This window comes from Halovulum sp. GXIMD14794 (genome assembly GCF_054457455.1).
In genome coordinates, this window is the sequence record NZ_JBTLNF010000004.1 from 223,746 (window position 1) to 278,038 (window position 54,293).

Below are 54,293 nucleotides of genomic sequence, written 5' to 3' on the forward strand. Positions count from 1 at the left end.
TCGTGCGGCTCCCACTCGCGCGGATCGATGCAGAGACCGCCTTTCGAGCCACCGAACGGCGTCTCGACCAACGCACACTTGTAGGTCATCAGCGCCGCCAGCGCCTCGACCTCGTCCTGGTTCACACTGGTGGCGAAACGGATCCCGCCCTTGACCGGCTCCATGTGCTCGGAATGGACCGAGCGATAGCCGGTAAACGTGTGCAATTCGCCCCGCAGGCGCACGCCGAAGCGGACGGTGTAGGTGGCATTGCAGACACGGATCTTTTCCTTCAGCCCGGGCGGCAGGTCGATCAGCGCCGCCGCGCGGTTGAACATGATGTCGACGGACTGGCGGAAGGACGGTTCTTTTGCAAGCTGCATGTCGCGCGATTCCCGGTTGTCGTTATCATTGCGGTCGAGCCTAGCAGCCCCCCGCTGCACCTGTCGCCCATGACCATGTAAACTTTGCGAAACTTCAGCGTTTTCCTGACGTTTTCGCGCGGCGTGTCGGGGCCGCCGCAAGCGGATCCTCGGGCCAGGGATGCTTCGGATAGCGCCCCCGCATGTCCTTGCGCACGTCCGCATAGCTCGAGGCCCAGAACCCCGGCAGGTCCGCCGTGGTCTGCACCGGCCGCTGCGCAGGCGAGAGCAGCGTGACCAGCAACGGTACGCCCGCCACCGAAGGATGTTCCGCCAGTCCGAACATCTCTTGCAGGCGCACCGCGATCTCGGGCTGCGCGCCGGAATAGTCGATCCGCACATTGGTCCCGGTCGGCGCGGTGAAATGCGTGGGCGCGCCCTGCCGCAGCGCCACCTCGCCGCCCGGCCCCAGCCGCGCGGTCAACGCCGGGTGGAGGTCCATCGCGGCCAGTTCCCCGAAACTGCGCACGCCGGGCAGGAAGGGCGCGAGCCAATCCTCGAGCGCGTCCAGCAACGCCGCATCGCCCATGTCCGGCAGCTCCGCGCCCGCGCGCCGCAGCCACTCGGCCCGCGCGCGCAGGCCCTGCGCCGCCGTGCTCCAGCTCAGCGCCTGAAGGCCAAGATCCCGCACCCCCTCCAGCAGCGCGGGGATCCGCGCGTCGTCGGGCGCGTCCTTCCAGGCCTTGTCCGAAAGAACCAAGGCTCCAAGCCGCTCCTGCACCCGAGCCTCGACCTGCCGGTGCCGGCGCGACCAGCGGCACAGCCGGTCCTCGACGATCCGCTCCGCGAACAGCTCGCGCAGCTCGGCCTCGCGCACCGGCAGCGCGCGCCGGATCCGCGCCTCGCGCCGGTCCCCATCAAGATCCAGCGCCACTAGCATCCGCTGCGCGCCCATCTCGTCGCCCGCATCCAGAAACGCGCCCGAGCCGCCCGACAGCAGATAGCGCGGCGCGTCGCCGGGCCGCCGCAGGCCCACGCGATCCGGCCAGGCCAGCGCCGCCATCGCGCCGGGCGACAACGCCCGCCCCTGCGGCGCCAGCTTGCGCAGCCGCTTCGCCTCGGCTCGGACCTCAGCCAGCCGCCCCCGGTCCGCACGCCAGGGCCGCGTCGCCTCGAACCTCGCGGTATCCGCCAGCGCCTCAAGCCGCAGAGTCATGTCGGCGGGCGCGTTCGGCACCGGATCTCGCGCCTCGGCCAGCGCCGCAAGGTCCGCCGCAGCCGCGCCGCCCTCCAGCAACATCCGCGCGAGCCTCGGGTGCACCGGCAGCGCGCCCATCGCCCGCCCCCGGTCGGTCAGCGCGCCACCCGCATCCAGTGCGCCAAGTTCCGTCAGCAGCTCCCGCGCCACCGCATAGGCGACGGGCGCGGGCGGCGTAGGAAACGGCAGCTCTGCCGGATCCGACGCGCCCCAGAGCGCCAGTTCCAGCGCAAGCGGCACCAGGTCCGCCGTCTCGATCTCGGGCGGCGGGAAGGCCGCCAGCGCGCCCTCCTCTCCCTTGGTCCACATCCGGTAGCAGATACCCTTGGCGACGCGTCCGGCGCGGCCCCGGCGCTGCTCGGCCTCGGCGCGGGTGACGCGCTCGGTCACCAGTCGGGACATGCCCGTCGCCGGGTCCAGCCGTGCCCGCCGCGCGCGGCCGCAATCGACGACCACCCGCACGCCCGGAATGGTCAGCGAGGTCTCGGCGATCGCCGTCGCCAGCACAACCCGCCGCCCCTCGCCGGGCCGCAACGCCGCCCGCTGCGCCTTGAACGGCAGTCCGCCGTGGAGCGGCACCACCTCGGCCCCGACCTTCAGCGCCGAGGCGACGCGGTTGATCTCTCCCTGTCCCGGCAGGAACACCAGCATGTCGCCGTCGGTCTCGGCCGCCGCGCGCTGCACCAGGTCCACCGCGCCCGAGACGAACCCGCGCCCGACCAGCGTGCCCGGCCCCAGAGGCCGCTGCAGGTAGCGCGTCTCGACCGGAAACGCCCGCCCCTCCGAAGTCACGACCGGCGCATCGCCCATCAGCCCGGCGACAAAGCCCGCGTCCAGCGTCGCGGACATCGCAACGACCGCCAGATCCTCGCGCAGCGCGCCGCGCACCTCCAACACCAGCGCAAGGCCCAGATCCGCCTGCAACGCGCGTTCGTGGAACTCGTCGAAGATCACGCAGCCGACGCCCGAAAGCTCCGGGTCCGACTGCAACATGCGCGTCAGGATCCCCTCGGTGATCACCTCGATCCGCTTTCCCGCGACCGAGGCTCCGCGCATCCGGTAGCCCACCGCGCCACCCGGTGCCTCGCCCAGAAGTTCCGCCAGACGCTCGGCGGCGGCGCGGGCGGCGACCCGGCGCGGCTCCAGCATCAGGATCTTGCCCTCAACGACCCCCGCCGCATCCAGCGCCAGCGGCACCTGCGTCGTCTTGCCCGCCCCCGGAGGCGCCTGCAGCACGCAGGCGCCGGCATCGCGGACGGCCGCGACAACCGACCCGAGGACGGCGGCAATCGGCAGGTCTTCGGTCACGCTCAGTTTCTTGTGGCGCGGGCGGTGCCGTAGGTGGTGACGACCTCGACGCGGACAGCGCGCATCATGCCCGCATCCTCACGGAAGAACACCTTGAACGGAAAGACCTTCTGCTCGGCCAGCTTGCGCGGCGAGAACCCGCCCTCGCGCGAATAGGCCCCATCGCACGACCACAGATCGCCCGCCTTCTCCCGAGGCTGCAGCCAGACCTTGAACGAGCGCGAGGCGTCGTAGACCATCGTCGAGCGGTTGCAGGCCTGACCGACCGGGACATCGCGCAGCAACGTCCAGGCAGCGCTGACCGGATCGAGGCTGCCCCCCAGTTTCGACGGATCTGGCGCATACTTGGGGTAGTTCGTCGGCGGCACGGTCTCGGCCCTCACGGGAAGCCCGCCCCGAAAATCCAGGTAATAGGCGCGCGTCTCGCCATTGCTGTTCTTGTTCGCGCGGTACTGTTCCGGCTGCAGCTTGAAATTGCTGACGATCCGCCCCGAGGAATTGCCGACATAGCCGAAATCGAACAGCCGTCCGACCAGCCCGCGCCCGCGAATGCGCGCCTCGGCGCTGTAGCGGTCGCCGGAGGTGTTCACCGCGATGCTGGCAGAGCCGACGCTCAGCCCCGCGATCGAGACAGTGTAGCTCTGGACTTCCTGCGACTGCGCGGCCACCGGCACAGTCGCGCCCATCGCCAGCAGGCCGAGCGCCCCCAGCGCCCCTCGGATCCGTCCGGTCATCTCAGACCTCCTGTAGCTGCTATGCGGGGCGCTGCTCTGGACACCCCGGCCTCACCCGGAACATATGTCACGGACGCCTCGCTTGTGCAGGGGCAATTCGGCCATCCCATGTGGGAGAAGATCACTTTGCACGACAATCCCGAAACACGGGCGGCGGCGGTAGCGGCGGGGGACCGCCGGGCGCTGGCCCGCGCGATCACCCTGGTTGAAAGCCGCCGCGCCGCCGACCGGCAGGCTGCCGACACGCTGCTCGCCGCGCTGCCCCAGCCCGACCCGCCGGCGCTGAGGCTGGGGCTTTCGGGCACGCCCGGCGTCGGCAAGTCCACCTTCATCGAGGCGCTCGGCGTAAAGCTGGCCGACGCGGGCCACAAGGTCGCGGTGCTGGCGGTCGACCCCTCGTCCTCGCGCACCGGCGGCTCGATCCTCGGCGACAAGACCCGGATGGAACGGCTTGCGCGGCATCCCAACGCCTTCATTCGCCCGTCGCCCTCGGCAGGGGAACTCGGCGGCGTCGCGCGCCGCACCCGCGAGGCGATCCGGCTGGTCGAGGCGGCAGGCCACGACATCGTGCTGGTCGAGACCGTCGGCGTCGGCCAGTCCGAAACGCTGGTCTCGGAAATGACCGACATCTTCCTGCTGCTGCTGGCCCCGGCAGGCGGCGACGAGCTTCAGGGCGTCAAGCGCGGCATCATGGAGATCGCCGACCTGATCCTCGTCAACAAGGCCGACGGCGATCTCGAGGCGCAGGCCAACGCCACCCGCGCCGATTACGGCTCGGCGCTGCGGCTGATGCGGCCCCGGCCCGGCGACCCCGAGGGGTATCCGGCAGCGATGTGCGTCTCTGCCGCCACCGGCAAGGGCCTCGATACGGCGTGGGAGACCGTCGAGCGGCTGGCAGAGGCCCGCCGCGACAGCGGCGCACTGACCGAGCGCCGCGCTGCCCAGGACCTGCACTGGTTCCGCCAGGAGTTCGAGCGGATGCTGCGCGACCATGTGCACGCCGACCCAGCCCTCGCGCCGGTTGCGGACAAGCTCGAAGCGCAGGTCACGAACGGCAGCCGAAGCCCGACGGCGGCGGCCGCCGAACTGCTGCGCGCGGTGACAAACCGCCGAGGCGCTTGACCCGGATCAAGGCCCCGCCCTCCGATCCAGGCATTCTGAAGCCGACGAAACAGGAGGCCCCATGCCGCATACTCCGCCCAGCCTGGACAAACTCGACCTGACCCTTCGCCTCGACCCCGAGACCTACGAGAAGAAACTCGCCAAGCTGCAGCACAAGCTGATGCTGATCCAGCAGGCCTACCTGTTCCAGCGCCGCGCGGCGGTGCTGGTCTTCGAAGGCTGGGATGCCGCCGGCAAGGGCGGCACGATCCGCCGGATCTCGTCTGCGCTCGACCCGCGCAGCTTCAAGGTCTGGCCCATCGGTGCGCCCCGGCAATACTACCTCGAGCGGCACTTTCTGACCCGGTTCGTGGAACGCCTGCCGCCCGAGGGAGCGATCACGGTCTTCGACCGCTCCTGGTACGGGCGCGTGCTTGTCGAGCGGGTCGAGAAGCTGACGCCGAAGGCCCGCTGGCAGGCCGGCTATGACGAGATCAACGCCTTCGAGAAGATGCTTGTCGATGACAACACCCGCGTCGTGAAGATCTTCATGCACGTCTCGCCTGAAGAGCAGCTTGCGCGGTTCCAGAAACGGCTGATGGACCCGATGAAGCGCTGGAAACTCAGCTACGAGGATTTCCGCAACCGCAAGCGCTGGGACGACTACCGCAAGGCCATCGACGATATGTTCGCCCGCACCTCGACGCCGTACGCGCCTTGGCATGCGGTGCCTTCGAACAACAAGAAATACGGCCGGATCGCAGCCATGACCCATATCGTCGACCGGCTGGCCGACGGGGTGGACCTGTCGCCACCGGGCCTGGACTCGGCGGTGCTGGACGAGGCGTCCAACCATTTCGATCTGTCGGATACGCTGGTGCGCGACCTTTCGGGGCGGACGGACTGACCGCGTTTCAGCGCGGGAATTGTCACAGAACCGCCCCAAAGCGCGGGTTACATCTGTCCCCGAAAGGGAAGCCGCGCGCCTGCGCGGCAAGGGGGGACAGCATTCCGGGACCATTTCCCATGACCGCGCGCGCCGCCCTTCCGGCAATCCCCGCCGGCGCGCCCGCACTTCCGCGAACGAAACTTGAGGGGTACGTTTCATGCGAGGGACTTTCGCACTTCTGACCGCCGCCGCGCTGGCGGTCTCGGCCGCCACCGCCCAGGCGCAGAGCGCCATCAAGGTCTATACCGGCGGCGCGCCCACTGGGCAGGGCTCGGCCTATCACGAGGGCATTGGCCAGGGCGTCCTCGACGTGCTCGGGCCCATCGCAAAGGAATACGGCTACACCGTCCAGCTGGTGCCCACCAACGGTTCGGTCGACAACGCGAACCGGCTGGCCTCCGAGGATGCGGGCCTGGCCTTCGGCATCGGTCAGGGCGGGCTGAGCTACGCGCCCGTCGACAGCGGCGCAGTCAAGATCGTGCGCAGCGACCTGCCCGGTGAATGCGCGATGGCCTTCACCAAGGAACCGCAGATCGCCACCTGGGGCGACATCGTGAACAATCGCGACCGGATCACCTGGGTCGTGCCCGACAACAGCGGCTCCAAGGCGTTCATCGAGCGTCTCTATGCCGAGGATGCGAACTTCGCCGGCTCGACCCCCAACTTCGCCTTCACCTCGGGCGCGGGCAAGATCCTGGCCGAGGTGCAGGACAGCGCCAAGCGCGGCATGGTCGGCTTCTACTACGCCTACCCGAACCCGACCGGCGGGCTGATCAACATGGCCGCGAAAGAGGATCTGTCGATCTTCGGCGTGCTCTCGCCCGACATCGCCAAGACCGACGGTGCCTATTACCTGAACCGCAAGGCGCCCTACAAGCTCGCCTGGCTGGGACTGGGCGAGACCAAGACCACCCGGGCCATGTGCTCCAAGGCACTGCTGTTCGCGAACGACGTGACCAAGATCACCGACAGCTGGGCCCGCGAGGATGCCGAGAAGATCCTCGCCGCCGTCGCCGGGGCCAAGCCCGCCGAGATGGTCGCCAAGAACGGCCCGCTCGCCAAGCTGATGCGCCAGGTCGAGGAGATGTCCGAGGAGTTCGGCGTCAACGAGATGGTCACCGACCTGGAAAAGCAGCTCAACTAAGCTCCGCTCAGCCAAGCCCTTCGGCATCCGCGCGCCCCCGCGCGGGTGCCTCGCCCTTGCGAACCGCCGGGCTCAACCCGATCGCCGCGATCACCAGCACCGCCGCCGCCACCTCGCGCAGGCCCACCACCTCGCCGAAGGCCAACGCGCCGATTGCCATCATCGTCGGCAGCTCGAACGCCCCCGCCGCCGCCGCACGGCCCGGCCCGACATGCGGCGCGGCCCGCACGTAAAGCCACTGCGGCAGCAGCGCCGTCAGCAACCCGCTGCCCAGAAGCGCCGCCCAGCCCAGCCCCGAGACCGGCAGCAACGTTCCCGGCTCGGCCAGCGCCGCCATCGGCAGCAACCCCGCGACGGTGCCCAGCATGGTCGCGGCAAGCTTCTCCATCGGTGCAAGATCCGGCGCCAGTGCCGCCAGCCCGACGATCACCAGCGCGAAGAACGCGGGCGCGGGCAGCATCATCAGCAGCGCGACCGGATCGCCCACGCCCGCGCCTCCGCTGGCCAGCAGCGCGCCCGCCAGCACCATGACCGCCGCCGCGATGGCCCGCCCCGACGGCGCGATGCCCAGCAGCAGCCAGGCGAAGACCAGCGCGAAGGCCGGATAGGACATGTAGACCACGCCCGCCGCCGCCACCGTGGTCCGCTCGATCGCCTCCAGATAGGCGACCCAGCCCAGCCCGCAGGCCAGGCCCGCGCCCGCCAGCACCAGCACCTGCCGCCGCGCGCCCCTGCGCCATCGCAGGAAGGGCACGGCGACCAGCGCGGTCAGCCCGTAGCGCGACAGGGCGATGGCCGACGGGTCCATCCCCTCGGCCTGAAGGATCCGGGCGAACAGCGGGACGAGGCCGAAGAGCACGGCGCAGAGGGCGATGGTCAGGGTGGCGGAGGATTGTTTCATGCCCCGTCTGATACGCCGCGCCGCAGCATCTGAAAAATTCCAAGTTTTCACACTCGACATGAAATGATTTAATGCATCCATGCTTCCCCGCCTCGGCCTCAACCACCTCGCGCTGATCTCGGCCCTCGCCGAGACCGGAGGCGTGTCCGCCGCCGCCGCCCGGCTGGGGATCACGCAATCCGCCGCCAGCCACCGCCTGCGCGAGGCCGAGCGGCGCACCGGGTCGATCCTCGTGACCCGCACCCCCTCGGGCGCGACGCTGACCCCCGAGGGCGAAAGGCTGCGGGCCTTCGCGGACCGGGTGCTGCCGGATCTCGCGCGGCTGGAGCAGGAAATTGCCACCTCGGCGGGCGGCCCCCGCAGGCTGGTACGGCTGGGACAGGCGACCTATTCGCGCTGGCACTGGTGGCCAGCCTTCCTCGACCACCTGAAGCGGCGTGAGCCGGATTTGGCCGTGGACCTCTCGGGTGCGGCGACCGCCCGCCCGCTGGGCGCGCTTCAGGACGGGCTGGCGGATGTCTCGACGATCTACGGGCGGCCCTCGACGCTGAAACGCTTCCGCTGGGTGCGGCTGGCGACCGACCCGCTGGTCGCGGTGATGGCTCCGGGCCATCCGCTGGCCGCGCTCGACTATGTCGATACCACGATGCTGGGCGAGACCCGCGTGTACACCTACCCGTTCGCCACAGAACCGGGCTTCGAATGGGAGCTGATGCTGGGCCAGCCGACCGAGCCGCTGCGCAACCTCGCGCCGATGCCCTCGCCCGAGGCGGTGATCGACCTGGTGCGCGCAGGCTTCGGGATCAGCTTTCTCAGTCGCTGGGCGATCGAGCCCGAGCTTGCCGACGGCACGCTGATCGCCCGCCCGGCGGCGGCTGGCGGCTTCGGCCTCGACTGGTTCGCGGTCACCCGCGCCGACGAGCCCGAGGACGGACCGGCAGCCCGCCTCGTCCGGGCGCTTGTCGCCTGGCAGGGCGGGCGCGGCGCGGGCCTCGCAACGCTTGGCTTCGAGGGCGGTTGAAGGCTCAGGTCACCGACCGCAGCGAGGCTTCGATCTGCCCGCCGCACCAACTGTCGCCGTAGTCCTCGCGGGTGCGCTCCCGCAGCGCGGCCTGTGCGGGCAGCGCCCTCACCCGGTCCGTCAGCCCGGCAATGGCGGGCGCACAGCGCTCCAGCATCGGCCGCAGCGAGGGGAAGGCATCCGTCATCGTGCCCCACAGGACCGCCGTCACGATATCCGCGACGCCCGGCGCGTCGGTGCCCAGCATCCAGCCCGCCCCGGCGCTCGACCCGTTGCGGCGGCCGGTCTCCTCGAAGATCCGCATCCACCGCTCCAGCCGCGGCTGGAATCCGGCCCAGTCCTCCGGCGTCCACATCTGCGAACCGTTGTCCCGCGTCATGTCACCCAGTACATCGTTCGCATCACCGATCACCTTCAGCGTCATCGCGATGCCCGCCGGATCGCCCGGCATCATCCCCAGCCGCAGACCCACGTAGCCAAGAATCGCCGGCAACTGAGACAGCGTCACCCCGGCCGCGTGGTCCGTCAGCACCGGCGGCCCCATGTGCGGCACCAGCTGTTCCTGCACCTCGGCCTGCCTCTGCGCGGCAACAGCCTCGAAGCCCGCCTCGGCCCAGTTCGCACCGGCCTGCTCCAGAACCGCACGGACGAACTGGCCCCGGAACGGCACCGGCCAGTAGTAGAGCGTGTAATCGGCCATACGGCCTCCTGTCATGGGGATGACATCAACAGGCTCCAAGGCCCTTGACGCCACCGGGAAACGACCTTAGACACCGGGCTTCGAGATTCCCGGCCGCGTCCGCGCGGCCTTCCGGGCTTATGCCTCGGACGACCGAACGCGAACCGATTTAGACAAGGACTAGCAACATGTCCCGTCGCTGTGAACTGACCGGCAAGGGCCCGATGGTTGGCAACAATGTCAGCCACGCCAACAACAAGACCAAACGGCGCTTCCTGCCGAACCTGAACGACGTGACCCTGGCAAGCGAGACGCTGGGCCGGTCGTTCAAGTTCCGCATCAGCGCCTCGGCGCTGCGCACCGTGGACCACCGCGGTGGCCTGGACGCCTTCCTGGCGAAAGCCCCGGACGCCGACCTTTCGGCCTCTGCGCTGAAGGTGAAGCGCGACATCCAGAAGGCGACCACCGAAGCCGCCGCCAGCTGATCGCGCATCAGCCGCTGAAGATTGCGAAAGACCGCCCGGCCCGTCCGGCGCGGTCTTTTCCTTTGTCCGGACGTAACCGCGCCAGCGCGGCAGGCCGCCGGGGCTCAGCCCCGGCAGCGCATCTCGGCAGCCTTGCCCCAGGCGCGATACCGGTCCAGGAACGCCTGCTGGCCGCGTTTCTCGCGCAGCTTCAGGTAATGGTCGGGCTCGGCGATGATCTTCGCCGCCTGGCGCTGATCGCTCCGGCTCAGGCTGACATCGGCCAGCGACTGTGCGCAGCGGCAGACCGAGGGTCCCGGGCTCCGGGCCGATCTGAGACAGGCGCTTTCGGTGATCCCGGCTGCCAGACCGGGCACGGGCGCGGCCAGCACGGCGGCTCCCAGGACAATGGCAAGTGTGGCGCGGCGCAATGGGCCCTCCGTCAGCGTCATTCCCCCCTGCCCCGATTGGTGCCCGAGCGCAGAGTCGCGGTCAAGCCTCGCATGCCGCTCAATGCCGCGACCGTGGCGCGCGAGAACCATTGACCATCCCGCAAAACAACCGCATATCGCCCCCATGACAGAGCCCCGCAACATCCGCAATTTCTCGATCGTCGCCCATATCGACCACGGCAAGTCGACACTGGCCGACCGTCTGATCCAGATGACCGGTACCGTCTCGGACCGGGAGATGAAGGACCAGCTCCTCGACGCGATGGACATCGAGCGTGAGCGCGGCATCACCATCAAGGCCAACACCGTCCGGCTGGAGTACAAGGCCAACGACGGCGAGACCTATGTCCTGAACCTCATCGACACGCCGGGCCACGTCGACTTCGCCTACGAGGTCTCCCGCTCGATGCAGGCGGTCGAGGGCTCGCTGCTGGTCGTCGATGCCTCCCAGGGTGTCGAGGCGCAGACACTCGCCAACGTCTACCAGGCCATCGACGCCGACCACGAGATCGTGCCGGTGCTCAACAAGGTCGACCTTCCGGCGGCCGAACCGGCCCGCGTGCGCGCGCAGATCGAGGACGTGATCGGCATCGACGCCTCCGAGGCCGTGGAAATCTCGGCCAAGACCGGCGTCGGCATCCCCGACGTGCTGGAAGCCATCGTCACCCGCCTGCCCGCCCCCGTGGGCGACCGCGACGCGCCGCTCAAGGCAATGCTCGTCGACAGCTACTACGACGCCTACCTCGGCGTGGTGGTGCTGATCCGCGTCATGGACGGCACGGTGAAGAAGGGCGACCGGATCCGCATGATGAAGACCGGCGGGCTCTACCAGATCGACCGCCTCGGCGTGTTCCGCCCGGCGATGGTCGACGCCAAGGAACTCGGCCCGGGCGAGATCGGCTTCCTCACCGCCTCGATCAAGCAGGTCCGCGACACCGCGGTCGGCGATACGATCACGCACGAGAAACGCCAGTGCGAGAAGGCGCTGCCGGGCTTCAAACCCTCGGTCCCGGTGGTCTTCTGCGGCCTCTTCCCGGTCGATTCGAACGACTTCGAGGACCTGCGCGACGCGATCGAGAAACTGCAGCTCAACGACAGCAGCTTCTCCGCCGAGATGGAGACCTCGGCCGCGCTCGGCTTCGGCTTCCGCTGCGGCTTCCTGGGGCTGCTGCACCTCGAGGTGATCCGCGACCGGCTGGAGCGCGAGTACGACATCGACCTGATCACCACCGCGCCCTCGGTGATCTACCACGTCTACCAGCGCGACGGCTCGATGATCGAGCTGCACAACCCTGCTGACATGCCCGACGGCGCCGACATCGACCATATCGAGGAACCGCGCATCAAGGCGACGATCCTGGTGCCCGACGAATACCTCGGCGACGTGCTGAAACTGTGCCAGGACCGGCGCGGCGTGCAACTGGACCTGACCTATGCGGGCGCCCGCGCGATGGTGGTCTACGATCTGCCCCTGAACGAGGTCGTCTTCGACTTCTACGACCGCCTGAAATCGGTGACGCGGGGCTATGCCAGCTTCGACTACCAGATGATCGGCTACCAGGAGGATCAGCTGGTCAAGATGGCGATCCTCGTGAACGACGAGCCGGTCGACGCGCTCGCCACCATGGTCCACCGCGCCCGCGCCGAGGCCCGGGGCCGCGCCATGTGCGAGAAGCTGAAACAGCTGATCCCGCAGCACATGTTCAAGATCCCGATCCAGGCAGCCATCGGCGGCCGGATCATTGCCCGCGAGACGATTTCCGCGCTAAGAAAGGACGTGACCGCCAAGTGCTATGGCGGCGACGTCACGCGGAAGAAGAAGCTGCTGGAGAAGCAGAAGGCCGGCAAGAAGAAGATGCGCCAGTTCGGCAAGGTGGATATTCCACAGGAAGCGTTTATTTCGGCGCTGAAGATGGATGGGTGATTTGAACAGGCTCAGTTAATGAGAGTATCTTTTACTCTCTTGATCGAAGTACTCCTAAATTTTTTGCCATCCCTATAATTTCGGAGAGAATATTGTGCGCCGCTTATTTGAGGACAGGTCGTGGATATTGAGAAGAAAAGACGGGAAGAATTAAAAAGCGCACTTTCTGAAGATTTTGAGTGCCATGAAGAAGTTCATTTACGGCACGCGACTTTCCAGAAACATCACGTCCGCGCGGATCTTATCGCTATTCCGCATGACCCAAGACTACACAGATTTGCACTCGCTTTCGAAGTAAAAGAGCCAGCTAATTCTTGGCACTACGCGAGGTGGTCCCATGTGGTGAGGCAAGCATACGACTATGTTTTCGCTGAGATCGATGAACGGTCGAATCTGCCTTCGCACATGGGCCGGAGGATATCGGGCGCATTCATCTACCCAGCACCTCCATACCTCCCAGAATGTCGCGCTCCTTCGAATTCACCCTACCTTCGGCCGGGGAGTGAGGAAACTACAGCCGGAATACTGCATCTGGCGCTCCACCTGAGAGTAGGTTTTGGCTATTGGAACGAGCACTCGAAGGGCCCACGCTTTACTCTAAACTTTGGCCCAAATCGGGTTTGGGAACAAATATATGGCTTTCGTAACCAAGGGATTAACTTGATCTCTGGGAAGAGACCACTCGGATCCCGTCGTATCGATTTCGTAGAAGAGTTGAAGGGCTTCGACCACCGATTTACTTAATTGGGGTCGAGCCTAGTAGGCGATGAAACAAAAGTAGGGCGGGCTCTAACCGACCGCCATCACTCCATCGGAACCCACCTCCGCCCCAACCGTTGATCCTCCGAAAGGAGGCTCCCATGAGAACCGGGCTACGCTATTTCAACATCGCGCTGATCAGCTTCTGTGCCTTCTGGGTCGGCATTCTCGCCGCCCTGTCGCTGGGGCTGTTCACTTGGCAATCCTTTGCCGTCGCGGGCACCCTCGCCCTGGCTGTCGGCATCCCCGCGGGGCTTTACGCAACGCGTATCATCAAGCGCGACGACCCGCACTGGCCGCCCGAGCGCCACTGGCGCCGCCGCCAGCAGCACGGGTAACCCTCGACACGGCGGGATCCGGCATCAGCCGGTTTCCGCTTTTCGGGGCCATCCCGCGCCCCCGCGCTTGCCGGAGCCGCCCTCACTCTGAATCATCTCGCAATATGTCGATGTGAGGAGCGAGCATGAAACCCGGAACCTCCCCCAACGATAACGCGGCACAAGCCACGAAGGACAAGCTGGCCGAGCTGGAATTCGAGTTCCCCCCCACCGGCGCGCCCGATGACCCTTCAGAGGATATCGGCAAGCCGACCGACCTGCCCGAGGCTCCCTCCGCCCCTGACTTCCCCGCGCTTTCCCTGCCGGAGCAGGCGGAAGCCGGCATCGACATGTCCGCGGCCAACCTGCCAGACGACATCTTCGCTCTCTGAAAAAACGCTCTCTGGAAGACGAGAGGATCCGGCCCCTGCCGGGACCGGATCCTCTCACCAAACCCGTGCAAATCGGGCGTTTACGAAGTTTTGACACTCTTTTCAGACGTAAAATCATGGGGTTAAGGGGGTTTTCACGATGAAACGCCCCTTTTTCATCCCGATTTCACGCTGAAACCGGCGCGGCTCACAGGTCGTTCTGGACCTCGTTCGCGGTCTCGCTGATCTCGTCCCCGGCATAGCGGATGTCCTGCCCCGCGCCCTCGACGGTGTTGCAGGCTGCAAGCCCCAGCAGGGCGATCAGGGCGGCAAGCGGTGCGATACGGAAGCTCATGGCGGTCTCCTCTCGATTCTGTCAGACCGCCAACGCAGCGCCCGCCCCCGTTGTTCCACTCAGCCCCATTGTTCCACTCAACGCTGCACGTTCTCCAGCGACTGGATATAGGCCACCAGATCGTGCACCTCGTTCGGCACCATCAGGTCCCCGAACTGCGGCATCGCGGCGTGATACGGCGGGAAGTAGATCCGGCTGAAGATCTGGTCCCGGTCCCGATAGACCGCGATCGCCGAGAAACTGGGCGGGTATTCCTTGAACGCCCCGCCCGGCTCCACGTCGTGGCAGTCGGCGCAGACCATTTCGGCCAGCATCTGCCCCCGCTCGGCATTCCCCTCGGCATCCTGAGCGCTCGCCGGGGTTTGCAGGATGAAAAGCAGCGGCAGCGCCGCCAGTACGGCAGGTCTCATCCGGTCTCCTTTCTACGGATCAACGTTCCGCGCGGCTTCTCCATGCTCGTCCATGAAGTGCCGCAGCGCCGCGAACAGGGTCCGCGCATGGTTCAGGTCGTCACGATGCAAAGCCTCGCGAATGTCGTCGCAGATCATCGTCTGGATCTGCTGCGGCCCCCGGTGCTGGTGCATCAGGTAGTCCGCCAGCGCCGCCGAGGGCGCCAGCTCCATATGCTCGTGCTCGCCGATCGCGGCGATTTCCTCCTCGGTCAGGCCGGTCATGCCGATGATGTCGTCCAGGCTGATCATTGTCGTTTCCTCCCAGTCCGCCGACTCTGCACCATCCGGCGCGCGCATGCGTTGACCTCGGTCAAGCTGTTCACGGCGCCCGGATCATGGCACACTGGGGCCATGCCGAAGCCCGTCGTCATCCTCGCCCTGCTCGTCGCCGCCTGGGTTCTCTACACCCAGAACGGGGGCAAGCTGCCGCAGAACGCGCTCGGGACCGGGCTGAAGAGCGATGGCCGCGCCATCCCCGCCGCCCCCGCCATCGTAACCGGCGGCGCAAAGGACGCGGCCAAGGGCCTCTGAGCCCGCCGCCGAGCGAAGAATCCCACAGTTCGGCAGGAGACGGGGGTTGCCCCGCCCCGGCGCGGGCTTCTAGCCTCGGGGCGCACAGCACCACCGGAGGTCCACCCATGTTCCGCGCCCTCGGCCTGACGGCCCTGCTCGCCCTTCCCGCCGCCGCCCAGGACCTCGCGCCGGGGCTGGAGCAGATCGGCGTCATCGAGGCCACCGTCGGCGGCGAGGCCTTCACCGCGCCGATCGTCTACGACACCGAGCGTCAGCGCGGCTACGCCCAGGCGCGGGAGATCATGGGCCGCGTCAGCGTGAACGCCGTAGGGCAGGTGCTGACCCCGCAGGGCACCCCCGGCGCGCCGATGTTCCAGGTCACCTTCTGGGATCGGGACGGCACCCTGGACCTGATGACGGCCGAGGTCTTCGACCAGGGCTTCGACAGGCCCCTGGTGCTGGAGCCCGAGATGGGCAAGGGCGGGCTGACCGCCGCAAGCGTCGACGGGCGCAGCTACACGCTGACGCTGGAGGCCGAGATGCAGCGGCTCGAAGGCTATTCGAAGGGTGAGAACAAGGCGCTCGACACGCCGCTGGTGCCGGTCACCATGGAAGTCAGCTTCACCCTGCCCGAAGACGGCTGAGATTGACGTCGCTCAAGGCACCGCCCCCCGCGCCGTGCCAGATTGACCGAAAAAGAAGGAGTACGCCGATGTTCGACACGATCATGGTCCCCGTGGACCTTGCCCACGCCGACAAGCTGACCCGGGCGCTCGACACCGCCGCCACCATCGGCAAGAGCACCAATGCGGAACTGGTCTTCGTGGGCGTCACCACCGGCACCCCCAGCGCCGCCGCGCACAACCCGGCGGAGTTCAAGGCCAGGCTGGCCGAGTTCGCGCAAGGAGAGGCCCAGCGCACCGGTGCGCGCACCCGGGCGGAGACGGTGCTGAGCCACGACCCGGCGATCTCGCTCGGGGATGACCTCATCAAGGAGTGCAAGGCGCTCGAGGCGGACGCGATCGTCATGGCGAGTCACGTTCCCGGGCTGAAGGAGCACATCTTCGCCTCGAACGCGGGCTACGTCGCCAGTCACGCGCCGGTCTCGGTTTTCGTGGTGCGCTGAAACATTCCTGCGACGGATCACGCGGGCGTCAGCGCCCGTGTGCCCGGCGCGGCCGATTTCTGTAACAATCGATCACGGAGTGCCCCTCGCGCTACATCTGCGCGTGAGCCCCCCTGCCCCGGTCCCGAGGTTCCGGGCATCCTGCCGGCAATTCGTCATTCACCGGACAGGAGCCCGACCATGACCCGCACGTTCAACCTTGCTGCAACGATCCTCTATTCCGGCGCCGTCGCCACCGTCGCCTTCGATGCCTTCGGGCAGGGGCTGAGCCCCCTTCTCGGGTTCGCCAAGCTGGCGCCGGTGCCGTTGGCGGGGCAAACGCTGAACGTCGTCTTCGGGGCCAACCCGGCGGGCGCGGCCTACCTGCTGCACATCATCACCGGACTGCTGTTCTACCCCCTCGGCTGGCTGCTGGTCGTCCGCCCGATCTGGCGCGCCGTCGCCCCCGGCCTGCACTGGTCGATCCCCGCCGCCGCCTATGGCGTCGCACTCTGGGTCTTCGCGCTTTACTTCATGGCCAGCCTCGTGGCCGGCAACCCGCCGTTCCTCGGCTTCACCGGGATCACATGGGTCGCGCTGTGGGGGCACATCCTGTTCGCGATCGTCGCCGCAGCGGTGATCGAGGCCCGCACCGCCACCGCCCCCGCAGGCCAGCCGGTCACCGCACACGCCTGATCGGGCAGGACGGCCCGCTCCGGCGGGCCGTTAACATGTGTGGCTGGTCACCGAAAGACGGCGGAGCGCGTCGCGCAAAGACCTTCAAATGCCTGTTTTCGCGCCGCAATCCAGCCCGCTTTCCCGCCTAGATATTGTCCTGCCACCGAGGTTGCGGTGACAACTGGACCTTGGGTGAAAATCCGAACACGAGTGGCATAATCCGGGCACATCGAGTGGCTTACGCCCGGCGGATTTCAAGTAAGCTGAACCTGGCCCCGAATTGCCGGCCTTCCTCTAAACCACATGATCCGTATCGCCGGCCCCGCCCCCAGGGCAGAACCGGCGATCAGCTTGTGACGCTTGAGGGCAGTCGGGCTCAGATATCCTCGCCCGAAAGTACGCGCAGGCGCTGGATCAGGCTCGAGGTATCCCAGCGGCCGCCGCCCAGTTGCTGCACGTCGGAATAGAACTGGTCGACCAACGCGGCCACGGGCAGCGAGACGCCGACCTCCTTTGCGGTATCGAGCGAGATCCCCAGATCCTTGCGCATCCAGTCGACCGCGAAGCCGAAGTCGAACTTGCCGTCCACCATCGTCTCGGCCCGGTTGGCCAGCTGCCACGAGCCGCCCGCACCCTGCGCGACCAGAGCCGCGACCTGCTTGGCGTCGAGCCCGGCCTTGGTGGCGAAATGCAGCGCCTCGGAAATGCCCTGCACGATACCGGCAATGCAGATCTGGTTGGCCATCTTGGTCAGCTGACCCGCGCCCGCGTCGCCGAAGCGGATGCACGCCTTGGCATAGGCGTCGATCACCGGCTCGGCGGCGTCGAAGTGCGCCTGATCGCCGCCGCACATCACGGCGAGCTGGCCGTTCTCGGCCCCGGCCTGACCGCCCGACACCGGCGCATCGACGAAGCCGACGCCCTGCTCGGCAGCCTTGTCGGCGATCTCGCGCGCCACGGTCGCCGAGGCGGTGGTGTGGTCGACGAAGATCGCGCCGTCTTTCATCGTGGCGAGCGCACCGGTCTCGCCGTAGACGACCGAGCGCAGGTCATCGTCATTGCCGACGCAGGCCATGACGAAATCGCAGCCCTTCGCGGCCTCGGCCGGAGTTTCGCCGAAGGCGCCGCCGTGTTCCTTGGCCCAGGCCTCGGCCTTGGCGGTGGTGCGGTTGTAGACCGTCACCTCGTGGCCCTTGGCCTTGAGGTGCCCGGCCATGGGATAGCCCATCACCCCAAGACCAAGAAATGCTACCTTCGCCATCGTATCCTCCCGTCGTGGACTTGCTCCGCCTTGTCCTAGCGCAAGGGGCCGGGCTGGTGGAACCCCGCACTGTCGGGTTATGCAAAGTTAGGTTCAACAACCACAAAAGGAGGGAGGACATGGCAGGGAAACGCGTCTTCTTCACGGGCGGCTCGGGCAAGGCGGGGCGGCATGTGATCCCGTGGCTGCTCGACAAAGGCTACCGTGTGCTGAACGTCGACAAGGTGCCGCTTGAGGTGGACGGCGTCGACAACCTGATCGCGGACATCACCGACTCGGGGCAGATGTTCGACGCGATGTCAGGCTACGCCAATTTCGGCGAGCTGGAGCCGGGAACGGGCGTGCCGCGGTTCGACGCGGTGGTGCATTTCGCCGCCGTGCCGCGGATCCTGATCAACCCGGACAACGAGACTTACCGAGTCAACACCATCGGCACCTACAACGTCATCGAGGCGGCGGTGAAGCTGGGCATGCGCAAGGTCGTCGTCGCGTCGTCCGAGACGACCTATGGCGTCTGCTTTTCGGACGGGCGCACGCCGCCGCGCAGCCTGCCGCTCGAGGAGGATTACGACGTCGATCCGATGGACAGCTACGGCTGTTCCAAAGTGGTGAACGAGGTTACCGCGCGCAGCTTCGCCCGGCGCTCTGGCGCGGATATCTATGCGCTGCGGATCGGCAACGTGATCGAGCCACATGAGTACGACCGGTTCCCGGCCTTCTTCGAGAACCCCGAGGTCCGCTATCGCAACACGTTCTGCTACATCGACGCGCGTGATCTCGGCCAGATCGTGCACCTGTGCCTCGAGAAGGACGGGCTGGGGTTCGAGGTGTTCAACTGCGGCAATGACGACAACTCCTCGGACCTGCCGACGGCCGAGCTGCTGAAGCGGTTCTATCCGGGCGTTCCGGTGACGCGAGAGCTGGGCGAGTACGAGGCGCTCTATTCGAACCGCAAGATCCGCGAGGTGCTGGGCTTCGAGGAGCAGCACAACTGGCGTAAGGCGCTGGGACGCTGACGAGGGGGGTCCTTGAAAGGAAACCGGCGCAGCCTTGGGGGAAGGTCGCGCCGGTATCAGGGGTTCGGGGGATGTGAACCTCTGTAATCCGTCCCGGTCGCCGGCTTTCGCCTGGCTTTTGGCGGTCCGGGCCCCGCCTGCCCGATGGGCTTCGCCCGTGCGAAGTCAGGACCAGTCTTGCGCCTGGCAGGTGGCGACAGCGGGGCGCGAATGTGGCGCTGAAGTGGCAGGCAAACGGGCGGCGGAATACCGCCGCCCGTCAGATGATGCCGTTCCTGCCGGTCACTGGTGCCGGCTATAGCCGTCCGGAAGCTCCAGAACCTCGTCGATTTCGCTGTTGCACAGGGCGGCCGCGTTGTTGCTGGCCAGGTCCACCCGGCTCAGCGACTGGATCGATGTGCCGCTCAGGCCGTCGACCTGTGCCGCCAGCTTGATGGGGCCCTTCGAGGCGATCTGCGAGCCGTGGAACTCCATCTTCGCGGCGAAGTGCATGCCGCCGGCCGTCAGGATCTGGGCGCCGCCGCCCGGCGCGCAGTTGTCCGGATCACCGATCTTCACGCCCGAGCTGCCCTGGACCGACTTGGCGTCGGTGCTTGAGGTGGCGATGATCGCGTTGCGGACCACGGTGTCCTTGTCCAGCTTGACGTCGCAGTTGGTGACGATCACGACCTGCTCGATCACGGTCGGGGTGGAGTTGCCGCCGCCGGAGTTGTCCCCGCCGGAATTGCCATTCCCGTTGCCGTTGCCATTGCCATTTCCGGTCGAGGTATCGCCATCACTGCCCGAGCCAGTATCGGTGCCTCCATTCCCATTCCCGTTGCCGTTGCCGCCCCCATTCGCGTTGCCGTTGCCGTTGCCACCCTGCGCGGTGAAGGCGATGTTGGTCAGCTGATCCAGAATCGAGGCCTGCTGACCGCTCTTGCCGCGCAGGTTCAGGGTGTTGTTCCCGCCGGTGCAGGTGATGTTGTAGACCTTGCCGGCGACCATCGCCTCGGGGTCGAACGCATTCTCGTTGACCGAGATCACCTCGGGGTTCTGGCCGTTGGCCACGTAGTCCGGCTGCGAGTCCGACGAGATGTCAAGGAAGTCCGTCAGGTAGGTGTCGATGTTCTGCGCGATCGTCGGCTCCATCGAGGCCCAGACGAGCGCCTCCTCAAGACCGGTGTTGTTGCCGACCTGGCCGCCCGGAGTGACCAGAAGGTCAGGCGAGGGCATCGCGATGTGCACGCCCGGGTCGAATATGTTGTTCTGGTTCAGCTCGATGCCCATGCCGCCATAGATGCAGATGCCATTGGTGAAATGGTTGTTGCTCTGCATGTCGACGACATCGGAGGTGATGATCCCGTCCCGGGCGCAAGCGCCCTCGCGCGGGCCGGCGACGGCGATGGTGGCAATGTCCCACGACGGCAGTCCGCCGAACGCGGCCAGCAGGAATGTCGGCAGGCTGTTGTTGTTCACTTGGTCGCGGCGGGTCGTGACCTTGACGTGGTTGCCCCAGCCTTCGGTGAAGCCGATCACGTCGCTCCAGCTGCCGTAAAGGACATCCGTATCGGTCAGGACGGTGCCGTTCTTCGGCCCCATGATCCGCCCCGCGATCGAGAGCGCGACCTCGTCCCCCCGCTCCTGCGCGGTGGTGTTGCCGACCGGCTCGCCGGTGTAGTCCTCGTAAACGGCCGGGTCGAAATGCGCCATCGTGCCGGCAAGTGCGGACGAGTCGGCGGTGGCCTGAAGGATCCGCTTCATGCGGTAGGCGCTGGCCGTGTCGATCGTCAGACCGGCGATCAGCAGGAAAATCACGCACCAGAATATGTTCCACGCCATGCCGGCACCGGATTCATCCCGGGCGAAGGCCTTGGCTGCATGGTCTTTCAGGAAAACGCTCACGATATTCATCCCGGCAAACTACTTCACATTCCTCCGGGCGCACGGCCATAACGGCCCGACTCGCAACCCGAACGAGATGAAATAGCCTGCCGCTCGTGTTTGGCGCGGGGCACAATTGTGTTGTTTTGGTGATTTACTCGCTTCGGACCTGTTTACGTTGCGGAAGGCTCTTTGCATCCGCCGGAACGGGCGGTATCAGGCCGCCGTCAGACCGGAGAGCGCCATGATCCTCTATCCCGCCATCGACCTGAAGAACGGCCAATGTGTGCGCCTGCTGAAGGGCGACATGAACCAGGCCACCGTTTTCGGGGATGACCCCTCGGCACAGGCGCTGAGCTTCCAGGAAGCCGGTTGCGAATGGGTGCATCTGGTGGACCTCGACGGCGCTTTCGCAGGCGCCCCGCGCAACGCAGAGGCGGTCGAGGCGATCCTCGCGAAACTGAGCGTGCCCGCGCAACTGGGCGGCGGCATCCGCGACATGAAGGGGATCGAGGGCTGGCTTGAAAAGGGCCTGGCGCGCGTGATCCTCGGCACCGCGGCGGTGCGCGAGCCCGACCTTGTCCGCGATGCCGCCCGCGCTTTTCCCGGCAAGGTGGCCGTGGGAATAGACGCACGCGACAGCATGGTCGCGGTCGAGGGCTGGGCCGAGACGACAGAGCTTTCAGCGCTGGAACTTGCCCGCCGGTTCGAGGACGCGGGAGTCGCCGCGATCATCTACACCGATATCGACCGGGATGGCGCGATGCAGGGCCCGAACGTCGAGGCGACCGCCGCGCTGGCGCGGGCGGTCTCGATCCCGGTCATCGCATCGGGCGGCGTGTCCTCTCTGGACGATCTGCGCGCGTTGAAGGACAGCGGCGCGCCGCTGGACGGGGCGATCTCGGGCCGCGCGATCTATGAGGGCAAGCTGGACCTGCCCGCCGCGATCGCGCTGCTCAAGGGCTGAAGCCTAGGAGTAGATCCCGCGCTCGATCCGCATGAACGCGGCGGCGCGCAGTCCGGGGCGGTACGGCCCCTTGTGGCGGCGTTGTAGCGCCAATGTCGCGGCATGCGGCCCCGCCGATCCCGTCAGCCGGGCGATATCCGCGAAATGCTTGGCGCGCGCGCCCTCGGCCCGTTTCTTCGGGGTGTCGATCACGTGCTTGGTCATGACTCCTCCTTGCGTTGTGACGTCATTTCCTGCCCACACGCTTGAATCTGGTCGCTGGAGCGAGTCGGCGCAAGGGTCTTGACCGCAATCGGCCTTGCCCCGCCCTGAGGAAGCGGCTAGGCGAATGCCATGCTGAAGGTTCGTGTCATCCCCTGCCTGGACGTCAAGGACGGCCGCGTCGTCAAGGGCGTGAATTTCGTCAATCTCATCGACGCCGGCGATCCGGTCGAGGCCGCCAAGGCCTATGACGCCGCCGGCGCGGACGAGCTGTGTTTCCTGGACATCGCCGCTACGCAGGAGAACCGCGGCACGATGTATGACGTCGCCAGCCGCACCGCCGAGCAGTGCTTCATGCCGCTGACCATCGGCGGTGGTGTGCGGACCTCGGCCGACGTGCGCGCCCTGCTGCTGGCGGGCGCCGACAAGGTCAGCTTCAACTCCGCCGCCGTAGCAAACCCCGACGTGGTGGCCGACGCCGCCAACAAGTTCGGCGCGCAGTGCATCGTGGTCGCCATCGACGCCAAGACCGCGCCCTCGGGCCGGTGGGAAATCTTCACCCACGGCGGCACCCGCGAGACCGGCATCGACGCAGTCGAGTTCGCCAGGGAAATGGAACGCAAGGGCGCCGGAGAGATCCTGCTGACCTCGATGGACCGGGACGGCACCCGCGACGGCTACAATCTGCCGCTGACCCGCGCCATCGCCGACGCGGTCCGGGTCCCGGTGATCGCCTCTGGCGGCGTGGGCAATCTGGACCACCTTGTCGACGGCGTGACCGAGGGCCATGCGAGCGCGGTTCTGGCCGCCTCGATCTTCCATTTCGGCGATCACACCATCGGCGAAGCGAAGGCGCACATGGCCGCCGCCGGGATCCCCGTGAGGCCGGCATGACCGACATCCTGGACCAACTGGCCGCGACCATCGCTTCGCGCAAGGGGGCGGACGCCAAGGCCTCCTATACCGCCAGCCTGCTCGCCAAGGGCACCGCGAAATGCGCCGAGAAATTCGGCGAAGAGGCAGTAGAGGCCATCGTCGCCGCCGCCCAGGGCGACCGCGCCGCGCTGACCTCCGAAGCGGCGGACGTCGTCTATCACTTGCTGGTCATGCTGACCGCAGGCGACGTGACCCTGGACGACGTGCGCGCCGAACTGGCCCGGCGCGAGGGTGTCTCCGGTCACGCCGAGAAGGCCACGCGCAAAGGCTGAACCGTCGCGCGGTACACAGGCGATTTGCCGATTGCCACCGCCCTGCCCTTTGGCTATACCCGCCCACGCTGCACCCGTAGCTCAGCTGGATAGAGCGCTGCCCTCCGAAGGCAGAGGCCACAGGTTCGAATCCTGTCGGGTGCGCCACAGAATTGCCAATTAAATAATACAAATCAAAATGGGCTTCCTCTGTTCTCCCAGACATAGTGGAGGACCACTTCTGTGGGGAAGACCAGTCTCGCCTTCCTTCACCTTCCGCTCAGATGTCCAGTTCGTCCAGATGCCGACAAAGATCGCGCGTTGCCCCTCCGCATACAGATGCAAATATGCTAATGTGTGCTGCGCGCTAGACGCACTTAACTCAGATACAGGAACGGGAGGTCTCTATGAAGTTTCTAAATAATATTGGTATCTCAGGAGTCTGTTTGCTTGCCGCGGTGTTTGTCACTCCTGCAAATGCGGAACCCTTGGCGGGCGTTGGAGCCAAGACAGGGGCTGCAATCGGCGCGGTGAGTGGTGATGTGAAGATAAAGAAACCGAAAAAGGCAAAAAAGAAGAAATCTGTTGTTAAAGGCCAGGCCAGCGGAGCCGCTGTGGGCGCTATTTCTCCTGGGTCTATAAATTTGAAGTAACAAAGAAATCCACCCGCGTTGATAGCTGTTCACGTGGAAGCCTAATGGGCTAATTCGGGCCAAACCTACGGGCGGGTGGAAGTTTGGCTGTAATAGCCCGGCCAAGGCGAACTTCCGGATGGCTTCTTGGCACATTGTAAGGGACTTAGAACTGTAGTTAGTTCGCCCTTCTGCTTCCACATGATATCGCTGACGATTTTAGCAAGGATCTTGTGAGGCAGTCATTTCAGCAAGCACAGCTTAGTCGATCTGTTTGGAGAGCGCACAAACTGTGGGGTTATGAATCTGGTGACACAAGGCCCGAAACCAACCTTGCGACCAAAAGAAAAATCGAGTCCTTTCAAAACCTAGAAACCCACAGGCGTCTCGTCGGGTGCGCCCCCTCCTTTTCCATGTCGGCAGAAGAACAGATGTCGGGTCACTGCGTCTCGAGCAGCCATCTGCCTTGGGCGTCCTGGCAGCGGCGGGTGTTGACTTCCCTTTCGAGGCCCGTGGTTGTGCGGACCTTGTGGCGCAGCGAGATGCATGGCGGAGAGGTCTCGATGGCGGTGATCTCGACGCTGCCGGTGCTGCCGGTCTCCGGGTTTGTCCACTCGACGTGCTGACCGGGACGGGGTTCCACGCCTGTGAACAGCGACTCGGCCGCGGTGCCGGCGACCGTCACGTCGGATCCCGCGATGCCGCTATTGCTGAAACCGCGGGCGAACTGCGCTTCGGCGGGAGCGGCGCCTAGCAACGCGAGCGCGCCGAGCAGGAGAAGGGCGCGGGGCGCCGTCGCGGAATGGGGCATGCCGGAACCTGCTGGTTGAGTGGCCTCGTTCGCCACACTCTAGCGCTATCCTTGCCGTGTGGCGAGCGGCTGTCTCAGACCTCGCCTGCCAGCAGGCCGAAGTCACGCAGCAATGCCTCTACCTCCTCGGAGCGAAATGGCTGCTCGAGCGGGTGAAAACCGGTTCTGGCATAGTCCTGCGCATGGGGATCGCCACCCAGCACGACGATTCGGGTGCCCGCGGTCGCCAAGGCCTGCACCTTGGGATGCGTCACCAGCTCTGCGACCGGCGCGCCGAGGAAAGCGACGTCGAACGGCCCCTCCCAGGGGGCATCGAGCGTTGCCGCGACCTCGGCCCGCGCGCCATCGAGGCCGGAGAGCATTTCCTGCAGATCGAGCGCGAGAACAGGTTTTCGGGTCACGACGAGAAAGCGCCGGGCGTCAGGCGACACGGCCTCAACCATCGGGGTCTCCTACATGTGGGGATTCGGGGCGTTGGCAGAAGAATGGAACCTCGCGCCGTCCGGCGCATTAAACTGTGACATAGGAAGGCGCTCCAGATGGTCACCGATTGCACGAACTGTCCACTTCGCAAACTGGAGGTGTTCGACGATCTGACCCCTGACGAGCTGGTGTTCATGCGCCGCTTCAAGGCCGGCGAGCTGAAGATCGAACGTGGCACCCCGATCCTTCTGGAAGGATCGAACAGCCCGCAACTCTATACCACGCTGAAAGGTTTCGGGTTGCGCTACAAACTGCTCGCGGATGGCGGGCGCCAGGTGGTGAATTTCGTCTTGCCCGGCGATTTCATCGGCTTGCAGGCCGGTGTGATGGGCGAGATGCAGCACTCTGTCGAGGCGAGCACGCAGATGGTGCTGTGCGTGTTCGACCGCTCGGACATATGGTCTTTGTTCAAGCAGCAACCCGGGCGGGCGTTCGACCTGACCTGGCTTGCCGCCATCGAGGAGCATTTCCTGGGGGATGCCCTGACCTCGGTGGGGCGAATGTCGGCGGCGCAGCGGATCTGCTGGGGGCTACTGCGCCTGTTCAAGAGGTGCGAGGCTCTGGGACTGACCCGGGAAGACGCCTGCCCGTTTCCCTACAAGCAGCAGGACCTCGCGGATGCGCTGGGTCTGTCGTTGGTCCATACCAACAAGACGCTCATGGCGCTCCGCGAGAAACAGATCCTGAGTTGGCAGGACGGGACCCTGCGCCTGTTGAATAGGGACGCGGCCGAAGACATGGCGCTCATGGAAAGCGATCCGCAACATCCGAGGCCGTTGATATGACGCCGATCAATCCTCGCGCTCGGTGGTGAAGGTCAGCGGGTATCCCTTCGTGCGGCCTGCCTCGGTGCCCTGCCGCGCCTTGGTATCGGCGATGTCGCGGGTGTAGACGGCCACCACGCAAGCTCCCTTTTGGTGCGCGGTCAGCATCACGCCCAGCGCATCCTCGGTGCCCATGCGGAAAACTCCGCGCAGTATCGTGACGACGAACTCACGGGGCGTGAAATCGTCGTTCAGCAGGATGACCTTGTAGAGGCTCGGCCGCGCTGTCTTCGGCGTCACCTTGGTCTTCGGCAGGGTCGTGGTCTTGCTCATCCCGGGGCCTCTTGCGCCTTGGAGAACAATAACAGGATCGCAAATCCGGGCGCTCCGGTCCAGCGGGACGGATCCGCCGTGCTTCGGCCATCTTCCGGCGCTAGCCGTGGGACATTCGTTGACCTATTCGAGACCCGGCATGTCAGATCCCACTTCCGCCCGCGCTCCGTTGTCGATTGGCATCGCGGGGGCAGGCGTGGGCGGGCTTGCCGCGGCGGCGCTTCTGGCCGCGCGCGGCCACGCCGTGGAGATTTTCGATCAGTTCGACCGGCCGCGCCCGGTCGGTTCGGGGCTAGTAATCCAGCCGGTCGGACAACGGGTACTGCGGGAATTGGGATGCCTGGACACGGCCCTGTCCCGCGGGCGCCTGCTGAATGAGATCCTCGGCACCAGCCGGGAAACCGGGCGCCACGTGCTGTATGCGCGATATGGAAGCGGGCAGGACGCGGATCGGGGGCTGGCGATTCACCGGGCGGCGCTGTTCGACTGCCTGCTGGGCGCAAGCGCCGCTCAGGGGATCGGCATATCGACAGCACGGCGCGTCATTTCGCGCGAAGGCCAACGGTTCCTGTTCGAAAACGGTACGCGAAGTGCCCGGTTCGATCTGCTGGTCGACGCCAGTGGCAGCCGGTCACGGCTGACCCCGATGCGCGTGCGCGCCCTGAAATACGGGGCACTCTGGGGTGTCGTTGACTGGGTGCCGGGCGCGACCCTTGCAGAAACCCAGCTGACCCAGAAATACAGCGGCGCGAGCAAGATGATGGGCGTGCTGCCCATCGGCTCCCTGCCGGGTGAAACCAAGGCCCGCGCCGCGATCTTCTGGTCCCTGCCCTGCGAAGCCTACGGTGCATGGCTAGTGGCAGGCGTCGGTCCCTGGCTGGAGGATTGCCGGGCGCTCTGGCCCGAGGCCGAGCCCTATTTCGGGCAAATCAGGGATACAGGGGAAATGACCATGGCCCGCTATGGGCACGGAACGCTGGCGCGCCCGGTTTCGGAGGGACTGGTTCACATCGGAGATGCGGCGCATTGCACCAGTCCGCAGCTGGGTCAGGGGGCGAACATGGCGCTGCTGGACGCGCTCGCGCTGGCGCAGGCGCTGGAGCGGCATCCTCGGCGCGACACGCTGGCGGACGCGGGCCGGGCCTATGTGCAGGCGCGGCGCGGGCACGTGCTGGCCTACCAGTCGATGAGCGCGCTGTTCACGCCGCAGTACCAGGGCGACAGCCGGGCGCTGGCGCTGCTGCGGGACCGGGTGCTCTACCCGGTGTCGCAGGTTCCGCCGATCCCCTCGGTGCTGTCCCGTCTTGTCACGGGTCGGCTGGTGCCCCCTGTCGCGGGGCTGCCGGGCTGAGCCTTTGCGGCCTCATTCCGGCAGTGGCGGGGTCAGCGAACCGCCGTCCGGCAGAGAATCCGACGGGCGGCTCGCACCCTGAAGCTCGTCCATCATCGCCCGCAGCGTCTCGTCCTCGGGGTTGATCGCCAACGCCTGCTCTAGCACGGTTTCGGCGGCAGCCGGGCCTTCGGTGGCAGCGGCGATCCGAACGATCATCACCCAGGCCTCGGTCCGCTGCGGGTCGAGCCGGACCACCTCGCGGAACGCGGCGGTGGCGGCGTTGAAATTGCGCATCGTCAGCGCCATGCCTGCCATCTGAAGGTGCGTTTCCGGGAAATCGGCGCGGTTGCGCAAGGCGCCTTGCCAGTCAGCCATAGCGGCACGGAAATCCTCGGTGATGCGGCCCGGCATTCGCGCGATCGGCGCGTCGAGCATCGCCTTCGCCGCCTCGATCCGCACCGTCTTGATCGGATCGTCCAGCAGGCCCACCAGCCTCAGCACCCTGTCCTGCGGCGGGGCCATCCGCTGCACGCCCACGGCGGCAGCGCGCACCACGGGGTCGGGATCCTCGAGCAGCGGTACGAGCCTTTCGGCGGCGCTGGGGCTGTTCGCCTGTTCGAGCAGCCAGAGCGCGGTGGCGCGCGCGATCCCCGGCTGTTCGGTATCCAGCGCCAGTTCAGTGACGTCCCCCGCAGCCGAGACCGCATCCTCGCGTCCACGGGCAAGTGTGACACCGAAGTGCGGGCCGCGGTTGTCGCTTTCAGGGAACCAGTCGGCGATGGTTTCGGCGGCCCAGTCGGCAGACCTGTCTTCGTGGCAGGTGGTGCAGGTGTCGGGCGCACCGGTCTGCGCCGACAGGTCCGGGCGCGGGACGCGGAAGGAATGGTCCGCCCGCCAGTCGTTGCCCATGTAGACACGCTCGCCCATATGGCAGCTCTTGCACTCGGCGCCAGCACTGCCTTCGGGGTGGCGGTGATGCTCGGGGCTGTCGTAGAGCGCCGGTTTCAGCGTCGGGAAGTCGGGGTTGCCCGCCGGGCCGTGGCACTGTGTGCAGACGGCATTGCCCTCGGCCTTAAGTTCGGCGGCGTGCGGTTCGTGGCAGTCACCGCAGGAGACGCCGCGGGCGTACATCTTCGATTGCAGGAACGAGCCGTAGACATAGACCTCGTCCTCGATCTGGCCGTCGGCGTAGTAGAGGCCCGGTCGCAACAGCGCCAGGTTGTAGGCGTCATCGAAGAGCGTTCCCGGCATCGGGTTGCCGTCCAGATGCGCCTCGCGCCGCGAATGGCAGGTGGCGCACTGCTGGATCGCCGCTTCAGGGTCCGAGAAATCCACGGCGAAACCGTAGTTTTCGGGGTGCGGCGCGGGCTGGCCAGCTTCGGTCCAGTCGACATGGGCGCGGCCTGGGCCGTGGCAGGCCTCGCACCCGACGCCGATCTCTACCTGAGTAGAGCCATAGCGGCCGGTGGTCGGGTTGAAATTCTTCTGGAAGCCGGTCGCGTGGCACTCGGCGCAACGGCCGTTCCAGGTCTTGTAGGGGCCGGTCCAGTGCAGCCCGTCGTCTGGCGGCAGGTCCTGGTCCGGGTAGAGGTGGAACCAGCCGCCCTTTTCGGTATCCCAGACCACGTCGAAGCTTTGCAGGCGGCCTGGCTCGGTCTCGAGCAGGTATTGCTGAAGCGGCTCGACCCCGACCACCGAATGCACCCGGTAGGACGAGGTCGCGCCGTCGGTCTCGGTCACCGAGACGCTGTGGGTGCCGTCTGGCCCGATGCGGAAACGGGCGGTCATGTCGCCCAGCGTGAACTCGGTGCCGTCGAAATCCGCACGGATGTTAGCCGGGTCAGCTTCGGTCCAGGCGAGCGCGTGGTGCGAGTCCTTCCAGGCTTCGGCCACGTCGGTGTGACAGGCGGTGCACACGTCGGAGCCAACATAGCCCCGGCCGTCCTGCGCGGCGGCGGCGCTGGCGAACATGAAAAGTAGCAGGAGCAGGAGACGGTGCAGCATCAGGGGCCTTCGCAGTTCTTGGCGGCGCATCAAGCGCCGGGATTGAGGGGCGGCAGGGGTTGGGCGTGCACATGAATGTGCGCCGTCTCTCGCGCCTTCGGCAGGGCTGAGGCCAGGGCGGACCATGCAGCCCCCGCATCGCCGCCAGTCTCAGAGTAGCTGGCCGCGCCGAGGCGGACCAGCGCCGCCTGCACGTTCGGGTCATGCCGCGGGTCGGGGCCCTCGAAGCGCGCCGCCCAAGCGTCGAGAGCCGGGTGCAGCCGGGCAAGATCTTTGCCCGAGACGACCTGTCGAAGCTGGCGGAAGGCATAGGTTTCGGACTCGCGCCAACGGTCGCCCGCAGCGCTGGCCTCGGCGCGCAAAGGTGGAAGCAGGCGGCGCACCAGCAGGCCCACGAAGCCCAGCGCGAAAAGCGCGCCCAGCGCGGAGAGACCGATCAGCCGCCAGTCCCTCGGTTCCTGGTTTCGCAGCGGCGGCCCCTCGACGACGACCGTAAACCCATCGACGCTGGCGGTTTCGATCTCGTCGGTGTCGAGGTTGTACCAGTCGAGGCTGATCCCCGGCGCTTCGCCCGAGCCGCCACCCTGGGCGACAAGCGAGACGGACTCGGTTCGGCTGCCGGACTGCACACCCCGCTGCTCGGTCTCCTCGACCGACGGCTCGTCCGGGTAGGCCTGGACGCCGGGCACGGCGGATTCCGGCAGCAGTTTCGGCAGGAACATGGGCGAGAGCCCCTCGACCGTGGCCGAAACCGTGCGCCGGGCGCTGTCGCCGGGTGACATCGCCGCCGGATCGCCTTCGACGGACTGCTCAAGCGTCAGGTTACGCGCTGCGATGAACGGGTCCAGCCCTTCGGCGCCCTCGGGCACGACCCCGGCGAACTCGATTGGCCCGGTCTCGACGGTCGCCGCGACGGGGGCATTCGACTCCGGATCGGAGAAGGTCACGCCGACGGGTTGCGACGGGATCGAGAAACGGCCCGGCACCATTGGCGAGATCCGGTAGGTTCGGCTGATCCCCGCCCAGGTCTGGCCCTCGATCCTCTCGCTCACCGGGGAAGTGGAACGCTCGGGCAGGCGGACCAGCAGGTTCGGCGCTTCGAAACTCGGCCAGACCGGGGGCGAGGGCATGAAAGTCGGGACCAGCACGGTCAGCCGCAGCAGCAGAGGCTGGCCGGGGATCGCTTCGGTTTCGTCGAAGCTGACACGCAGGATCGGCTCTGCCGGAGCATCGGTGGCGGACGGCGCGGGCGCGCTGCTGGGCTGGGCACGCCCCGCTTGCGGCTGGGATGGCGTAGCGCCCTCCGTTTGAGACTGCTCGGCCTCGCCGCGCGGCGAGACCGGTTGCGGAATCACCCGGCGCTGCGTCTGCGCGTCGGCGGCAAGAGGCAAGAGGACGAGGGCAAGGGGCAGGCAGAGCCGGATCATTGCGCGGCCTCCCCACCGGCGTCACCGGCCCGCGCGGCCTCGATGGCGAAACGCTGGCGCAGGAAGTCGCCGGTGCTGGTGTCGACCGTGTTCATCCATTGCTCGGTGGTCATCAGGCCTACACCGTCGCCGTCCTCCTGCTGGACCACCATGTCGGTCTCGGCGCCGCGGTTTTCCTCGTTGTCGAAAACCACGTCATCCGCGCCGATACCGGTATCCTCGCCGGTGTCTGACTGCTCGCGCAGTTCCTCGACATAGTCGACGATGCGGCGCGCGGTTTCGAGGTTCTCTTCAGCGCCCGGGTAGTCCGGGTCGCGCTGCAGCACGGTTTCGAAGGCGCGCACGCCGTCGCGGTACCCGCGCGATTTCAGATGCGCCATGCCCTGGATAAAGGCGGCCTGCGCGGTTTCGAGCCGGCCCAGCACCTCGACGGCCTGCTCGTACTGGCCCGAGCGGTAGAGCGCATAGCCGCGCCAGAGCGGATCGGCGAAGAGCTCCGCCGCGCGGGCGAAATCCCGGCGCTCGTACGCCAGCCTGCCTTGCTGGTCAGGGGTCAGGAACCAGTCGACGATACCGGCAGCCCGTGCCTCCTGAGCCGGGAAAAGCAGCGCGGCGAGCAGGGCCAGCCGCGCCCAGTGCATGGTCCAGCCTCGGCGGAACCAGATCAGCATCAGCAGCGCCGCGGGCCAGGCCAGCCAGTGGCCACGATCCTCCCAGGGCTGGTCGGTGTTCTCGAGCATCGCGCGCCGGTAGGCTGCATTCAGCAGCCGGTCCAGTTGGCGCACGTCCGCATTGTCGGGCGTCACGCGCACCACCGTCGCCGTCAGCCGGTCGAGGCCCGCGTCGCCGGTCCCCTCTGGCAGCACGGCCAGGACCGCCACCGGTACCCCTGCCGCGTTCAGTGCGTCCACGTCCGTCGGGTCGACGCCGTCGGTCACGAACAGCACCCCCCCCGGCGCGGTTTCCTCGGCCAGCAGTGCCGTAGCAAGCTCAAGCGCACGCCCGGCGTTGGCGCCTTCCTCGGGCATGACATCGGGGGAAAGGCCCTGAAGGTAGGGCACCATCACGCCCGGATCCTCGGTCATCGGCACCACGCCATGCGCCGAGCCGGCATAGGCGACCAGCGCGGTGCGCGCCCCGGCGCGCAGATCGAGGAAGTCGCGGATCTTCTGCTTACCGCGCTCCAGCCGCGAGGGAGAAATATCGGTCTCGGTCATTGAGGGCGTGACCTTCAGCACCGCGACCACCGGGGCAGAGCGGGCGACGAACGGGTCCGGCAGCCTTGTCCAGGTCGGCCCGGCAGCGCCGATTGCGGCAAGGGCCAGCGCGGCGGCGACACCGTCGATGGCTCGCAAACGCTGGCGATTGCCGCTGCCGACCGTCAGCGCCTTGCGCAGATGCGGCGCGACACCGTCGGTCGGCAGGTCGCGCCGGACATGCCCCCGCCGCACCTGCCACCATAGACCGGCAATCACCGGAAGCATCAGCAGCCAGAGTGGACGCAGGAAGTGGAACGCCTCGAAGAACAGCGCCAGATCGGTCATGCCGCTACCTTTCGCCGTTGACCGAATTGGAGCCAGGCCACGGTAGCAATGCCGATGAGCACCGCCAGCGCGAGCGGAATATGCGCGAGGGATTGGCGTGGACGGTAGGACAGGGTTTCGACCTCACGCGGGGCCAGTTCGTCGATGCGGTCGTAGACGCCGCTCAGCGCCTCTTCGTCCTCGGCGAAGAAATAGGCCCCGCCGGTGCGATCAGCGATGGCCTTCAGCGTCGCAAGGTCCACCCGCGCCTCGCCCGAGGCGTTCGGATCGCCCACGGCGACGGTGTAGATCTCGACGCCCCGGTCCGAGGCGATCTCGGCGGCGTTGACCGGGCTCATGGTGCTGGCGGTGTCGCTGCCGTCCGAAAGCAGGATCAGCAGGCGCTGGTCGATCTCGCTGGCCTCGAAGGTGCGGATCGCAAGCCCGATGGAATCCCCCAGCGCCGTGTGCGGCCCCGCCATGCCGACCTCTGTCCGATCCAGCAGGTCGAGGATCGTGCCCAGATCCTCGGTCAGCGGAGCCTGAAGATAAGCGCGGGAGCCGAAGACGATCAGGGCCATGCGATCGCCGTCACGGCCTTCGACGAAGCTCCGCACGACGTCGCGGACCGCCGCGAGGCGCTGCTTGCGGGTGCCGTCGGGCGCAGCGAAATCGCGTGTATCCATCGAGCCCGAGATATCGATCGCCAGAACCACGTCGCGGGCGGCCTTGGTCACCTCGATCGGCGCACCGACCCGTTCGGGGCGGGCCAGCGCCAGGACGATCAGCAGCCAGCACAGGATCGCGGCGCCCATCTGCAGGCGACTGCGCGACAGCACAACCGCACCAGCGCGCGGCTCGGCGCCTGAGGTTTCCACGATGGAACGGAAGAAGGGAAATCGCAGCGCGGGCACCTGCTCACGCCATGGGGGGACGAAGTGCCAGACCAGAAGCGGCAGTGGCAGCAGGATCAGCGCCCAAGGCAGCGCGAGCGAGATCATGGCGCGGCCTCCACCCGGTGCGCGCGGACCCAGTCGGCGGCCAGCTTCGACAGGCCGGGCACCTGTTGCTTGCCGCTATAGGGCGCGCGGGCGAGCGCTGCGCCGGGGCCGTCGCGGAATTGGTTGGAGCCACCCGAGGCGTCGAGGAACCCCAGCCAGTCCGCACCGGTCAGCCCGGCGACCCGCTCGCGCGACCAGGCGGCCAACGCGGCGCGGCGCAGGATCGCGGCAATGACGGCGGGATCGTCCCCCGCGGCGGAGAGCTCGACCAGCGCGGCCCGGCGATATGCGTTCGCTCGCCAGTGCTTGACGCCACGCCAGATCGCCCAGCAAAGCGCCAGCGCGAGCAATACACCAAAAACTACCCAGCCGCCGGTCTGCGGCAGCATCGACACCGGCTGTGGCTCGGGCGGTTCGACCAGCATGTCCATCAGGTCGACAAGGTTCACCGGCGCTTGGGTTTCCGTCTCGTCGTTCATGCCGGCCCCAGTCCCATCAGGCGGCGCAGCTGCGGCAGCGTTTCGTCCGCCGTGGTCAGCGGGAGCACCGGCACGCCCAGCCGCCGCTGCCAGTCGAGGATCTTGGCAAGCCTGCCCTGCGCCACTTCGCGCAGGTTCTGGTGCGTGGTGCGGTCGCCGGTGTCGACCTCGGCCTGAAGTTCGCCGTCCGAGACGACCAGCTTCAGCCCAGGCGGAAGGTCGTCGCCGAACGGGTCCGAAACCAGCCCCAGTACCAGGTCGTTGTGCCGGGCGAGCCCGGTGACAAGCCGCTCGGTCTGCTCGTCCACCACGGCAAAGTCGCTCAGCACGATGACGAGGTGATTGCGCGGCGCAATCCGGGCGACGGCGCGCAGCACGTGGGTCAGCGGCATCGGTGCGACGTCAGGCGCGTCGGCGCGTAGCAGGGCGTTGGCATCGGCCAGTGCGGTCAAGAAACGGTTCAGCGCGGGGCGGCTGCGCTGCGGGCGGATTTCGGCCAGGTGGGTGTCGCCGAAGACGATCCCGCCGACCCGATCACCCTGATCGAGGATGCGGAAGGCCGCCAGCGCCGCCGCCTCGGCCGCCGTCACGGATTTCATGTTCAGCACCGAACCGAAAAACATCGACATGCGCTGGTCGACGACGATCAGCGCCGGACGGTCGCGCTCCTCGGTCATCACGCGCACATGCGGCTGGCCGGTGCGCGCGGTCACTTTCCAGTCGATTGCGCGAATGTCGTCGCCGGGCAGGTAGTCGCGCAATTCCTCGAAGTTCAGCCCCCTGCCCCGAAGGCGCGACGCATGTCGGCCGTTCAGTACCGAGCGCGCGGGCTGGCGCGGCAGGAAGCTGAGGCTGCGCGCCCGACCTTCGAGTGAGCGCAGATGCGCCAGGGTGACATGGACGCGCGGATCGGCCTCGGTTGCCTCGGCGGGCGGGCGCACCACACCGGACCGCAGCCGGGCGGCATGATCGGGACCGGCCACGGCTCAGGCCGCCTTCGGCGGGCGCTGCCCGGCCTCGACGCCCGGCAGCCAGTCGAGGACCAGCTCGGCGGCGGCGCGCCCGGCGGGCTCGAGCATCAGCATATGCCCGGCATCGGGCAGCACATGCGGCGTGACGCCGTAGTAGAGTGCCGTCAGTTGCACGTCGGCGGGCGGAACCAGCGGGTCGCGTGCGCCACCTATAACCATCACATTGCGTTGCGAGAGCGGCGGCGGCGCGAAAGGCGGCCAGCCGGCAGTCGCGCCCATCGCCTTGAGCGACTCGTCACCAAGCTGCACGGCGATCCGTGCAAACGCCGCATCGTCTATGCCCGATGGGAACAGCTCGCGCCGCAGCACGTCCATATCCGCCTGCGCCAAGCCACGGAAGGAATAGAGCCACATCTGCTGCCAGAGCCCGGGATTGCGCCAGAAAAGCTCGGCCGAGGCCCGCCACAACCCGTAAGGAGGAACCGAGCAGATCAGCACCGTTCCGGCGACGGGCCTGCCCCGCGCCAACAGTTTCTGCGCCACGGCCCCGCCAAGCGAATGCGCGAGGACCACCGTCGGCCGGTCGATCCGGTCCAGCGCGGCGTCCAACTGATCGGCATAGTCATCAAGGGTCGATCCGGCGCCCGTGAGGCTGATCGCCCAGGTCCGGTAGCCGCGATGCGCGAACAGGTCGAACCCCTCGTCCGGCCAGATCCACGCACCCGCGCCGATCCCGTGCACCAGAAGCAGATCGACTTCGCGGGCAGGGCCTTCTGGCGGGGCGCAGAAAAGGTCCGGGCTGTGGGCCGCAGGTCTCACGGCAGGGCCACCTGGCGCAGGATCTCTTCGACCACGGCGTCGGCCGAAACGCCCTCGCCCTGCGCTTCATAGGTCAGACCAAGGCGGTGCCGCAGCACGTCGGGGGCGATGGCGCGCACATCCTCGGGGTCTACATAGTCGCGGCCTTGCAGCCACGCGTGGGTGCGCCCGCATTTGTCGAGAGCAAGGCTCGCACGGGGGCTGGCACCGACCTCGATCCAGCGCTTCAGATCGTCGCCGAACTCGGCGGGCACGCGCGTCGCGTTGACCAGGTCGGCCATGTAGCGCTCCATCGGCTCGGCGACGTGGATCGCGCCTATTTCGCGGCGGGCGGAGAAGACCGAGTCCTGTGGGATCGGGGCGGGCTTCTCTTTCGGGGCAGCATCTGAAGGCGCGGCGCTGGCGGCGATCTCTTCACCGCGGACCAGCCGGATCACCTCGACCTCGTCCTCGACCGGCGGGTAGGTAATGTTCACGTGCATCAGGAAACGGTCCATCTGCGCCTCGGGCAGCGGATAGGTGCCTTCCTGCTCGATCGGGTTCTGCGTCGCCATCACCATGAACAGTGGAGGCATCTTGTGCGTGGTCCCCGCGACGGTGACCTGTCGCTCCTCCATCGCTTCGAGCAGCGCGGCCTGCACCTTGGCAGGCGCGCGGTTGATCTCGTCAGCAAGAACTATGTTGGCGAAGATCGGCCCGGCCTCGAAGCGGAACTCACCGCCCTTGTCGGACTGGTAGTAGACCTCGGTCCCGGTCACGTCCGAGGGCAGCAGGTCGGGAGTGAACTGGATGCGGCTGAAATCGCATTCCATGTTCTTCGCCAGCGCCTTGATCGCGCGGGTCTTGGCAAGGCCGGGCAGACCCTCGACCAGCAGGTTGCCATTGGCCAGAAGGCCGATCAGCAGGCGCTCGATCACGTCGCGCTGGCCGATGATCGCCTCGCCCATGCGGGCGCGCAGCAGGTCGATGTCGTCGCGTGTGGTCATGAGCTTCCGTTCATTCTTGCAGGGATGCAGGCGGCGCGGGCGGGGTCAGCACTTCGGTCAGCGGCAGGCCGATAGCGCCCGACGGCAGCTTGGTTCCCAGGTAGGTGGCGATGGTCGGCGCGACGTCCACGGTCTCGACCCGGCGAGCAATGCGCTGTGGCGCGATGCCCGGACCGGCGAAGATAATCGGCACGTGGCTGTCATAGGTCCAGGGCGAGCCATGCGCCGAGGCGACAGTCAGTCCGTCGAAATCGGCGATGAACCAGTGCGGCTCGAAGACGACATAGATGTCGCCCGAGCGGTCGTGGTGGAAATTCGCGAGCACCGCGTCCTGGATCTTGCCGCGCGGCACCGCACCCGCACGCAGTGCGCTGCTTGGGATGGCGTGGGCGATTCCCGGCAGACGCTCCAGCTCCGCTGCGACGGCACGCTCGACCTCGGCCCGGTCGAGACCACCGGCCTCGATCTCGGCCGTGTTCAGGTAGAGGTAGGGGTTCGAGAAATTCTGCACCAGTTCCTGCGCGGTGCCGAACTCCGCCGTCAGGCGGACGAAGCCCGGCTCGGTATCGACCCGTTCGAAATCGAATAGCCCGGCCTCGATGCCGAGCGTTGCCAGATACCCGGGATGCTCAGGCGCGCCGTGGTCCGCCGACAGCACGACGAGCGTCTTGTCCAGTCCGACGCGCGCGTCCACATGCGTCAGCAGGTCCGCGAGCGTCCGGTCGAGACGCATCAGGTTGTCCTCGGCCTCGAGGCTGGAGGGACCGAACAGGTGGCCGACATAGTCGGTCGACGAAAGGCTCACCGACAGGAAATCGGGCACATCGTCCTGGCCCAGCCCCTCGGCGTCCAGCAGGGTCTTGGCGAAATCGGCGGTGATCTCGTCCCCTGCCGGGCTGAGCGTCAGGCGCGTGGTGAAATACTTGTCGTCGGCCGGTCCCCAGGCATGGGGAAAGATTCGTCCGAAGCCGGGGAAGTCGGTTTCCCACGGCTGATCGTCATGCTCACCGAACATGTAGGCATCCGCGTCCTGCGACAGCGTCCACTCGGTTTCGGCATAGCCGGCGACCACGCCCCTCGCCTCCCAATCGGCGATCCAGCCGGGGTAATCGTCGCGGTAGAAGGTGCTGGTGACGAAGCGGCCCTCGGACTTCGAGAACCAGTAGGCCTGCCCCGCATGACCGGCCATCGAGATCGCGCCACGGTCCTTGACCGACACGCCGAAGACCTTGGCCTCAGAGCCGAAATGCAGAGCGATCTCGTCCGAGGCCGTCGAGGTCAGGATGTTGCGGGGCGAGCGGCCGTCGGTGGTCGCGGCGCGTTGCGTCGGGTCGATCTCGGCGCCAGCATCAACGCCCGTCGCGCCGACCAGCGGGAAGTCGGCGTCCTGCACGTTGTAGAACTGCGTGCCCGCGACGCGATCGTACCACAGGTTCGCAACCATGCCGTGGATCGCCGGGTCGGTGCCGGTGGCGAGCGTCGTGTGCCCGACGATGGTCTCGGTGTTGGCGTGGCGGTGGTGCGCGTCGGCATATACGGCACCGTTCTCAAGCAGATAGCGGAAACCACCGTCGCCGAAATTCGCCCCGTACCTGTCGATCAGGTCGGCGCGCAACTGATCCACGGTGATCTGCAGGACGAGGCGAGGCCGCTCCTGCGCCAGCGCGGGTTGCGCCAGCATGGTCAAAGAGGCAGCGGCAAGCAGGCTGCGGGCCAAGCGGGCGTCAGTCATCATCGGGCCAGACCCTTTTCCAATCCTCGGCCATGTCGATCAGGACCCAGCCGCGCGCGTCTGCTTCGTCGAGGCCGCGGTCCAGCACGCCGATATGCCCTTCACGATCATAGGCGAACTCGCGATCGGCGTCAGTGTGGTGGACGATGAGGCCCAGGCGCGCGCCCTCGCCCGCCGTGGCCCATTCGAGCATCTGGAAATCGCCGTCCGAATTGCCGCCGACCAGGATCGGGCGCTTGCCGATCCGCGCGTCGATGGCCACCGGCTTGCCCTCTTTGTCGTCGATGAAGAAAATGCCGGGATCCTTCATCACACGCGGCTCGCCGTCCTCGGCGGTGTAGCTCGATTTGCCGGTAGTGCCTATCACCTGCTCGGGCGGGATGTTGTACGCCGCCTCAGAGAAGGCGCGGATGAAGTGGAGCCCGCCCCCCGAGACAATATAGGTCTTGAAGTTTTCGTCGCGCAGGTAGCTCAGCAGTTCCAGCATCGGCTGGTAGATCATGTCGTCATAATGCATCCCGGTTTCGGGGTGCGTGGCGCTGTCCAGCCAGGCGCGGCCGTCGGCGATGAACTCGTCCACGGTCATGCCGGAATGGGTGACCGAGACGACCTCGAGCAGGCCCTCGGTTCCTGCGGCGGCCACGGTCTCGAGATCACCCGCTGCGGCGGCTTTCAGGACGTCCGATGTCAGGACCGAGGGATCGGCCTCGGCCATTTCGCGCAGGCGGTCCATGGCGAAAAGGAACTGGAAATACACGGGCTTCTCGGCCCAGAGCGTACCGTCGTTGTCGAAGGTCGCAATGCGGTCGCCGGGGGTGACGTAGTCGGGCGAGGCGCGGTCTGTGACCCGCTCGACGAACTCGATGATCGCGGTCTTGGTCTCGCCCTCGGTCCAGGAGGGCAGCGGATCGGCCAGGGCCGTCATCGGCAGCAGGAGCAATGCGAAAGTTGCGAACGGTCGATGGGCGATCATGCTGAAATCCTCAAGCCTTTGGATGCTGGTACAATCATGCGCGGGCCGGGCACCAAGGCGTCCGACCCGCAGGATCGACGGCCCTGCCCGAAGACAGGACCGGGAGCTGGCTTACTGGGCGCCGCCCGGATCCGACAGCTTCTCCATGACCTTGTCGAGGCTGAACGAGGCCGCTTCCTGACGCGGCGGGTATTCCTCGAAGGTGGCCAGGAACTGCGCCACGTATGCCTGTGCCGGCACAAGCATGTAGGCACGGTCGAGCATCCAGTCATAGTAGGTGTTCGACGTCCGGTAGGCCCGCTCGTAGGGGTCGCGGCGCAGGTTGGTGATCAGGGGCACGCGGAGCTCCGTCAGCGGCTCCATCCAGGCGCGGAACGTCGCCCAGGCCTTCTGCTCTAGGAAGGTGATCTTCCAATCACGGTATCGCAGGGCCGCGAGGTCACCATCGTCGGTGAAGTAGAAGATCTCATTCCGCGGGCTTTCCGTGGTTTCACCGGTCAGCAGCGGCAGGATGTTGTAGCCGTCCAGGTGAACCCGGTAGTCACGGCCCATCTCCTCGACGGTGACGCCTTCCAACAGGTCATCCTTGACGGTTTCGTTTCCGGCCATGGCGAGCATCGTCGGCAGCCAGTCCATGTGGTGCACGATCTCGTTGGACACGGTGCCCGGCTCGATGTTGCCCGGCCAGCGGACCATCGCCGGAACGCGCCAACCGCCTTCCCACTGGGTGTTCTTCTCACCCCAGAACGGCGTCGACGCCGCATCCGGCCACGTGTTCATGTGCGGACCGTTGTCGGTCGAGTAGAACACGAAGGTGTTATCCTCAATGCCAAGCTCTTCGAGCTTGTCGAGGAATTGGCCGATGTGCATGTCGTGCTGGATCATGCCAGCCGAGTACTCATCCAGGTTCCGGCCGGCGATTTCCTCGGCCTGTGCCTGGAAGTTGTCGTCGACATGGGTGCGGAAGTGCATCCGGGTGCCGGACCACCAGACGAACCACGGCACGCCCTCGGCTTCCTTGCGCTCGATGAAGTCGAGCGCAGCGGCCACGGTCTCGTCATCGACGGTTTCCATGCGCTGCTTGGTCAGCGGGCCGGTATCCTCGATTTCGCCGTCGGCGGACGAACGGATCACGCCGCGCGGGCCGAACTTGTCGCGGAAGGTCTCACCATCCGGCATGACCATGTCGCCCGGGTAATCTTCGTTCTCGGGCTCTTCCTCGGCGTTCAGGTGGTAGAGGTTGCCGAAGAACTCGTCGAAGCCGTGGTTGGTCGGCAGATGCTCGTCCCGGTCACCCAGGTGGTTCTTGCCGAACTGGCCAGTGGCATAGCCTTCGCCCTTCAGCAGGCCGGCGATGGTCGGATCTTCGATCTGCATGCCTTCCTCGGCGCCCGGCAGACCCACCTTGGACAGACCGGTGCGGAACACCGACTGGCCCATGATGAAGGACGACCGGCCGGCGGTGCAGGACTGCTCGCCGTAGTAGTCGGTGAAGATCATGCCCTCGGCGGCGATGCTGTCGATGTTGGGCGTGCGATAGCCCATCATGCCCATCGTGTAGGCCGAGATGTTCGACTGGCCGATGTCATCGCCCCAGATGACGAGGATGTTCGGCTTGTCGCCGTCCTGCGCCAAGGCGGTGCTGACGGTCAGGACAAGGGCGGCGCCTGTCATAAGACAGCGCCGCAGTCCGACTCCTAGATGCATGTTCAAGGTCTCCCTCTTGAAGTATGGCCGGAAGGCCGGTCGAACCGCCACCGGTCGGCGGCGGCATGGAAGAGGCGCGCACCCTTCGCGGGGACGCGCCCAAACGGAACTAGCTACGTCTTGGGGACGTTCTGCAGGAATGGGACAACACAGTGCGGCCACCGGTCATGCGGCAAATGGGCGGCATGGCATGTCCACGGGACGGCGTCATTGCACGCATGCGCGGACGCGTGGCCAGCCGTGCACGGCTGGCCACCCCGAACGGACTGGAACCGGTAAAGCCTGGCTGCATGTCTCCCTCCGGACTTGGCGCTGCGGCTCAGTGCCCGCTCAAGCCGTTGATCCGGCTCTGCTCGCGTCAAGCGGGCCCGGCAAACGCCGGACGAAAAAAGTGTCTCTCATTATTGCCCCCAAAGTTGTGTTCCGAGCGTAATGCAGAAAGATGTACCGCGCATGTCATTTTGCGCCAGAAGCCGAGACCAAGATGAACCGACGCATTATTCCCATCACAACGGCAACGGGTATGGGCGATTTGCCTGCCCTGCTGGAGGATGCGGCGGGCAGTCAGGCGATCGGTAGGGCGTTCTCCAACGCCCAACTACCCCTGCAATTGATCGAGGACCGCCGGGTCCGGGTGCCGATGGCCGCACTGGTCGAGCTCTTCGCCGGCGCCGGTCGGCAGGCGGGGGACAGGCTGCTTGGCCTGCGGATCGGCCTGGATATGAAGCCGGCGGATTACGGCCGATGGGCGATCTACAGCCAGTCCGGGAGGACATTGCGCGAAGGGGTCGCGCGGCTGAACACGAGCCTGCCGCTGCACCAGTTGGGGCCGTGGATAGGGTTGGAGACCGTGCAAGGCCAGGAAATGCTGGTCTACCGGATGCCTCGGTTCGGCATTTCCGACAAGCGCCAGCATTCGGACCACGTGGTGCCCTCCCTGCTCAAATTCATCCGCGGCTACCTGGGCGAGAGTTGGTCCCCTAGCTGGGTGCAGGTCGACTATCCGGACGACGGGTGCGCGGCGCGCCTTGCCGACCTCGTCCCGACCGACTGGAGGTTCGGCAGCGACGCGCTGCGCGTCCCGCTCTCCGCGAACGATCTCGACACCCCTCGGATTACGAGTGCGCCGGCCGGCGGCATGACCCTGACTTCTGTCGACCTTGTAGCCCTGGAGGGGCAGCAAGCCCCAAGCTTCAAGGCGACGGTCGAGGCCTGCATCGCGATGGAGATGGTCGAGGGGCAGACCACCATCGACGGCGTCGCGCGACGTATGGGGATGAGCGTCCGATCACTGCAGCGAGCGCTCGATCAGGACGGGCTTGGTTTTCGAGATTTGCTGGACCTGTTCCGGCTGCGCAAGGCGACAGAATTGCTGTCTCATGGCGAACTGTCCGTTACGGAGATCGCCCTGTCGCTCGGCTACAACGACCCAGGAAACTTCAGTCGCGCGTTCCGGCGCTGGACCGGTTTCCCGCCCAGCATGGCCCGGCGCACCGCAGCGGAATAGACGCACGATCAATGCTCCGCACACGAAAAAGGCCCGCACCAACGGTACGGGCCAAGTTCTGATCGGTAAGTCCTGCGTATCAGGCGGCGCGCTCGCCCAGCAGTTCGTCTACGTGCATCTGAGCTTTCACTTCCTCGATGCCCTTCACGGCGGCGACCTCGCGGGTCAGGCGCTCGAGAGCGGCTTCGTAGAGCTGACGCTCGGAATAGGACTGCTCACGCTGGTCGTCGTTCCGGTGCAGATCGCGAACCACCTCGGCAATCGAGATCAGGTCACCAGAGTTGATCTTCTGTTCGTACTCCTGGGCGCGGCGCGACCACATCGCGCGCTTCACGCGGGCACGGCCCTTCAGGGTCTCCATCGCCTTTCCGACGATATCCGGGGTCGACAGCGAACGCATGCCGACCGAGGCTGCCTTGGCGGTGGGAACGCGGAGGGTCATCTTGTCCTTGTCGAAGGTGATGACGAACATCTCCATCTTGATGCCTGCGATTTCCTGCTCGTCGATCGACACGATGCGACCCACGCCATGCGCGGGGTACACGACGAAGTCGTTCGGACGGAAGTCGGCGTTTTTCTTCTTTGTCATGCGCTCTCTCTTACCAGTGCCTCGAACCGGTTCCGGCGGCATGCAAGCGACAAATTCCCAGAGGCTGCTGACCGCAGTCTCAGGTGCCGCTTTCCGCAAGAATGGCCGCGCATCCCTTCGCTTCCTGCAAATTAGGGATGCCTCCCGGTTCGACCTTGATGTGTCACTTATATAACACGTGCGGAGGTGATTTTAAACCTTGCGCGCGTTGATCAGCCTTTCTTAAGGGCCGATTCACACCATCTGTGTACCACTTTTTCGGCTAAGTTTCATAGCTAGGCCGAAGTGACGCGGGGTCAAGCGGGCTTCCGCCCGAATCGGGTCAGCCGCCCTCGCCGGGCTTTTCGGAGAAGTACTTTTCCAGCTTGCCTGTTTCGCCGTCGAACTTCTCGGCCTCAGGCATCGGATCGACCTTGGTGACGATCACCGGCCACTGCTCGGAGTACTTGCGGTTGAAGTCGACCCAGTTCTCCATATCCGGCTCTGTGTCCGGGCGGATCGCGTCAGCCGGGCATTCAGGCTCGCAGACGCCGCAGTCGATGCACTCGTCCGGGTGGATCACCAGCATGTTCTCGCCCTCGTAGAAACAGTCGACGGGGCAGACCTCCACGCAATCGGTGTATTTGCAGTTGATGCAATTGTCGGTCACGACATAGGTCACGGCGGGTGTCCTCAAGCTCTGATTGGCGCTCTTACTGCCTGAGCGGGCAGGCTTCATCAAGGGGTGCGCCGCAGGTTTTCAAGGGCGCGGCGGTCCTTCTTGGTCGGACGGCCGCCCTCGTCGAAGGAGGGAGCACGTTCCGGCCGCTCGGGCGGAGGCGGACTTCTGTCCTCGTAGAGGGCCTGAGCTTCGGGCGCCGGTCCTCGCCGCGTGCCCAGCGCGAGAATGACGACGACCCGGATCCGCTCACTCTGCGCGAAGGTCAGTGCGTCGCCGGGTCGCACGGCAACACTGGGCTTCGCCACCCGATTCCCGTTCACCCGCACCGCGCCCGAGGCGATCACCTTCGCCGCAAGAGTGCGGGTCTTGAAGAACCGCGCCTGCCACAGCCACTTGTCCAGCCGCAGCGTCGGCGCAGTCCCCGAGGGAGTGTCGCTCACCCCTTCTCCTTCAGGGCGGCAAGGGCCGCGAAGGGGCTGTCAGGGTCGATCGGCTTCTCGCGGCGCGGCGGCGAGGACTTGGCCTGGAACGGCTTGCCGCCCTGCTTGCCCTTGGCTCCCGGTTTGCCGCCGGGCTTGCCGCGGCGGGGTTTGCCCTGCCCGTTCGGCGCGCCGTTGTGGCCCCCGGCGCGTGGCTTGCGGCCCTCCTGCGGACCCGCACTTCGGCGGCGCGGGGCCCAGGTGAACGTATAGTAGACCTCGACCTCCGGCTCCGTGGAAGGTGTATCGGTCGCGGGGGCCGCATCGGCGTCTTCCGGTACGTCTGATGACAAGCCACTGTCCGATACCGCATCCATCATCACATCGACCGGGGCGGGCGAGGCGTCCGGCACCTCTGCCTCGACGGTCTCGACAGGATCCTCGGCGCTCTCGGTGGCCTCTTCTGCCAGCGCAGGACGGGTCGGAGCCTCTTCCGCCGCATCGACGGGCGTGCTTTCCGCGCCTTCCGGCAGGGGCTCGCCAGTGGGCGTGCCCGTGGCGTCCGCAACAGCGTCGGGATCGGCTGCAAGTTCGGTTTGCGGTTCGGCAGGTTTGGCGTCGGGCTTCTTGGCCGTCGCCTTGGTCCGCTCGCCCTTCTCCGCAGCATAGCCGAGGCCGCTCATCAGGTCGGCAAACTGTTCCAGCGTCAGGCCGGTGATCGACAGCATGTCCGCCGACGCCTCGAAACCGCCGCGGGTGTCCTTGCTGCGGAGCATGTCGGCCAGCCGTTCCAACATGTCGATGCGGATCGCGCGGGCGCCGGACAGGCGGTAGCCGGCCATCGGGTAATAGCCGCGTGGCGCGTCCTGCACCGCCGGGATTGTCACCAGGCCCGGAGGAGGCGCCTCGGGGATCTCGTCCAGCTTCTCGGCGAGGCCCCAGAGCACCAGCCGCAGCCGGGTCGGCGCGGGCTTCAGCAGCGCCGGCATGAAAATGGTGAATTGGCCGAAGCGGACGCCGTGCTTGCGCAGCAGCGCCCGGGCGTCCTGGTCCAGCGACTTCACGTCATTGGCCACATCCGCGCGGGGCACCACGCCGAGTGCTTCAACCAAGCGGAAGCCGACACCGCGCGCCAGTCCCGAGAGCGCCTCGTCGTCACGTAGCGCGATCAGCGGCTCGAATAGCGCGCTGATCCGGCGGTCGAGCCAGTGCGTCAGGCGCCGCTTGACCTTCTCGGCCACGGCAGGAGCGGCCTCTTCGTCGACAAAGGGCACGATCTCGGGCGACAGGGCATCGGCACCGGGCTGAAGCCGGCCGACCGCATGTTCGCCCCACATCAGGCCGCCCTGCTCGGTCACGTCGATTTCCGTGTCAGGAGCGTTGTAGAACCGGTCGGCGCGGATGTTGAACGCGGGCTGCAACGCTGCCAGCGCGGCGGCGCGCAAGGTCTTGGCTTCCTGCGCCTCGGCGTTCGGATCCAGCTGGAACCGGAACCCTTCGAGACGGCCCACGAACTGGTCCTCTACCCGGACCTCACCCTTGTCGTTCACTTCGGCCACAAGGCTCTCCTTCTGCTTCAACCGCCGCATCAGCACCGATGTGCGGCGGTCGACAAATCTCTGGGTCAGTGCTGCGTGAAGCGCATCCGACAGCCGGTCTTCTACCGCACGGGTCTCGTCGCGCCAATGGCTGGCGTCGTCAAGCCAGTCCTTTCTTTGCGCGACATATGTCCAGGTGCGGATATAGGCCAGCCGTTTGGATATCGTATCGATATCGCCGGTCGTCTTGTCGATGCGTGCAATCTGCCGTGCCAGCCAGTCGGTGGGAATCCGCCCGTCCTGACAGATGAACTCGTAGATCCGCTGGCAGAGCGTCGCGTGTTCCGCATGCGCGAGCTTGCGGAAATCGGGAATCTGGCAGACGTCCCACAGAAGCCGCACGTCCGGCGCGCCGTGCACCTTGTCGCGCATGTCGGGGATCTGCCACAGCGTCTTGAGCGTCGCGAGGTCATCTGCTTCACGTGCGCGGACCAGTTCCTCGTGGTTCGGCGGGACCTCCAGGCTTTCGATCAGGCGCTCGGGACTGCCGAACTCCAGCCGGTCGTTGCGCCATTGCAGGCGGCGGATCGGGGCGAAGCGGTTTTCCTCGATCGCCTCGACCTCGTGTTCGTCGAGCCGCGCCGCCTCACCAGTCACGCCGAAAGTGCCATCGGTCGTATAGCGCCCTGCCCGCCCGGCAATCTGCGCCAACTCGTTAGGCATCAGGTGCCGCGTGCGCCGCCCGTCGAACTTGGCCGTGCCCGAGAATGCCACGTGGTTGATGTCCAGATTCAGCCCCATGCCGATCGCGTCCGTCGCCACCAGGTGATCGACGTCGCCGTTCTGATACAGCTCCACCTGCGCATTGCGTGTGCGCGGGCTGAGTGCCCCCATCACCACGGCCGCACCGCCCTTCTGACGGCGCAGCAGCTCGGCGATGGCATAAACGTTGTCGACCGAGAACCCTACAATGGCCGAGCGCGGGGGCATCCGGCTGATCTTGCGCGAGCCAGTATAGGTCAGCTTCGAGAACCGCTCGCGCGAGACGAAGTTCGCGCCCGGTACGAGGCTGGCGATACGGGCGCGCATGGTCTCGGCGCCAAGGAACAGCGTTTCGCTCAGCCCGCGCGCGTTCAGCAGGCGGTCCGTGAATACGTGACCCCTGTCCGGGTCGGCGCAGAGCTGGATCTCGTCCACAGCAAGGAAGTCGGCGCCGATACCGACCGGCATCGCCTCGACGGTGCAGACCCAATACTGCGTGCGCGGCGGGACGATCCGCTCTTCTCCGGTGACGAGCGCGACGACCGAGGGTCCGCGTATCTGCTTGATGCGGTCATAGACCTCGCGGGCCAGCAAGCGCAGCGGCAGGCCGATGACCCCCGTGCGGTGGCCCAACATCCGCTCGATGGCATAATGCGTCTTGCCCGTGTTCGTGGGCCCGAGCACGGCTGTCACCGTGCTGTCGGAAAGTGCCATGCGGGGGATCCTTAAAGGGTGGCTTCGCCGATCGTGTACTGCAGACGGCGAATCGTATCGCTGATATTGTCTCGGTGAGGGTTCAATTCCTGTGCCCGGCGCATGACGTCGAGCGCGTCCTCGGGGCGGCCAAGTTCCTCGAGCACGATGCCGAGACCGGTCAGCGCGCCGAAATGATCCGGGTTCAGGGCCAACGATCTTTGCAGGTCCTGCATCGCCAACCCGTACTCATCGATCAGATAGAAGGCGGTCGCGCGGGCGTGCCAGCCCTCGGCGAATTCCGGTGCGTGGTCGGTCAGCGCGGTCAGATGCTCGATCGCGGTCAGGTAGTCCTCGGCGTCCATTGCCTGACGACCCCGCTCCAGCAGCAGATCGGCCGTCGCCGAGCCCGAGCGGGACCAAAGCCCCATGATCTTCGATTCGGTCGATTCCCAGGTCCGCAGATCCGGCTGCGCCAGTTGGGCCAGCAGATCCGCAACCTCGGCCTCGCGTTCGGTGATATCCGACACGCTTTGCGCGTGCGCCAATGGCACGCTGAGCAAGCAGATTGCCGCAAGGTGAAGGATTGGGGTGGTCATGCGTCCCATGCTAGATAGATTAGCATCTCGATAGACAAATGCGAGCCCTCGCAGACATTTCTCACCCTAGGAAGGACGCCATGAGCGACACCATCGACGCCGCGATCGAGGCCCTGCGCAAAAAGGTCGATACCGACCAGGTCGATTTCTCGGCCAAGTTCGTCATCGAAGACGAAGGCACGATCCGCCTGGACCAGAGCGGCGTCAGCAAGGACGACGCCGATGCGGACGTCGTCATGACCGCCGACGCGGACACTTTCCGCGGCATCCTTTCGGGCGACGTGAACCCGACTTCGGCGTTCATGTCCGGCCAACTCACCGTCGACGGCGACATGGGCCTGGCGATGAAACTGGGCTCGATCCTGTCCTGAAGCGGCCTTCCGCGCCATCCACTGCGGTGCCGAGCCGCGCGCCCTGGCACGGGCAGATCGTCGCCGGCCCCTCGCCGGACATCACCGCCTGGGTGCGGACGGCGGACGGCACACGCATCCGCGTGGTCCTCTGGCGCGGCAAGGGACGCGGCCTCGTCGCCCTGCTTCAAGGTCGTGCCGAGTTTGCCGAGAAGTACGGCCCCACCGCTCAGCGGCTGACTGGCATGGGCTTCTCGGTCATGGCGCTCGACTGGCGCGGGCAGGGTCTGTCCGAGCGATCCGAGCGCGAACCGATGATCGGCCATGTCCGCCGCTTCCGCGATTACCAGCACGACCTGCGGGCAGCACTTTCGCAGCCCGACGTGGCGGCGCAGCCGGGACCGCGACTGCTGATGGCGCACAGCATGGGTGGCGCCATCGGCCTGCGCGCGATCATCGACGGGCTGCCAGTCTCGGGGGCGATCTTTTCGGCTCCGATGTGGGGCATCCGCATGGGCGGCGCACCGGACGGGCTGGTACGGGCCGTGACGCGGGCTTACTGCTGGCTAGGCATGGGAGGCCGGACGATCCCCGGCGGCACCCGCAAACCCTACCTTTTCGAGCAGGCGTTCGAAGGGAACGTGCTGACCTCCGATCCCTACGAGTACACCCGCCTTTTGGAGCAGATCGCCAAGGTTCCCGATCTGGGGATCGGCGATGCGAGCATCGGCTGGCTGCGCGGCGCCCTGGCCGAGACGGCAGCCCTTCGCCGGGCCGAACAGCCAGACATCCCGATCCTGACGATCCTCGGCAGCGCCGAGGTGGTCGTCTCTCCCTGGGCGATCCGGAGTGTTACCGCCAAGCAACCGAAAGCCGAATTGCTTGAACTGGAGGGGGCCAAGCACGAGGTGCTGATCGAAACGCCAGCCCTGCAGGCGCGGGCCTGGGCCGGTATCGGGCGCTACCTCGACGAGGTCATTCCGCCCGGCTGAGGATCTCTAACGCTGCATCGTGGAGGCGTGGATCGCCTGCTGCGACTATGCGTCCTCCGTTGTGCGCGGGTCCGCCGGTCCAACTGGTAACGCGGCCGCCCGCGGCCTCGATTACCGCCTGAGGACCCTGGATATCGTAAGCGTGCAGACCCGCCTCGATCACGAGGTCGATCTGGCCCAGCGCCAGCAGCCCATACGCGTAGCAATCCGTGCCGTAGCGCGTCAGGCGCACCTGCCGGCTGACTTGAGTGAAGGCCGCGCGCTCGGCGTCAGTGCCGATTTCCGGAAAGGTGGAAAATAGTGTCGCCTGCGAAAGTTCCGCGCAGGGGCGGGTGCGCAGTGGGCGCGGCTCGGCACCGGGGCGCACCAGCACACTCTGCCCCAGACCACCGACGAAGCGCTCGCCGATATAGGGCTGCGAGATCACGCCCAACACGGGCCCCTGCCCCGCGTCCAGTCCTATAAGCGTACCCCAGACCGGAAGACCGGACATGAAGGCGCGCGTGCCGTCGATCGGGTCGAGCACCCACGTAAGACCAGAAGTTCCCGCGCGCGGCGCCTCCTCTTCTCCGAGGATCGCATCATCGGGGCGACGCTCGGCCAGGATCGCGCGCATCGCCGCTTCGGCGGCGCGGTCGGCGGCAGTCACAGGATCGAAGCGCCCGGCCTCGGCTTTGTTGTCGGCCGTCAGGCTGTCGGCGCGGAAATGGGGCATGGCAGCGGTCGCGGCTGCATCAGCCAGCGCATGCGCGACGGCCACCAGCTCGGGGTGCTGCGTTTCCGGCACAGGAGAGGTCACGTCCGGCTCCGCGTTCACGATTTCGGTAGATGGCCCCCGCGCCGCGCAATTGCGGCACGAGGGGCGGGTTCAGAGAGGAATCGTCAAGCGACGTCGCTCAGGACACGAGCCAGATCGAACAGGCGGCGGCGCTGCGCCTCCGGGATGGTGTAGTAGGAGCGAATCAGCTCCATCGCTTCCTTGTCGGCCATCAGGTCGCGGGGCATGTCGCCCGAACCCTGGGCCGGATGATCGGCGGCATCCTCGGCGCTGAGGCCCTCGAAAAAGAAGCTGATCGAGACGTCGAGGGCACGGGCAATATCCCACAACCTGGACGCGCTCACCCGGTTCATCCCGGTCTCATACTTCTGGATTTGCTGGAATTTGATGCCGACGGCGTCGCCAAGTTGTTGTTGGGTGATGCCGAGCATCCAGCGGCGGTGACGAATGCGTTGTCCAACGTGCGCGTCAACAGGGTGTTTCATTTGTTCTTACTCCCAATGTGGTGTCCAATCCCGCGTCCCGCCGATGGGAGGAAGAACCGAGGTTCAACCGCTGCACGAACGGAAGTCGCCGACTGGTGACTGCCCTTTTATAGCATAAAGCGTGTTCGATCTACCGTGCTCAACCAGAAATACGTATTTTTCCCACACTTTTGCCACGGCTACTCATAATAAGATACAATCAAAGGTTGTAAAGCAGGCAAAAGCTGAGCCGCCTGTGCAGCACAGGCGGCTCATGGCCTTGTTTCGCTGGAGCTCAGCCCGCGGCGCGGGCGGCGCGTTTCCGCTCATGCGGGTCGAGATGACGCTTCCGCAGGCGGATGTGGTTCGGTGTGACTTCGACCAACTCGTCGTTGTCGATGTAGGCGATCGCCTCTTCCAGGCTCAAACGACGGGGCGGCGTCAGGGTGACCGCGTCGTCTTTGCCCGAGGCGCGCACGTTGGTCAGTTTTTTGCCCTTGAGCGGGTTCACTTCCAGATCGTTCTCGCGATTGTGCTCGCCCAGGATCATCCCCTGGTAGACCTGCTCGCCCGTGGTCACGAAGAAGAAGCCGCGATCCTCGAGGTTGAACAGCGCATAGGCGACTGCGGTGCCACTCTCCATCGAGATCAGCACACCCGCACGGCGACCGGGGATCGTGCCCTTGAACGGCGACCAGCTGTGGAAAACCCGGTTCAGAACACCGGTGCCGCGGGTATCGGTCAGGAACTCGCCGTGATAGCCGATCAGCCCGCGCGACGGGACATGAGCGACGATCCGGGTCTTGCCGCCCGACGCAGTGCGCATCTCTACCAGGTCACCCTTGCGGCCGGCGAGTTTCTCGACCACGGCGCCGGAGTATTCCTCGTCCACGTCGACGGTGACTTCCTCGATCGGCTCGTGGCGCTGGCCGTCGATGTCGCGGAACAGCACCTGCGGCCGCGAGACCGACAGCTCGAAGCCTTCGCGGCGCATGTTCTCGATCAGAACGCCCAGCTGAAGCTCGCCCCGGCCCGCGACCTCGAACGCTTCGCCGCCCGGGGTGTCGGTGACCTGAATCGCGACATTGGACTCCGCCTCGCGCATCAGACGGGTGCGGATCACGCGGCTCTGGACCTTGTCGCCATCGCGGCCTGCCAGCGGGCTGTCGTTGATCGAGAAAGTGACCGAGATCGTCGGCGGGTCGATCGGCTGGGCCGGAATCGGCACATCGAGCGAAACATCGCAGAGCGTGTCCGCAACCGTCGCCTTGGTCATACCCGCGAGCGAGACGATGTCACCGGCTTCGGCCGCCTCGATAGGCTGCTGCGACAGACCCCGGAACGCCAGGATCTTGGTGACGCGGAAGCGCTCGACTTCCTTGCCGTTGCGGCTGAGCGCACGCAGCGTGGTGCCGGCCGTCAGACGGCCTGCCTGGACGCGGCCCGTCAGCAGGCGCCCAAGGTAAGGATCCGCCGAAAGCGTGGTCGCCAGCATAGCGAAGGGCTCGTCACGCTTCTCGATCTGCTTGGGCTGCGGCACGTGGCGCATGATCAGCTCGAACAGGGCCGACAGGTCCTTTTGCGGACCGTCCAGTTCGGTGTCCGCCCAACCGGCGCGGCCCGAAGCATAGAGCACCGGGAAATCAAGTTGGTCTTCATCGGCGTCCAGACCGGCGAAAAGGTCGAACACCTCGTCCAACGCCCGGTCCGGCTCGGCGTCCGGCTTGTCGACCTTGTTCAGCACCACGATCGGTCGCAGGCCCAGCGCCAGCGCCTTCGAGGTCACGAATTTCGTCTGCGGCATTGGCCCTTCGGCCGCGTCGACCAGCAACACAACGCCGTCGACCATGCTGAGAATGCGCTCGACCTCGCCGCCGAAGTCGGCGTGGCCTGGCGTGTCCACGATATTGATCCGCGCGCCATTCCATTCGACGCTGGTCGCCTTGGCGAGGATGGTGATCCCGCGCTCGCGTTCCAGGTCGTTGCTGTCCATCGCGCGTTCCTGCACCGCCGCGCCTTCGCGGTAGATGCCCGACTGCTGCAGCATGGCGTCCACGAGGGTAGTCTTGCCATGATCGACGTGCGCGATGATGGCGATGTTCCGAAGCTCCATCGGCCCGTACCTTCAGTTTTTCTGAGACTCGGCGCAGGCCATACGCGTGCTTTCGGCAAAAGGCAACCATGCTTCCCGTCGCAGCGCAGCAGGGCTATGCTGCGACGCAACAATAAGCGGGAGGATGCGATGCGCGTGATGCAATGCGTAGAACTTGGCCGGCCACTGGCGCTGCGGGACATGCCCCTGCCGCAACCCGGCGCCGGAGAGGTCCGCCTGCGCGTCCATGCCTGCGGACTGAATTTCGCCGACACGCTGATGATGCAGGGCCGATACCAGGAGCGGCAAGAACCTCCGTTCGTTCCGGGGATGGAGGTGTGCGGCACCATCGAGGCGCTTGGCCCCGACGTGGACCCTGCAGCGCTCGGGCGCAGGGTTGCGGCGATGACCCGCGCGGGTGGGCTGTCCGAGGGGTTGATCCTGCCCGCAGCCTCCTGCGCGGCGGTGCCCGAAGCGATGACTGACGCGCAGGCGGCGGGCTTCATCATCGCCTATGCGACAAGCCTGATCGCATTGCAGAAGGCCGCGCTGGCAGAAGGCGAGACATTACTTGTTCTCGGAGCCGCGGGCGGCGTCGGCCTGACGGCAGTCGAGATCGGCCGCCAGCTGGGCGCGACTGTGATCGCTTGTGCGCGCGGGGCGGAAAAGCTTGAGGTGGCTCGTCGCGCCGGGGCGCATCACGTGCTGGACAGCGACACGGCAGACCTGCGCGCCGAGGTGAAGGCGCTGGGCAGCGCGGACGTCGTCTATGACCCAGTCGGCGGAGAGCTTTTCGAACAGGCCCTACGGTCCACAAAGCAAGGCGCACGCTTGCTGCCGCTGGGGTTCGCTTCGGGGGAGGTGCCGCAGATCCCGGCGAACATCCTGCTCGTCAAGAATCTCACCGTGATCGGCTTCTACCTCGGCGGCCATGCGCGGCTGCATCCGGGCGCGCTACCCCGCGCTCTGGAAATGCTTTTCGGCTGGTTCCAGCAGGGCCGCATCGCGCCGCATGTCAGCCACGAGATGCCGCTCGAGCAGGCGAATGAGGCGCTGGACCTGCTGCGCAACCGGACGGCGACGGGTAAAGTAGTGGTGACGATGGCGCGCTGAGTTACTCTGCCGCCTTGGCCACCAACCGGCGCCCGTAGGCGTCGCGCACGAAGTCCACCATCGCGTCCAGCACCGGCGCACTTCCGTGCGGCGCGCGGTACATTATAATGCTGACCGCAGGCAGCTCAGGCAGCGCGCCGCCGTGGTCGATCACCTCCATGTACGGCGAACTGTCTCCGTTGATATTGGCATGCACCGCAAGGTCCGCCGAGACCGTCGCGTCGACGGTGCGCGTACTTTGCGAGTTCACCACCATGTCCCAGGGGATCCCCGCCTCGTCCAGCGCACGCTGCACGACCGGGCGGAATATGCAGGCATTTTCGAACGCCAGACGCAGCGGGCGCTGCCGCCAGGCGACGCCGCCGGGCGCGCCGACCCAGGCAAGCGGTTGCCGCTCCAGCACCTCACCGCCGCGGTCGGGGGAATGCTCGGTGGTC

General features: G+C 66.5%; 58 protein-coding genes and 1 tRNA gene (2 of these 59 cut by a window edge). 24 read left to right on the forward strand and 35 right to left on the reverse strand.

From position 1 onward, the window contains the following. From ACW9UR_RS07740 to ACW9UR_RS07750, 3 genes are all read right to left on the reverse strand, one after another. Positions 1–362 carry the 5' end (the start) of a Glu/Leu/Phe/Val family dehydrogenase gene (locus ACW9UR_RS07740; protein ID WP_458916387.1) on the reverse strand. 1,069 nt of this gene lie to the left of the window's left edge, so the window shows 362 of its 1,431 coding nt (coding positions 1–362); the start codon lies at positions 360–362; its stop codon lies beyond the left edge, outside the window. Between the two features lie 94 nt (positions 363–456). Continuing rightward, positions 457–2,907 (reverse strand): ATP-dependent helicase HrpB, encoded by a 2,451-nt coding sequence (gene hrpB, locus ACW9UR_RS07745; RefSeq protein WP_458916388.1) that lies wholly within the window; start codon positions 2,905–2,907, stop codon positions 457–459. A gap of 2 nt (positions 2,908–2,909) precedes the next feature. Then, on the reverse strand, positions 2,910–3,641 hold the full coding sequence (locus ACW9UR_RS07750) for a DUF3108 domain-containing protein (protein ID WP_458916389.1): 732 nt from the start codon (positions 3,639–3,641) through the stop codon (positions 2,910–2,912). A 108-nt stretch (positions 3,642–3,749) separates the two neighbouring features. On the opposite strand from ACW9UR_RS07750, the gene meaB reads away from it, so the two are divergent. From meaB to ACW9UR_RS07765, 3 genes are all read left to right on the forward strand, one after another. Further along, a complete protein-coding gene (gene meaB, locus ACW9UR_RS07755; protein ID WP_458916390.1) occupies positions 3,750–4,763 on the forward strand; it encodes a methylmalonyl Co-A mutase-associated GTPase MeaB in 1,014 nt (337 codons plus the stop codon). Between the two features lie 61 nt (positions 4,764–4,824). After that, positions 4,825–5,649 (forward strand): polyphosphate kinase 2 family protein, encoded by an 825-nt coding sequence (locus tag ACW9UR_RS07760; RefSeq protein WP_458916391.1) that lies wholly within the window; start codon positions 4,825–4,827, stop codon positions 5,647–5,649. Between the two features lie 199 nt (positions 5,650–5,848). Further along, entirely contained in the window at positions 5,849–6,835 is a 987-nt protein-coding gene (locus ACW9UR_RS07765) for a TAXI family TRAP transporter solute-binding subunit (RefSeq protein ID WP_458916392.1), read from the forward strand. Positions 6,836–6,842: 7 nt separating this feature from the next. Here ACW9UR_RS07765 and ACW9UR_RS07770 read toward each other — a convergent pair whose 3' ends face one another. Then, a complete protein-coding gene (locus tag ACW9UR_RS07770) occupies positions 6,843–7,736 on the reverse strand; it encodes a DMT family transporter (protein WP_458916393.1) in 894 nt (297 codons plus the stop codon). Between the two features lie 79 nt (positions 7,737–7,815). Here ACW9UR_RS07770 and ACW9UR_RS07775 point away from each other — a divergent pair, with 79 nt between their 5' ends. Further along, positions 7,816–8,757, forward strand: coding sequence for a LysR family transcriptional regulator (locus ACW9UR_RS07775; protein WP_458916394.1), 942 nt, complete (start codon positions 7,816–7,818; stop codon positions 8,755–8,757). A gap of 4 nt (positions 8,758–8,761) precedes the next feature. Here ACW9UR_RS07775 and ACW9UR_RS07780 read toward each other — a convergent pair whose 3' ends face one another. Beyond that, positions 8,762–9,457: a glutathione S-transferase gene (locus ACW9UR_RS07780; protein WP_458916395.1), complete on the reverse strand. Its 696-nt coding sequence runs from the start codon at positions 9,455–9,457 to the stop codon at positions 8,762–8,764. A 167-nt stretch (positions 9,458–9,624) separates the two neighbouring features. Here ACW9UR_RS07780 and rpmB point away from each other — a divergent pair, with 167 nt between their 5' ends. After that, on the forward strand, positions 9,625–9,921 hold the full coding sequence (gene rpmB, locus ACW9UR_RS07785) for a 50S ribosomal protein L28 (RefSeq protein WP_458916396.1): 297 nt from the start codon (positions 9,625–9,627) through the stop codon (positions 9,919–9,921). Positions 9,922–10,025: 104 nt separating this feature from the next. Here rpmB and ACW9UR_RS07790 read toward each other — a convergent pair whose 3' ends face one another. Further along, a complete protein-coding gene (locus ACW9UR_RS07790; RefSeq protein WP_458916397.1) occupies positions 10,026–10,352 on the reverse strand; it encodes a hypothetical protein in 327 nt (108 codons plus the stop codon). A 124-nt stretch (positions 10,353–10,476) separates the two neighbouring features. Here ACW9UR_RS07790 and lepA point away from each other — a divergent pair, with 124 nt between their 5' ends. The 3 genes from lepA (at position 10,477) to ACW9UR_RS07805 (ending at position 13,744) form a co-directional block, all read left to right on the forward strand. Further along, a complete protein-coding gene (lepA, locus tag ACW9UR_RS07795) occupies positions 10,477–12,276 on the forward strand; it encodes a translation elongation factor 4 (RefSeq protein WP_458916398.1) in 1,800 nt (599 codons plus the stop codon). Positions 12,277–13,136: 860 nt separating this feature from the next. After that, the gene (locus ACW9UR_RS07800; protein WP_458916399.1) at positions 13,137–13,373 is read left to right on the forward strand and encodes a hypothetical protein; all 237 of its coding nucleotides are present in this window, start codon (positions 13,137–13,139) and stop codon (positions 13,371–13,373) included. Between the two features lie 125 nt (positions 13,374–13,498). Next, positions 13,499–13,744, forward strand: coding sequence for a hypothetical protein (locus tag ACW9UR_RS07805; RefSeq protein WP_458916400.1), 246 nt, complete (start codon positions 13,499–13,501; stop codon positions 13,742–13,744). A 187-nt stretch (positions 13,745–13,931) separates the two neighbouring features. Here ACW9UR_RS07805 and ACW9UR_RS07810 read toward each other — a convergent pair whose 3' ends face one another. The 3 genes from ACW9UR_RS07810 to ACW9UR_RS07820 form a co-directional block, all read right to left on the reverse strand. Continuing rightward, a complete protein-coding gene (locus tag ACW9UR_RS07810) occupies positions 13,932–14,078 on the reverse strand; it encodes an entericidin A/B family lipoprotein (RefSeq protein WP_458916401.1) in 147 nt (48 codons plus the stop codon). Positions 14,079–14,155: 77 nt separating this feature from the next. Further along, on the reverse strand, positions 14,156–14,488 hold the full coding sequence (locus ACW9UR_RS07815; protein ID WP_458916402.1) for a c-type cytochrome: 333 nt from the start codon (positions 14,486–14,488) through the stop codon (positions 14,156–14,158). 12 nt (positions 14,489–14,500) lie between these two features. After that, positions 14,501–14,779: a hypothetical protein gene (locus tag ACW9UR_RS07820; RefSeq protein ID WP_458916403.1), complete on the reverse strand. Its 279-nt coding sequence runs from the start codon at positions 14,777–14,779 to the stop codon at positions 14,501–14,503. A gap of 102 nt (positions 14,780–14,881) precedes the next feature. Here ACW9UR_RS07820 and ACW9UR_RS07825 point away from each other — a divergent pair, with 102 nt between their 5' ends. From ACW9UR_RS07825 to ACW9UR_RS07840, 4 genes are all read left to right on the forward strand, one after another. Next, a complete protein-coding gene (locus ACW9UR_RS07825; RefSeq protein WP_458916404.1) occupies positions 14,882–15,061 on the forward strand; it encodes a hypothetical protein in 180 nt (59 codons plus the stop codon). Between the two features lie 107 nt (positions 15,062–15,168). Continuing rightward, on the forward strand, positions 15,169–15,687 hold the full coding sequence (locus ACW9UR_RS07830; protein WP_458916405.1) for a hypothetical protein: 519 nt from the start codon (positions 15,169–15,171) through the stop codon (positions 15,685–15,687). Between the two features lie 68 nt (positions 15,688–15,755). Continuing rightward, complete coding sequence (locus ACW9UR_RS07835) at positions 15,756–16,169, forward strand: universal stress protein (protein WP_458916406.1); 414 nt, start codon at positions 15,756–15,758, stop codon at positions 16,167–16,169. Positions 16,170–16,349: 180 nt separating this feature from the next. Next, the gene (locus ACW9UR_RS07840; protein WP_458916407.1) at positions 16,350–16,844 is read left to right on the forward strand and encodes a hypothetical protein; all 495 of its coding nucleotides are present in this window, start codon (positions 16,350–16,352) and stop codon (positions 16,842–16,844) included. 358 nt (positions 16,845–17,202) lie between these two features. Here ACW9UR_RS07840 and ACW9UR_RS07845 read toward each other — a convergent pair whose 3' ends face one another. Continuing rightward, on the reverse strand, positions 17,203–18,087 hold the full coding sequence (locus ACW9UR_RS07845; protein WP_458916408.1) for an NAD(P)-dependent oxidoreductase: 885 nt from the start codon (positions 18,085–18,087) through the stop codon (positions 17,203–17,205). A gap of 119 nt (positions 18,088–18,206) precedes the next feature. Between ACW9UR_RS07845 and ACW9UR_RS07850 the strand changes: the two genes are divergently transcribed. Next, a complete protein-coding gene (locus ACW9UR_RS07850; RefSeq protein ID WP_458916409.1) occupies positions 18,207–19,103 on the forward strand; it encodes an NAD-dependent epimerase/dehydratase family protein in 897 nt (298 codons plus the stop codon). Positions 19,104–19,385: 282 nt separating this feature from the next. Here the strand turns inward: ACW9UR_RS07850 and ACW9UR_RS07855 are convergent, their stop codons facing one another. Beyond that, entirely contained in the window at positions 19,386–20,987 is a 1,602-nt protein-coding gene (locus tag ACW9UR_RS07855; protein WP_458916410.1) for a TadE/TadG family type IV pilus assembly protein, read from the reverse strand. A gap of 223 nt (positions 20,988–21,210) precedes the next feature. On the opposite strand from ACW9UR_RS07855, the gene hisA reads away from it, so the two are divergent. Next, on the forward strand, positions 21,211–21,933 hold the full coding sequence (gene hisA, locus ACW9UR_RS07860) for a 1-(5-phosphoribosyl)-5-[(5-phosphoribosylamino)methylideneamino]imidazole-4-carboxamide isomerase (protein WP_458916411.1): 723 nt from the start codon (positions 21,211–21,213) through the stop codon (positions 21,931–21,933). Between the two features lie 3 nt (positions 21,934–21,936). Here hisA and ACW9UR_RS07865 read toward each other — a convergent pair whose 3' ends face one another. Next, on the reverse strand, positions 21,937–22,137 hold the full coding sequence (locus ACW9UR_RS07865) for a hypothetical protein (protein WP_458916412.1): 201 nt from the start codon (positions 22,135–22,137) through the stop codon (positions 21,937–21,939). 129 nt (positions 22,138–22,266) lie between these two features. On the opposite strand from ACW9UR_RS07865, the gene hisF reads away from it, so the two are divergent. The 4 genes from hisF (at position 22,267) to ACW9UR_RS07885 (ending at position 23,974) form a co-directional block, all read left to right on the forward strand. After that, positions 22,267–23,028: an imidazole glycerol phosphate synthase subunit HisF gene (gene hisF, locus ACW9UR_RS07870; protein WP_458916413.1), complete on the forward strand. Its 762-nt coding sequence runs from the start codon at positions 22,267–22,269 to the stop codon at positions 23,026–23,028. After that, complete coding sequence (locus ACW9UR_RS07875) at positions 23,025–23,342, forward strand: phosphoribosyl-ATP diphosphatase (RefSeq protein ID WP_458916414.1); 318 nt, start codon at positions 23,025–23,027, stop codon at positions 23,340–23,342. Before hisF ends, ACW9UR_RS07875 begins: the two co-directional genes overlap by 4 nt. Positions 23,343–23,412: 70 nt before the next feature. Beyond that, positions 23,413–23,489 (forward strand) — tRNA-Arg (locus ACW9UR_RS07880). A gap of 239 nt (positions 23,490–23,728) precedes the next feature. Further along, entirely contained in the window at positions 23,729–23,974 is a 246-nt protein-coding gene (locus ACW9UR_RS07885; RefSeq protein WP_458916415.1) for a hypothetical protein, read from the forward strand. Between the two features lie 418 nt (positions 23,975–24,392). Here the strand turns inward: ACW9UR_RS07885 and ACW9UR_RS07890 are convergent, their stop codons facing one another. Both ACW9UR_RS07890 and ACW9UR_RS07895 read right to left on the reverse strand, forming a co-directional pair. Next, positions 24,393–24,764 carry a hypothetical protein gene (locus ACW9UR_RS07890; RefSeq protein WP_458916416.1) on the reverse strand — a complete coding sequence of 124 codons (372 nt, stop codon included), beginning with the start codon at positions 24,762–24,764 and terminating at the stop codon, positions 24,393–24,395. 74 nt (positions 24,765–24,838) lie between these two features. Next, positions 24,839–25,207, reverse strand: a complete 369-nt coding sequence (locus ACW9UR_RS07895) for a hypothetical protein (protein ID WP_458916417.1) — start codon at positions 25,205–25,207, stop codon at positions 24,839–24,841. Positions 25,208–25,303: 96 nt separating this feature from the next. Between ACW9UR_RS07895 and ACW9UR_RS07900 the strand changes: the two genes are divergently transcribed. After that, the gene (locus tag ACW9UR_RS07900; RefSeq protein ID WP_458916418.1) at positions 25,304–26,032 is read left to right on the forward strand and encodes a Crp/Fnr family transcriptional regulator; all 729 of its coding nucleotides are present in this window, start codon (positions 25,304–25,306) and stop codon (positions 26,030–26,032) included. 6 nt (positions 26,033–26,038) lie between these two features. Here ACW9UR_RS07900 and clpS read toward each other — a convergent pair whose 3' ends face one another. Continuing rightward, the gene (gene clpS, locus ACW9UR_RS07905) at positions 26,039–26,344 is read right to left on the reverse strand and encodes an ATP-dependent Clp protease adapter ClpS (RefSeq protein WP_458916419.1); all 306 of its coding nucleotides are present in this window, start codon (positions 26,342–26,344) and stop codon (positions 26,039–26,041) included. Between the two features lie 139 nt (positions 26,345–26,483). Between clpS and ACW9UR_RS07910 the strand changes: the two genes are divergently transcribed. Then, on the forward strand, positions 26,484–27,695 hold the full coding sequence (locus tag ACW9UR_RS07910; RefSeq protein WP_458916420.1) for an FAD-dependent oxidoreductase: 1,212 nt from the start codon (positions 26,484–26,486) through the stop codon (positions 27,693–27,695). Positions 27,696–27,707: 12 nt separating this feature from the next. Here ACW9UR_RS07910 and ACW9UR_RS07915 read toward each other — a convergent pair whose 3' ends face one another. The 11 genes from ACW9UR_RS07915 to ACW9UR_RS07965 all read right to left on the reverse strand — a co-directional run bounded on the left by ACW9UR_RS07915 (position 27,708) and on the right by ACW9UR_RS07965 (position 41,266). Next, complete coding sequence (locus ACW9UR_RS07915; protein WP_458916421.1) at positions 27,708–29,681, reverse strand: multiheme c-type cytochrome; 1,974 nt, start codon at positions 29,679–29,681, stop codon at positions 27,708–27,710. Positions 29,682–29,710: 29 nt separating this feature from the next. Further along, complete coding sequence (locus ACW9UR_RS07920) at positions 29,711–31,108, reverse strand: hypothetical protein (RefSeq protein WP_458916422.1); 1,398 nt, start codon at positions 31,106–31,108, stop codon at positions 29,711–29,713. Further along, on the reverse strand, positions 31,105–32,652 hold the full coding sequence (locus ACW9UR_RS07925; RefSeq protein WP_458916423.1) for a VWA domain-containing protein: 1,548 nt from the start codon (positions 32,650–32,652) through the stop codon (positions 31,105–31,107). Before ACW9UR_RS07925 ends, ACW9UR_RS07920 begins: the two co-directional genes overlap by 4 nt. Further along, positions 32,649–33,632 carry a VWA domain-containing protein gene (locus ACW9UR_RS07930; RefSeq protein WP_458916424.1) on the reverse strand — a complete coding sequence of 328 codons (984 nt, stop codon included), beginning with the start codon at positions 33,630–33,632 and terminating at the stop codon, positions 32,649–32,651. The genes ACW9UR_RS07925 and ACW9UR_RS07930 overlap by 4 nt, the downstream gene beginning before the upstream one ends. Beyond that, the gene (locus ACW9UR_RS07935) at positions 33,629–34,111 is read right to left on the reverse strand and encodes a DUF4381 domain-containing protein (protein WP_458916425.1); all 483 of its coding nucleotides are present in this window, start codon (positions 34,109–34,111) and stop codon (positions 33,629–33,631) included. Before ACW9UR_RS07935 ends, ACW9UR_RS07930 begins: the two co-directional genes overlap by 4 nt. Next, positions 34,108–35,094, reverse strand: coding sequence for a DUF58 domain-containing protein (locus ACW9UR_RS07940; RefSeq protein ID WP_458916426.1), 987 nt, complete (start codon positions 35,092–35,094; stop codon positions 34,108–34,110). The genes ACW9UR_RS07935 and ACW9UR_RS07940 overlap by 4 nt, the downstream gene beginning before the upstream one ends. A 3-nt stretch (positions 35,095–35,097) precedes the next feature. Then, positions 35,098–35,901, reverse strand: a complete 804-nt coding sequence (locus ACW9UR_RS07945; protein WP_458916427.1) for an alpha/beta hydrolase — start codon at positions 35,899–35,901, stop codon at positions 35,098–35,100. Continuing rightward, complete coding sequence (locus ACW9UR_RS07950; RefSeq protein WP_458916428.1) at positions 35,898–36,887, reverse strand: AAA family ATPase; 990 nt, start codon at positions 36,885–36,887, stop codon at positions 35,898–35,900. The genes ACW9UR_RS07945 and ACW9UR_RS07950 overlap by 4 nt, the downstream gene beginning before the upstream one ends. A 10-nt stretch (positions 36,888–36,897) precedes the next feature. Further along, positions 36,898–38,622 carry an alkaline phosphatase family protein gene (locus tag ACW9UR_RS07955; protein ID WP_458916429.1) on the reverse strand — a complete coding sequence of 575 codons (1,725 nt, stop codon included), beginning with the start codon at positions 38,620–38,622 and terminating at the stop codon, positions 36,898–36,900. Next, the gene (locus ACW9UR_RS07960) at positions 38,612–39,592 is read right to left on the reverse strand and encodes an HAD family hydrolase (protein WP_458916430.1); all 981 of its coding nucleotides are present in this window, start codon (positions 39,590–39,592) and stop codon (positions 38,612–38,614) included. The genes ACW9UR_RS07955 and ACW9UR_RS07960 overlap by 11 nt, the downstream gene beginning before the upstream one ends. 111 nt (positions 39,593–39,703) lie before the next feature. Further along, positions 39,704–41,266: an arylsulfatase gene (locus ACW9UR_RS07965; protein WP_458916431.1), complete on the reverse strand. Its 1,563-nt coding sequence runs from the start codon at positions 41,264–41,266 to the stop codon at positions 39,704–39,706. A 517-nt stretch (positions 41,267–41,783) separates the two neighbouring features. Here ACW9UR_RS07965 and ACW9UR_RS07970 point away from each other — a divergent pair. Further along, a complete protein-coding gene (locus ACW9UR_RS07970) occupies positions 41,784–42,806 on the forward strand; it encodes an AraC family transcriptional regulator (RefSeq protein WP_458916432.1) in 1,023 nt (340 codons plus the stop codon). A gap of 79 nt (positions 42,807–42,885) precedes the next feature. Here the strand turns inward: ACW9UR_RS07970 and ACW9UR_RS07975 are convergent, their stop codons facing one another. The 5 genes from ACW9UR_RS07975 to ACW9UR_RS07995 form a co-directional block, all read right to left on the reverse strand. After that, positions 42,886–43,395 carry a CarD family transcriptional regulator gene (locus tag ACW9UR_RS07975; protein ID WP_458916433.1) on the reverse strand — a complete coding sequence of 170 codons (510 nt, stop codon included), beginning with the start codon at positions 43,393–43,395 and terminating at the stop codon, positions 42,886–42,888. Positions 43,396–43,717: 322 nt separating this feature from the next. Then, positions 43,718–44,056: a ferredoxin FdxA gene (gene fdxA, locus ACW9UR_RS07980; protein WP_458916434.1), complete on the reverse strand. Its 339-nt coding sequence runs from the start codon at positions 44,054–44,056 to the stop codon at positions 43,718–43,720. A gap of 56 nt (positions 44,057–44,112) precedes the next feature. Then, positions 44,113–44,496 carry an RNA-binding S4 domain-containing protein gene (locus ACW9UR_RS07985; protein WP_458916435.1) on the reverse strand — a complete coding sequence of 128 codons (384 nt, stop codon included), beginning with the start codon at positions 44,494–44,496 and terminating at the stop codon, positions 44,113–44,115. After that, positions 44,493–47,489, reverse strand: coding sequence for a helicase-related protein (locus tag ACW9UR_RS07990; RefSeq protein WP_458916436.1), 2,997 nt, complete (start codon positions 47,487–47,489; stop codon positions 44,493–44,495). Before ACW9UR_RS07990 ends, ACW9UR_RS07985 begins: the two co-directional genes overlap by 4 nt. An 11-nt stretch (positions 47,490–47,500) precedes the next feature. Further along, positions 47,501–48,067 carry a tetratricopeptide repeat protein gene (locus tag ACW9UR_RS07995; RefSeq protein ID WP_458916437.1) on the reverse strand — a complete coding sequence of 189 codons (567 nt, stop codon included), beginning with the start codon at positions 48,065–48,067 and terminating at the stop codon, positions 47,501–47,503. An 80-nt stretch (positions 48,068–48,147) separates the two neighbouring features. Between ACW9UR_RS07995 and ACW9UR_RS08000 the strand changes: the two genes are divergently transcribed. Both ACW9UR_RS08000 and ACW9UR_RS08005 read left to right on the forward strand, forming a co-directional pair. After that, positions 48,148–48,438, forward strand: coding sequence for an SCP2 sterol-binding domain-containing protein (locus ACW9UR_RS08000; protein ID WP_458916438.1), 291 nt, complete (start codon positions 48,148–48,150; stop codon positions 48,436–48,438). Positions 48,439–48,464: 26 nt separating this feature from the next. Beyond that, positions 48,465–49,409, forward strand: a complete 945-nt coding sequence (locus tag ACW9UR_RS08005; protein ID WP_458916439.1) for an alpha/beta fold hydrolase — start codon at positions 48,465–48,467, stop codon at positions 49,407–49,409. On the opposite strand, the gene hisN is transcribed toward ACW9UR_RS08005, so the two are convergent. From hisN to typA, 3 genes are all read right to left on the reverse strand, one after another. After that, positions 49,393–50,208 carry a histidinol-phosphatase gene (hisN, locus tag ACW9UR_RS08010; RefSeq protein WP_458916440.1) on the reverse strand — a complete coding sequence of 272 codons (816 nt, stop codon included), beginning with the start codon at positions 50,206–50,208 and terminating at the stop codon, positions 49,393–49,395. The genes ACW9UR_RS08005 and hisN overlap by 17 nt on opposite strands. Positions 50,209–50,291: 83 nt before the next feature. Next, a complete protein-coding gene (locus tag ACW9UR_RS08015) occupies positions 50,292–50,672 on the reverse strand; it encodes a helix-turn-helix domain-containing protein (RefSeq protein ID WP_458916441.1) in 381 nt (126 codons plus the stop codon). Between the two features lie 274 nt (positions 50,673–50,946). Continuing rightward, on the reverse strand, positions 50,947–52,764 hold the full coding sequence (typA, locus tag ACW9UR_RS08020) for a translational GTPase TypA (protein WP_458916442.1): 1,818 nt from the start codon (positions 52,762–52,764) through the stop codon (positions 50,947–50,949). Positions 52,765–52,893: 129 nt separating this feature from the next. Between typA and ACW9UR_RS08025 the strand changes: the two genes are divergently transcribed. Beyond that, on the forward strand, positions 52,894–53,856 hold the full coding sequence (locus ACW9UR_RS08025) for an NADPH:quinone oxidoreductase family protein (RefSeq protein ID WP_458916443.1): 963 nt from the start codon (positions 52,894–52,896) through the stop codon (positions 53,854–53,856). 1 nt (position 53,857) lies between these two features. Here ACW9UR_RS08025 and ACW9UR_RS08030 read toward each other — a convergent pair whose 3' ends face one another. Further along, positions 53,858–54,293 carry the 3' portion of a LysR family transcriptional regulator gene (locus ACW9UR_RS08030; RefSeq protein WP_458916444.1) on the reverse strand. The gene runs 440 nt beyond the window's last position, so 436 of the gene's 876 nt are visible here — the last part of the coding sequence; its start codon lies beyond the right edge, outside the window; the stop codon is at positions 53,858–53,860.

Coding starts and splice junctions, on each gene's coding strand:
- ACW9UR_RS07750 (WP_458916389.1), bottom strand. CDS start 3,641: ATGACCGGACGGATCCGAGGGGCGCTGGGGGCGCTCGGCCTGCTGGCG.
- meaB (WP_458916390.1), top strand. CDS start 3,750: ATGTGGGAGAAGATCACTTTGCACGACAATCCCGAAACACGGGCGGCG.
- ACW9UR_RS07760 (WP_458916391.1), top strand. CDS start 4,825: ATGCCGCATACTCCGCCCAGCCTGGACAAACTCGACCTGACCCTTCGC.
- ACW9UR_RS07765 (WP_458916392.1), top strand. CDS start 5,849: ATGCGAGGGACTTTCGCACTTCTGACCGCCGCCGCGCTGGCGGTCTCG.
- ACW9UR_RS07770 (WP_458916393.1), bottom strand. CDS start 7,736: ATGAAACAATCCTCCGCCACCCTGACCATCGCCCTCTGCGCCGTGCTC.
- ACW9UR_RS07775 (WP_458916394.1), top strand. CDS start 7,816: ATGCTTCCCCGCCTCGGCCTCAACCACCTCGCGCTGATCTCGGCCCTC.
- ACW9UR_RS07780 (WP_458916395.1), bottom strand. CDS start 9,457: ATGGCCGATTACACGCTCTACTACTGGCCGGTGCCGTTCCGGGGCCAG.
- rpmB (WP_458916396.1), top strand. CDS start 9,625: ATGTCCCGTCGCTGTGAACTGACCGGCAAGGGCCCGATGGTTGGCAAC.
- ACW9UR_RS07790 (WP_458916397.1), bottom strand. CDS start 10,352: ATGACGCTGACGGAGGGCCCATTGCGCCGCGCCACACTTGCCATTGTC.
- lepA (WP_458916398.1), top strand. CDS start 10,477: ATGACAGAGCCCCGCAACATCCGCAATTTCTCGATCGTCGCCCATATC.
- ACW9UR_RS07800 (WP_458916399.1), top strand. CDS start 13,137: ATGAGAACCGGGCTACGCTATTTCAACATCGCGCTGATCAGCTTCTGT.
- ACW9UR_RS07805 (WP_458916400.1), top strand. CDS start 13,499: ATGAAACCCGGAACCTCCCCCAACGATAACGCGGCACAAGCCACGAAG.
- ACW9UR_RS07810 (WP_458916401.1), bottom strand. CDS start 14,078: ATGAGCTTCCGTATCGCACCGCTTGCCGCCCTGATCGCCCTGCTGGGG.
- ACW9UR_RS07815 (WP_458916402.1), bottom strand. CDS start 14,488: ATGAGACCTGCCGTACTGGCGGCGCTGCCGCTGCTTTTCATCCTGCAA.
- ACW9UR_RS07820 (WP_458916403.1), bottom strand. CDS start 14,779: ATGATCAGCCTGGACGACATCATCGGCATGACCGGCCTGACCGAGGAG.
- ACW9UR_RS07825 (WP_458916404.1), top strand. CDS start 14,882: ATGCCGAAGCCCGTCGTCATCCTCGCCCTGCTCGTCGCCGCCTGGGTT.
- ACW9UR_RS07830 (WP_458916405.1), top strand. CDS start 15,169: ATGTTCCGCGCCCTCGGCCTGACGGCCCTGCTCGCCCTTCCCGCCGCC.
- ACW9UR_RS07835 (WP_458916406.1), top strand. CDS start 15,756: ATGTTCGACACGATCATGGTCCCCGTGGACCTTGCCCACGCCGACAAG.
- ACW9UR_RS07840 (WP_458916407.1), top strand. CDS start 16,350: ATGACCCGCACGTTCAACCTTGCTGCAACGATCCTCTATTCCGGCGCC.
- ACW9UR_RS07845 (WP_458916408.1), bottom strand. CDS start 18,087: ATGGCGAAGGTAGCATTTCTTGGTCTTGGGGTGATGGGCTATCCCATG.
- ACW9UR_RS07850 (WP_458916409.1), top strand. CDS start 18,207: ATGGCAGGGAAACGCGTCTTCTTCACGGGCGGCTCGGGCAAGGCGGGG.
- hisA (WP_458916411.1), top strand. CDS start 21,211: ATGATCCTCTATCCCGCCATCGACCTGAAGAACGGCCAATGTGTGCGC.
- ACW9UR_RS07865 (WP_458916412.1), bottom strand. CDS start 22,137: ATGACCAAGCACGTGATCGACACCCCGAAGAAACGGGCCGAGGGCGCG.
- hisF (WP_458916413.1), top strand. CDS start 22,267: ATGCTGAAGGTTCGTGTCATCCCCTGCCTGGACGTCAAGGACGGCCGC.
- ACW9UR_RS07875 (WP_458916414.1), top strand. CDS start 23,025: ATGACCGACATCCTGGACCAACTGGCCGCGACCATCGCTTCGCGCAAG.
- ACW9UR_RS07885 (WP_458916415.1), top strand. CDS start 23,729: ATGAAGTTTCTAAATAATATTGGTATCTCAGGAGTCTGTTTGCTTGCC.
- ACW9UR_RS07890 (WP_458916416.1), bottom strand. CDS start 24,764: ATGCCCCATTCCGCGACGGCGCCCCGCGCCCTTCTCCTGCTCGGCGCG.
- ACW9UR_RS07895 (WP_458916417.1), bottom strand. CDS start 25,207: ATGGTTGAGGCCGTGTCGCCTGACGCCCGGCGCTTTCTCGTCGTGACC.
- ACW9UR_RS07900 (WP_458916418.1), top strand. CDS start 25,304: ATGGTCACCGATTGCACGAACTGTCCACTTCGCAAACTGGAGGTGTTC.
- clpS (WP_458916419.1), bottom strand. CDS start 26,344: ATGAGCAAGACCACGACCCTGCCGAAGACCAAGGTGACGCCGAAGACA.
- ACW9UR_RS07910 (WP_458916420.1), top strand. CDS start 26,484: ATGTCAGATCCCACTTCCGCCCGCGCTCCGTTGTCGATTGGCATCGCG.
- ACW9UR_RS07915 (WP_458916421.1), bottom strand. CDS start 29,681: ATGCTGCACCGTCTCCTGCTCCTGCTACTTTTCATGTTCGCCAGCGCC.
- ACW9UR_RS07920 (WP_458916422.1), bottom strand. CDS start 31,108: ATGATCCGGCTCTGCCTGCCCCTTGCCCTCGTCCTCTTGCCTCTTGCC.
- ACW9UR_RS07925 (WP_458916423.1), bottom strand. CDS start 32,652: ATGACCGATCTGGCGCTGTTCTTCGAGGCGTTCCACTTCCTGCGTCCA.
- ACW9UR_RS07930 (WP_458916424.1), bottom strand. CDS start 33,632: ATGATCTCGCTCGCGCTGCCTTGGGCGCTGATCCTGCTGCCACTGCCG.
- ACW9UR_RS07935 (WP_458916425.1), bottom strand. CDS start 34,111: ATGAACGACGAGACGGAAACCCAAGCGCCGGTGAACCTTGTCGACCTG.
- ACW9UR_RS07950 (WP_458916428.1), bottom strand. CDS start 36,887: ATGACCACACGCGACGACATCGACCTGCTGCGCGCCCGCATGGGCGAG.
- ACW9UR_RS07955 (WP_458916429.1), bottom strand. CDS start 38,622: ATGATGACTGACGCCCGCTTGGCCCGCAGCCTGCTTGCCGCTGCCTCT.
- ACW9UR_RS07960 (WP_458916430.1), bottom strand. CDS start 39,592: ATGATCGCCCATCGACCGTTCGCAACTTTCGCATTGCTCCTGCTGCCG.
- ACW9UR_RS07965 (WP_458916431.1), bottom strand. CDS start 41,266: ATGACAGGCGCCGCCCTTGTCCTGACCGTCAGCACCGCCTTGGCGCAG.
- ACW9UR_RS07970 (WP_458916432.1), top strand. CDS start 41,784: ATGAACCGACGCATTATTCCCATCACAACGGCAACGGGTATGGGCGAT.
- ACW9UR_RS07975 (WP_458916433.1), bottom strand. CDS start 43,395: ATGACAAAGAAGAAAAACGCCGACTTCCGTCCGAACGACTTCGTCGTG.
- ACW9UR_RS07990 (WP_458916436.1), bottom strand. CDS start 47,489: ATGGCACTTTCCGACAGCACGGTGACAGCCGTGCTCGGGCCCACGAAC.
- ACW9UR_RS07995 (WP_458916437.1), bottom strand. CDS start 48,067: ATGACCACCCCAATCCTTCACCTTGCGGCAATCTGCTTGCTCAGCGTG.
- ACW9UR_RS08000 (WP_458916438.1), top strand. CDS start 48,148: ATGAGCGACACCATCGACGCCGCGATCGAGGCCCTGCGCAAAAAGGTC.
- ACW9UR_RS08015 (WP_458916441.1), bottom strand. CDS start 50,672: ATGAAACACCCTGTTGACGCGCACGTTGGACAACGCATTCGTCACCGC.
- typA (WP_458916442.1), bottom strand. CDS start 52,764: ATGGAGCTTCGGAACATCGCCATCATCGCGCACGTCGATCATGGCAAG.
- ACW9UR_RS08025 (WP_458916443.1), top strand. CDS start 52,894: ATGCGCGTGATGCAATGCGTAGAACTTGGCCGGCCACTGGCGCTGCGG.